General features: G+C 61.5%; 56 protein-coding genes (2 of these 56 running past the window's edge). 26 read left to right on the plus strand and 30 right to left on the minus strand.

Going from position 1 to position 55,535, the window contains the following annotated elements; genetic code table 11:
* From mscL to HMPREF2822_RS02980, 3 genes are all read right to left on the minus strand, one after another.
* Positions 1–16, minus strand: the 5' portion of a protein-coding gene (mscL, locus tag HMPREF2822_RS02970) for a large conductance mechanosensitive channel protein MscL (protein ID WP_070520733.1). Its footprint begins 413 nt before the window's first position; only the first 16 of its 429 coding nucleotides appear in the window; it begins with the start codon at positions 14–16; its stop codon lies beyond the left edge, outside the window.
* Between the two features lie 374 nt (positions 17–390).
* The gene (locus HMPREF2822_RS02975; protein ID WP_070520737.1) at positions 391–1,035 is read right to left on the minus strand and encodes an SAF domain-containing protein; all 645 of its coding nucleotides are present in this window, start codon (positions 1,033–1,035) and stop codon (positions 391–393) included.
* 55 nt (positions 1,036–1,090) lie between these two features.
* Positions 1,091–1,657: a 5-formyltetrahydrofolate cyclo-ligase gene (locus HMPREF2822_RS02980; RefSeq protein WP_070520740.1), complete on the minus strand. Its 567-nt coding sequence runs from the start codon at positions 1,655–1,657 to the stop codon at positions 1,091–1,093.
* 70 nt (positions 1,658–1,727) lie between these two features.
* Here HMPREF2822_RS02980 and HMPREF2822_RS02985 point away from each other — a divergent pair, with 70 nt between their 5' ends.
* From HMPREF2822_RS02985 to glpR, 4 genes are all read left to right on the plus strand, one after another.
* Positions 1,728–2,657 carry a UTP--glucose-1-phosphate uridylyltransferase gene (locus tag HMPREF2822_RS02985; RefSeq protein WP_070520743.1) on the plus strand — a complete coding sequence of 310 codons (930 nt, stop codon included), beginning with the start codon at positions 1,728–1,730 and terminating at the stop codon, positions 2,655–2,657.
* 88 nt (positions 2,658–2,745) lie between these two features.
* Entirely contained in the window at positions 2,746–4,038 is a 1,293-nt protein-coding gene (glp, locus tag HMPREF2822_RS02990) for a molybdotransferase-like divisome protein Glp (protein WP_070520746.1), read from the plus strand.
* Positions 4,039–4,056: 18 nt separating this feature from the next.
* Complete coding sequence (locus HMPREF2822_RS02995; RefSeq protein WP_070520749.1) at positions 4,057–4,773, plus strand: GNAT family N-acetyltransferase; 717 nt, start codon at positions 4,057–4,059, stop codon at positions 4,771–4,773.
* 160 nt (positions 4,774–4,933) lie between these two features.
* Positions 4,934–6,163 carry a divisome protein SepX/GlpR gene (glpR, locus tag HMPREF2822_RS03000; RefSeq protein ID WP_338025100.1) on the plus strand — a complete coding sequence of 410 codons (1,230 nt, stop codon included), beginning with the start codon at positions 4,934–4,936 and terminating at the stop codon, positions 6,161–6,163.
* 19 nt (positions 6,164–6,182) lie between these two features.
* Here the strand turns inward: glpR and HMPREF2822_RS03005 are convergent, their stop codons facing one another.
* The gene (locus tag HMPREF2822_RS03005) at positions 6,183–6,800 is read right to left on the minus strand and encodes a DNA-3-methyladenine glycosylase I (RefSeq protein WP_083299262.1); all 618 of its coding nucleotides are present in this window, start codon (positions 6,798–6,800) and stop codon (positions 6,183–6,185) included.
* A gap of 41 nt (positions 6,801–6,841) precedes the next feature.
* Complete coding sequence (locus HMPREF2822_RS03010) at positions 6,842–7,471, minus strand: methylated-DNA--[protein]-cysteine S-methyltransferase (protein ID WP_369815740.1); 630 nt, start codon at positions 7,469–7,471, stop codon at positions 6,842–6,844.
* Here HMPREF2822_RS03010 and HMPREF2822_RS03015 point away from each other — a divergent pair.
* Complete coding sequence (locus tag HMPREF2822_RS03015) at positions 7,434–7,847, plus strand: DoxX family protein (protein ID WP_070520761.1); 414 nt, start codon at positions 7,434–7,436, stop codon at positions 7,845–7,847. The genes HMPREF2822_RS03010 and HMPREF2822_RS03015 overlap by 38 nt on opposite strands.
* Positions 7,834–8,523, plus strand: coding sequence for a zf-HC2 domain-containing protein (locus HMPREF2822_RS03020; RefSeq protein WP_070520764.1), 690 nt, complete (start codon positions 7,834–7,836; stop codon positions 8,521–8,523). The genes HMPREF2822_RS03015 and HMPREF2822_RS03020 overlap by 14 nt, the downstream gene beginning before the upstream one ends.
* On the opposite strand, the gene HMPREF2822_RS03025 is transcribed toward HMPREF2822_RS03020, so the two are convergent.
* The gene (locus tag HMPREF2822_RS03025; RefSeq protein ID WP_369815741.1) at positions 8,520–10,133 is read right to left on the minus strand and encodes a dolichyl-phosphate-mannose--protein mannosyltransferase; all 1,614 of its coding nucleotides are present in this window, start codon (positions 10,131–10,133) and stop codon (positions 8,520–8,522) included. The two genes, HMPREF2822_RS03020 and HMPREF2822_RS03025, sit on opposite strands and share 4 nt — an antisense overlap.
* Positions 10,134–10,171: 38 nt before the next feature.
* Here HMPREF2822_RS03025 and rsmI point away from each other — a divergent pair, with 38 nt between their 5' ends.
* The 5 genes from rsmI to HMPREF2822_RS03050 all read left to right on the plus strand — a co-directional run bounded on the left by rsmI (position 10,172) and on the right by HMPREF2822_RS03050 (position 16,624).
* Positions 10,172–11,020 carry a 16S rRNA (cytidine(1402)-2'-O)-methyltransferase gene (gene rsmI, locus HMPREF2822_RS03030; protein WP_070520767.1) on the plus strand — a complete coding sequence of 283 codons (849 nt, stop codon included), beginning with the start codon at positions 10,172–10,174 and terminating at the stop codon, positions 11,018–11,020.
* Between the two features lie 296 nt (positions 11,021–11,316).
* Positions 11,317–13,158, plus strand: coding sequence for a BCCT family transporter (locus tag HMPREF2822_RS03035; RefSeq protein WP_070520768.1), 1,842 nt, complete (start codon positions 11,317–11,319; stop codon positions 13,156–13,158).
* Positions 13,159–13,235: 77 nt separating this feature from the next.
* Positions 13,236–15,068, plus strand: coding sequence for a methionine--tRNA ligase (gene metG, locus HMPREF2822_RS03040; RefSeq protein WP_070520771.1), 1,833 nt, complete (start codon positions 13,236–13,238; stop codon positions 15,066–15,068).
* A gap of 5 nt (positions 15,069–15,073) precedes the next feature.
* A complete protein-coding gene (locus HMPREF2822_RS03045) occupies positions 15,074–16,267 on the plus strand; it encodes an MFS transporter (protein ID WP_070520775.1) in 1,194 nt (397 codons plus the stop codon).
* A 48-nt stretch (positions 16,268–16,315) separates the two neighbouring features.
* Complete coding sequence (locus HMPREF2822_RS03050; protein WP_083299025.1) at positions 16,316–16,624, plus strand: HigA family addiction module antitoxin; 309 nt, start codon at positions 16,316–16,318, stop codon at positions 16,622–16,624.
* 183 nt (positions 16,625–16,807) lie between these two features.
* Here HMPREF2822_RS03050 and HMPREF2822_RS03055 read toward each other — a convergent pair whose 3' ends face one another.
* Genes HMPREF2822_RS03055 through HMPREF2822_RS12895 form a run of 3 tightly spaced genes read right to left on the minus strand, consistent with a single transcriptional unit; the run spans position 16,808 to position 17,813 of the window.
* Positions 16,808–17,311 (minus strand): GNAT family N-acetyltransferase, encoded by a 504-nt coding sequence (locus tag HMPREF2822_RS03055; RefSeq protein WP_070520782.1) that lies wholly within the window; start codon positions 17,309–17,311, stop codon positions 16,808–16,810.
* Between the two features lie 8 nt (positions 17,312–17,319).
* Positions 17,320–17,448 carry a GNAT family N-acetyltransferase gene (locus tag HMPREF2822_RS13615; protein ID WP_232755557.1) on the minus strand — a complete coding sequence of 43 codons (129 nt, stop codon included), beginning with the start codon at positions 17,446–17,448 and terminating at the stop codon, positions 17,320–17,322.
* Complete coding sequence (locus HMPREF2822_RS12895) at positions 17,391–17,813, minus strand: GNAT family N-acetyltransferase (RefSeq protein ID WP_232755558.1); 423 nt, start codon at positions 17,811–17,813, stop codon at positions 17,391–17,393. The genes HMPREF2822_RS13615 and HMPREF2822_RS12895 overlap by 58 nt, the downstream gene beginning before the upstream one ends.
* A gap of 24 nt (positions 17,814–17,837) precedes the next feature.
* On the opposite strand from HMPREF2822_RS12895, the gene HMPREF2822_RS03060 reads away from it, so the two are divergent.
* From HMPREF2822_RS03060 to HMPREF2822_RS03080, 5 genes are all read left to right on the plus strand, one after another.
* Positions 17,838–18,662, plus strand: a complete 825-nt coding sequence (locus HMPREF2822_RS03060) for a TatD family hydrolase (RefSeq protein WP_070520929.1) — start codon at positions 17,838–17,840, stop codon at positions 18,660–18,662.
* A 246-nt stretch (positions 18,663–18,908) separates the two neighbouring features.
* The gene (locus HMPREF2822_RS03065) at positions 18,909–20,057 is read left to right on the plus strand and encodes a resuscitation-promoting factor (RefSeq protein ID WP_070520785.1); all 1,149 of its coding nucleotides are present in this window, start codon (positions 18,909–18,911) and stop codon (positions 20,055–20,057) included.
* A gap of 33 nt (positions 20,058–20,090) precedes the next feature.
* Entirely contained in the window at positions 20,091–20,933 is an 843-nt protein-coding gene (gene rsmA, locus HMPREF2822_RS03070) for a 16S rRNA (adenine(1518)-N(6)/adenine(1519)-N(6))-dimethyltransferase RsmA (RefSeq protein ID WP_070520788.1), read from the plus strand.
* Positions 20,930–21,868, plus strand: a complete 939-nt coding sequence (locus tag HMPREF2822_RS03075; protein WP_070520791.1) for a 4-(cytidine 5'-diphospho)-2-C-methyl-D-erythritol kinase — start codon at positions 20,930–20,932, stop codon at positions 21,866–21,868. Before rsmA ends, HMPREF2822_RS03075 begins: the two co-directional genes overlap by 4 nt.
* Positions 21,869–21,917: 49 nt before the next feature.
* Complete coding sequence (locus HMPREF2822_RS03080; protein ID WP_070520795.1) at positions 21,918–23,753, plus strand: ABC-F family ATP-binding cassette domain-containing protein; 1,836 nt, start codon at positions 21,918–21,920, stop codon at positions 23,751–23,753.
* Positions 23,754–23,805: 52 nt separating this feature from the next.
* Here the strand turns inward: HMPREF2822_RS03080 and HMPREF2822_RS03085 are convergent, their stop codons facing one another.
* Positions 23,806–24,699, minus strand: a complete 894-nt coding sequence (locus HMPREF2822_RS03085) for a LysR family transcriptional regulator (RefSeq protein ID WP_232755559.1) — start codon at positions 24,697–24,699, stop codon at positions 23,806–23,808.
* Positions 24,700–24,778: 79 nt separating this feature from the next.
* Between HMPREF2822_RS03085 and HMPREF2822_RS03090 the strand changes: the two genes are divergently transcribed.
* On the plus strand, positions 24,779–25,678 hold the full coding sequence (locus HMPREF2822_RS03090) for an EamA family transporter (protein ID WP_070520801.1): 900 nt from the start codon (positions 24,779–24,781) through the stop codon (positions 25,676–25,678).
* On the plus strand, positions 25,675–26,328 hold the full coding sequence (locus tag HMPREF2822_RS03095) for an NAD(P)-dependent oxidoreductase (protein ID WP_005291837.1): 654 nt from the start codon (positions 25,675–25,677) through the stop codon (positions 26,326–26,328). Before HMPREF2822_RS03090 ends, HMPREF2822_RS03095 begins: the two co-directional genes overlap by 4 nt.
* Positions 26,329–26,530: 202 nt before the next feature.
* Here HMPREF2822_RS03095 and HMPREF2822_RS03100 read toward each other — a convergent pair whose 3' ends face one another.
* The gene (locus HMPREF2822_RS03100) at positions 26,531–27,445 is read right to left on the minus strand and encodes an AEC family transporter (RefSeq protein ID WP_070520804.1); all 915 of its coding nucleotides are present in this window, start codon (positions 27,443–27,445) and stop codon (positions 26,531–26,533) included.
* Positions 27,446–27,602: 157 nt separating this feature from the next.
* Here HMPREF2822_RS03100 and HMPREF2822_RS03105 point away from each other — a divergent pair, with 157 nt between their 5' ends.
* Positions 27,603–28,193, plus strand: coding sequence for a hypothetical protein (locus HMPREF2822_RS03105; protein ID WP_070520808.1), 591 nt, complete (start codon positions 27,603–27,605; stop codon positions 28,191–28,193).
* A gap of 99 nt (positions 28,194–28,292) precedes the next feature.
* Positions 28,293–28,613 (plus strand): putative quinol monooxygenase, encoded by a 321-nt coding sequence (locus tag HMPREF2822_RS03110; protein ID WP_070520811.1) that lies wholly within the window; start codon positions 28,293–28,295, stop codon positions 28,611–28,613.
* Positions 28,614–28,682: 69 nt separating this feature from the next.
* Here the strand turns inward: HMPREF2822_RS03110 and HMPREF2822_RS13620 are convergent, their stop codons facing one another.
* Positions 28,683–31,601, minus strand: coding sequence for an acyltransferase family protein (locus tag HMPREF2822_RS13620; protein WP_070520814.1), 2,919 nt, complete (start codon positions 31,599–31,601; stop codon positions 28,683–28,685).
* A 107-nt stretch (positions 31,602–31,708) separates the two neighbouring features.
* Positions 31,709–32,506, minus strand: coding sequence for an HAD family hydrolase (locus tag HMPREF2822_RS03120; protein WP_255362880.1), 798 nt, complete (start codon positions 32,504–32,506; stop codon positions 31,709–31,711).
* 99 nt (positions 32,507–32,605) lie between these two features.
* Between HMPREF2822_RS03120 and HMPREF2822_RS03125 the strand changes: the two genes are divergently transcribed.
* Positions 32,606–33,640: an enoyl-CoA hydratase/isomerase family protein gene (locus HMPREF2822_RS03125; protein ID WP_070520817.1), complete on the plus strand. Its 1,035-nt coding sequence runs from the start codon at positions 32,606–32,608 to the stop codon at positions 33,638–33,640.
* Positions 33,641–33,643: 3 nt separating this feature from the next.
* Here the strand turns inward: HMPREF2822_RS03125 and HMPREF2822_RS03130 are convergent, their stop codons facing one another.
* The 3 genes from HMPREF2822_RS03130 to HMPREF2822_RS03140 are packed head-to-tail and all read right to left on the minus strand — an operon-like array spanning position 33,644 to position 37,146.
* On the minus strand, positions 33,644–34,780 hold the full coding sequence (locus HMPREF2822_RS03130; protein WP_070520820.1) for a DUF6882 domain-containing protein: 1,137 nt from the start codon (positions 34,778–34,780) through the stop codon (positions 33,644–33,646).
* A gap of 20 nt (positions 34,781–34,800) precedes the next feature.
* Positions 34,801–35,943, minus strand: coding sequence for a glycosyltransferase family 4 protein (locus HMPREF2822_RS03135; protein ID WP_070520823.1), 1,143 nt, complete (start codon positions 35,941–35,943; stop codon positions 34,801–34,803).
* 6 nt (positions 35,944–35,949) lie between these two features.
* A complete protein-coding gene (locus HMPREF2822_RS03140; RefSeq protein ID WP_070520826.1) occupies positions 35,950–37,146 on the minus strand; it encodes an NAD-dependent epimerase/dehydratase family protein in 1,197 nt (398 codons plus the stop codon).
* A 247-nt stretch (positions 37,147–37,393) separates the two neighbouring features.
* On the opposite strand from HMPREF2822_RS03140, the gene HMPREF2822_RS03145 reads away from it, so the two are divergent.
* A complete protein-coding gene (locus tag HMPREF2822_RS03145; RefSeq protein WP_070520829.1) occupies positions 37,394–38,050 on the plus strand; it encodes a hypothetical protein in 657 nt (218 codons plus the stop codon).
* A 128-nt stretch (positions 38,051–38,178) separates the two neighbouring features.
* Here the strand turns inward: HMPREF2822_RS03145 and HMPREF2822_RS03150 are convergent, their stop codons facing one another.
* Both HMPREF2822_RS03150 and HMPREF2822_RS03155 read right to left on the minus strand, forming a co-directional pair.
* On the minus strand, positions 38,179–38,724 hold the full coding sequence (locus HMPREF2822_RS03150) for a gamma carbonic anhydrase family protein (RefSeq protein WP_070520833.1): 546 nt from the start codon (positions 38,722–38,724) through the stop codon (positions 38,179–38,181).
* Between the two features lie 6 nt (positions 38,725–38,730).
* Positions 38,731–39,138, minus strand: a complete 408-nt coding sequence (locus HMPREF2822_RS03155; RefSeq protein WP_083306802.1) for a hypothetical protein — start codon at positions 39,136–39,138, stop codon at positions 38,731–38,733.
* A gap of 35 nt (positions 39,139–39,173) precedes the next feature.
* Here HMPREF2822_RS03155 and HMPREF2822_RS03160 point away from each other — a divergent pair, with 35 nt between their 5' ends.
* Complete coding sequence (locus tag HMPREF2822_RS03160; RefSeq protein ID WP_070520836.1) at positions 39,174–40,043, plus strand: patatin-like phospholipase family protein; 870 nt, start codon at positions 39,174–39,176, stop codon at positions 40,041–40,043.
* 122 nt (positions 40,044–40,165) lie between these two features.
* Positions 40,166–41,731 carry an aspartate-alanine antiporter-like transporter gene (locus HMPREF2822_RS03165; RefSeq protein ID WP_070520839.1) on the plus strand — a complete coding sequence of 522 codons (1,566 nt, stop codon included), beginning with the start codon at positions 40,166–40,168 and terminating at the stop codon, positions 41,729–41,731.
* On the opposite strand, the gene HMPREF2822_RS03170 is transcribed toward HMPREF2822_RS03165, so the two are convergent.
* Genes HMPREF2822_RS03170 through pth (HMPREF2822_RS03180) form a run of 3 tightly spaced genes read right to left on the minus strand, consistent with a single transcriptional unit; the run spans position 41,728 to position 44,960 of the window.
* Positions 41,728–43,359, minus strand: coding sequence for a peptide chain release factor 3 (locus HMPREF2822_RS03170; RefSeq protein WP_070520842.1), 1,632 nt, complete (start codon positions 43,357–43,359; stop codon positions 41,728–41,730). The genes HMPREF2822_RS03165 and HMPREF2822_RS03170 overlap by 4 nt on opposite strands.
* 24 nt (positions 43,360–43,383) lie before the next feature.
* On the minus strand, positions 43,384–44,241 hold the full coding sequence (locus tag HMPREF2822_RS03175; protein WP_070520845.1) for an SDR family NAD(P)-dependent oxidoreductase: 858 nt from the start codon (positions 44,239–44,241) through the stop codon (positions 43,384–43,386).
* A 41-nt stretch (positions 44,242–44,282) separates the two neighbouring features.
* A complete protein-coding gene (pth, locus tag HMPREF2822_RS03180; RefSeq protein WP_070520848.1) occupies positions 44,283–44,960 on the minus strand; it encodes an aminoacyl-tRNA hydrolase in 678 nt (225 codons plus the stop codon).
* A 39-nt stretch (positions 44,961–44,999) separates the two neighbouring features.
* Here pth (HMPREF2822_RS03180) and HMPREF2822_RS03185 point away from each other — a divergent pair, with 39 nt between their 5' ends.
* The gene (locus HMPREF2822_RS03185; protein WP_070520850.1) at positions 45,000–45,983 is read left to right on the plus strand and encodes a nitronate monooxygenase; all 984 of its coding nucleotides are present in this window, start codon (positions 45,000–45,002) and stop codon (positions 45,981–45,983) included.
* Between the two features lie 64 nt (positions 45,984–46,047).
* Positions 46,048–47,502 carry a glyceraldehyde-3-phosphate dehydrogenase gene (locus HMPREF2822_RS03190; protein ID WP_070515896.1) on the plus strand — a complete coding sequence of 485 codons (1,455 nt, stop codon included), beginning with the start codon at positions 46,048–46,050 and terminating at the stop codon, positions 47,500–47,502.
* Between the two features lie 180 nt (positions 47,503–47,682).
* Here HMPREF2822_RS03190 and HMPREF2822_RS03195 read toward each other — a convergent pair whose 3' ends face one another.
* The 9 genes from HMPREF2822_RS03195 to HMPREF2822_RS03235 form a co-directional block, all read right to left on the minus strand.
* Positions 47,683–49,215, minus strand: coding sequence for an ABC-2 family transporter permease (locus HMPREF2822_RS03195; protein ID WP_083276486.1), 1,533 nt, complete (start codon positions 49,213–49,215; stop codon positions 47,683–47,685).
* Positions 49,208–49,951 carry an ATP-binding cassette domain-containing protein gene (locus HMPREF2822_RS03200; protein WP_070520853.1) on the minus strand — a complete coding sequence of 248 codons (744 nt, stop codon included), beginning with the start codon at positions 49,949–49,951 and terminating at the stop codon, positions 49,208–49,210. The genes HMPREF2822_RS03195 and HMPREF2822_RS03200 overlap by 8 nt, the downstream gene beginning before the upstream one ends.
* 86 nt (positions 49,952–50,037) lie before the next feature.
* Complete coding sequence (locus tag HMPREF2822_RS03205; protein WP_070520856.1) at positions 50,038–50,709, minus strand: response regulator; 672 nt, start codon at positions 50,707–50,709, stop codon at positions 50,038–50,040.
* Positions 50,690–51,895 (minus strand): sensor histidine kinase, encoded by a 1,206-nt coding sequence (locus HMPREF2822_RS03210; protein WP_070520859.1) that lies wholly within the window; start codon positions 51,893–51,895, stop codon positions 50,690–50,692. Before HMPREF2822_RS03210 ends, HMPREF2822_RS03205 begins: the two co-directional genes overlap by 20 nt.
* A 30-nt stretch (positions 51,896–51,925) precedes the next feature.
* A complete protein-coding gene (gene ppk2, locus HMPREF2822_RS03215; RefSeq protein WP_070447108.1) occupies positions 51,926–52,831 on the minus strand; it encodes a polyphosphate kinase 2 in 906 nt (301 codons plus the stop codon).
* Between the two features lie 75 nt (positions 52,832–52,906).
* The gene (locus HMPREF2822_RS03220; protein WP_232755560.1) at positions 52,907–53,371 is read right to left on the minus strand and encodes a PepSY domain-containing protein; all 465 of its coding nucleotides are present in this window, start codon (positions 53,369–53,371) and stop codon (positions 52,907–52,909) included.
* A gap of 95 nt (positions 53,372–53,466) precedes the next feature.
* On the minus strand, positions 53,467–54,345 hold the full coding sequence (locus tag HMPREF2822_RS03225; protein WP_070520861.1) for a fumarylacetoacetate hydrolase family protein: 879 nt from the start codon (positions 54,343–54,345) through the stop codon (positions 53,467–53,469).
* A 5-nt stretch (positions 54,346–54,350) separates the two neighbouring features.
* Positions 54,351–54,899 (minus strand): aminoacyl-tRNA hydrolase, encoded by a 549-nt coding sequence (gene pth / locus HMPREF2822_RS03230; RefSeq protein WP_070520864.1) that lies wholly within the window; start codon positions 54,897–54,899, stop codon positions 54,351–54,353.
* 90 nt (positions 54,900–54,989) lie between these two features.
* Positions 54,990–55,535: the 3' portion of a 50S ribosomal protein L25/general stress protein Ctc gene (locus HMPREF2822_RS03235; RefSeq protein WP_070520867.1), read on the minus strand. 99 nt of this gene lie beyond the right edge of the window; only the last 546 of its 645 coding nucleotides appear in the window; the start codon falls outside the window, past its right edge; its stop codon occupies positions 54,990–54,992.

The raw sequence follows: 55,535 nt of genomic DNA on the forward strand, positions 1-55,535 counted from the left end.
TAAAGCCCTTAAGCATGGGAATATGTCCTTTTCTGCGGAGTAAATGCTTCTTCGGTAGTGCGCGGCTGCGGCGCAGCGCGCGGTGAGAGAACCAACGCTGTTCAATGAGGCGGTACCTAGCACGTGATGAGCCGGAAGGGGCCGAAAGGAGCGAGATTCTTGAAGCGGTAGGAGTGCCTACTTAGGAAGAAGCATCGGGGGAAATTGCTGGAATAGAAAAGACCACTGTTGAGCGCTCACAGCATGCGTTGCCACGACGTTGTGAGACAGGAAAGACACACAAACATTAGCGCCTGAGTGGATGCGCCCATACTAGGCAGAGATTGTTGGTGGTGGCAACATCCCGCGGCACCATTGATGCGCAAACGCGGCGATCTTCACAGTGTCATCTTAATTGTGGGCACGGTCGCCCACGATGATGACCGTGAGCGGTTGCGCAAGGGAAGCGGCAGCGACGTCCTCGGCCGCCTCGGCGGGGAGAGCAACGAGCAACGATTGTGTGCGTGCATCATCTTCGCCTGTTCCCACCGACACGACGCGAGCGCCACGGGCAATAGTCGTTCCGCGTGCGGGGGCGGTACCGTCGGGCCTATCCTCTACCGTGCCGACGATATTGACCGTATCTCCATGGTGGAGATTACGAGAAATCTCCGGCTCAGCCAGCGTAAGCGGGATGAGGTGGCCGTTGTCCATACCGAAATCTGCGACGAGATCTGAGCTGAGTAGGCGAGTTGTGGTCAAGATTTCGCCAGCGCTCGCGGCCGCTACCAGCACGCGTCCCACGGCATCCTCTGGGTTATTTCCCAACGCCGTGGCGGGAAGAGCGGAGGAGGGGACGCGGGCCACGGAGACATCGCCAAGCGCTAGCGTCTCCCCGGCCGCCACGTCCCGGGCCATGACCACGACGCGGGGCTGCTCACGCGTGGAAGCGAGCGCACTGGCCGCGGCGGTCACGAGCAGGACAGCTGCGATAACGCGGCGCAGGAACACGCTGCGGCGATGTCCCGGGGTGCGCAGAACATGTAGAAAATCCATACCTTCTTAGACTGCGCGTGGCGCCGCGTGGTTCCCGGGCGGGGCCCGAAAGCGATTAAAGCCAGCGCATCCCGCGCTCGGTGAGGACGCCATCGACTGGGCGGTCGTGCTCATCGAAGGGGACATCGCGGACCTCGCTGGAATGCACCAAGGCAACGACAGGCGGGCGCCCAGTGGGGAGTGGGGTGAGCGCGCGGTCGTAGTAACCCGCGCCCTTTCCAAGACGCATGCCGGATTCGCTGACTGCCATCGCGGGCGCGAGGATGAGATCGAGCTGGGCTAGGATTTCGCTGCTGTGGCGCTGGCCGACGGGCTCCGCAATCCCCAACGCCCCCGGGCGCATGGCCTGTGGGCCGGTATATAGCGTCCACAAAAGCTCCCCGGCTGCACCGGAAATAGGCAGGTAAACCTCTTTGCAGAGCTGTGCCACGGTATCCACGAAGCTGGGGCCGCCCGGCTCTGTGCCCAGTGGGTGGTAGGCGGCAATGCGCATCGCGGGAGTCAGGAGCTCTCTCACACCAGCACACCACGCGGCGTTGTCGTCAGCACGCTGTTCAGAGGTGCGTTCGCGGCGGGCGTTAAGGAGTGAGGCTCTTAAGGCGTCCTTGGGGGAGGTCGTCATGGTTGCTAATCATAATGTGACGGCGTAGCGCAGCGCAGGAGAGCGGTGGGTGCATTGTAAAGTGGAACTTATGGCTATTGCACACGAGGATTCCCACACCGGGATCGCTACGGTCGTTGTCCCCGCTGCTGGCATGGGCACTCGCTTCCTGCCTGCCACCAAGACCGTGCCCAAGGAGCTGCTCCCCGTCGTTGATACGCCGGGCATCGAGCTTATTGCGGAAGAAGCCGCTTCGGTTGGTGCTCAGCGCCTCGCGGTGATCACCGCACCAAACAAGCAAGAAGTGATGCGGCACTTCGAGGAGTTTCCGGATCTGGTTGAGACACTCGACGCCCGCGGCAAAGACGAGCAGGTTGCTAAGGTCAAGCGCGCTGCCCAGCTGATCCACCCGATTTCGGTGGAGCAGGAAAAGCCGCTGGGCTTGGGCCACGCGGTGGGCTTGGCGGAATCCGTGCTCGAGGATGACGAGGAATTCTTCGCCGTCATGCTACCGGATGACATTGTTCTGCCCGCCACCGTCATGGGGGAGATGGCCCGTGTTCGCGCAGCTCTAGGCGGCAGCGTGCTGTGCGCCTTTGAGGTCGCGCGCGAGGAGACCTTTAACTACGGTGTGTTCGACGTCGAAGACACCGACGCGCCGGGAGTGAAGAAGGTTGTGGGCATGGTGGAGAAGCCGGATCCGGCTGATGCGCCGTCCAACCTCGTGGCCACCGGGCGCTACCTGCTCGACAGGAAGATCTTTGATGCGCTTCGCCGTATCAAGCCAGGCAAGGGTGGGGAGCTGCAGCTGACCGATGCCATCGAGCTCCTCATCAAGGAAGGACACCCGGTTCACGTCGTAGTTCATCAAGGCAAGCGCCACGATCTTGGCAACCCGGGCGGTTATATCCCAGCCAACGTGGACTTTGGTCTGCGCGATGAGAAATACGGTCCTGCGCTCTACAAGGCGATTAAGAAGATTGTGGAGGATTACGAAGAAGAAAACGGGCTGAAGGGCTAAGTCTTGACGCACCAAGCGCGCTAAGCTCTACTCCAGTAACTTCCATCCCTTTAGGCCCCACATACCCCAGAGCAAAGGTAGGCGGTACATGCGTTCGGTCGATGACCAGATGGCGTTCATTCTTGATGCAGCGATGACTCCGGAGCCGGTACGCATCGCCATCGCGAATGCGCTGGGTCTCAAGTGCGCGGAGGAGGTGCAGGCTAATCAGCCGCTGCCGGGCTTCCCGCAGGCGGCGATTGATGGCTACGCCGTGCGTGCCGTGGACGTCGGGGGAGAAAAAGCCCTCAAGGCGCGCACTCGCCACGACGCTGAGGATGCGGATGCTCCTGCCTCGGAGACTGAGATTGAGCGCTCGCTTCCGGTGGTGGGGGAGGTTCCGGCAGGCTCGCGCCAGCCTTTGCGTTTGCAGCCTAAGCAGGCGGTGCGGGTGTATACGGGTGCGCCTTTGCCCACGCTTGCCGACGCCGTCCTTCCCCTCGAGTGGACCGACCGCGGACGCAAGCGCGTGACCTCGCACCGGCCAGTGCGTTCGGGAGACTTCGTGCGCCGCGTGGGCGATGACATCCAACCCGGCGATGTGGCAGTGTCCTCTGGAACTGTCTTGGGGCCGGCGCAGATTGGCCTGCTCGCGGCGGTGGGGCGCTCGAAGGTGCTGGCGTACCCACGCCCGCGCGTGACCATCGTCTCTTACGGCAAGGAGCTTGTCGACGTCGACCGTGAGCCCGGCCTGGGCCAGGTCTTCGACGTGAACTCTTACTCACTCGCAGCGGCCGCGAAGGAGGCAGGCGCGGACGTGCACCGCGTGGGCATTGCTGCCGGTGAGCCGCGCCGCGTGCGGGAGGCCTTGGAGACTTACCTGGCGCGCAGCGAGGTGTTGGTGATTTCCGGTGCCGTGGGTGGTGCGGGCGCGGATGAAATCCGCGAAGTCCTCGATGAGCTGGGGGATGTCGATACTACTCGTGTGGCAATGCACCCCGGTTCGGTCCAAGGTTTTGGTCTGTTGGGTGAAGAGCGCATCCCCACCTTCCTGTTGCCTTCGAACCCCGTGTCTGCGCTCGTCATCTTCGAGGTTTTTGTGCGCCCGTTGATTCGGTTGTCCCTAGGCAAGCGCAGCGGTCAGCGTCGCGTCGTACGCGCACGCGTGCTCAACCACATGGAGTCCCGCCCGGGCCGTCGAGGATACATCCGTGCCCGGCTGATGCGTGACGCCGAGACCTCCGATTACCTCGTGGAAGGGCTAGGTGGCGCGGCGGGCGCGCCGGCACACCTGCTCGCCGGGTTGTCAGAAGCGAACGCGATGATTCGCATCCCGGAGGAGGTCACCGAGATCCGCCCGGGAGATGTGGTCGACGTCCTCTTCCTGACCCAACGAAGCTAGCCGGCAGCTACGCACGCCATGCTTGATCCTTTTGGTACTGCCGCAGGGCGGTTTTCCACTCCCGCCAGCGGTGAGGCTCACCCCGAGCATCCGGGGTGGCCTGAGGCGACCCCTGCGGTGCGGCTGCGAGGCTCTAGCGTTTTCCCACACGGAGCGACGGTGCGCCTGCGCCCGCTGTTGCGTCGGGATGGCGAGGCGTGGCGGCAGCAGCGCATGGCGGATCGGGATTTTCTTAAGCCCGTGGAACCTACGCTGCCGACGTCATGGGATGCGGCGCATTCGCAGTCTGCGTGGTGGAATCACCTGATGTTTTTGCGCGATTCTGCCCGCGTTGGAACGGTGGTGCCGCTCGTCATTGACGTCGATGGGCAATTTCGAGGCCAATTGACCCTGGGAAATATTCAGCACGGAGGGGTCAGTGAATGCTGGATCGGCTATTGGGTCCATTCCGGGGTACACGGCGCCGGCGTGGCCACCGTTGCGTGCGCCCTCGGCGTGGACCACGCTTTTTACCGAGTGGGGCTGCACAGAGTCACCGCCACCTACCTGCCGGAGAACCCTGCTTCGGGCAAGGTGCTACACAACAATGGCTTTCGGGATGAGGGATTTCTGCGCCGCAACTTACACATTGACGGCGCATGGCGGGACCACCACTTCTTGGCGCTCAATCGTGAGGATTTTGCCTCGAGCGCGGTGGAGCGCCTGCACGCGGCGGGGCGGATCCTCGGTCTCTAGATCGCGCTTGGATTAGTTCAACTACCTCTGTTTTCACTTAAGTAACAACCTTGTAATTTATGGGCTCGTTGATGCCCATGGAGCCGGTGTGGGCGGCTAGAGTAGGGGCCTAGTTATATTCCCTTTTCGTCGACCCCTGAAAGTGGGACACAGCCGCATGATGACTGCCGTGCCGATCATTCTCGTAATCGTGTTGTGGCTCTTCATCCTCGCCCCGTTGCTTTTGCGTTCGCAGCGTCCGATGAGCCACACGGGTGAGGCCTTTGAAGAGACCCGCGTGCTCTTCGAAGGTGATTCCGGCTCTGTGCCGGGCCGTCGCAAGCCGCGCCTGGGCAAGGAAGATATCCGCCCGCGCGCCCAGGCAGGAACGGGGGCTGCAGCGGACGAAGCGGAGTACGAGCTGGTGGAGGCCGAAGGCGTAAGCGAGGATTCGCAGTCCTCCCGCGCTGAAACCGCTACCTCTGACCAAGCTACTTCGGACGTCGCGGAGACGATTGACGGCGAGGTTGTTGAGGAAGACGCCGTTGAAGAGGACTTCGAGCTCGAAGCGGAGCCCGCCCACGTCGCCGAGGCCGAGCAGGAAGCAGGACAGGACACCAAGGACGTTGAAGCAGATGCTGCTGAAGTGTTTACAGCCCCAGCAAATGCTGAGGTGGCGGAGGATGCTTATGACTTCGATGACGCCTACACTTCTCCGGTCGATTTGATGTACCCGGGTGCTATTGACGCTGTGGAGGAGGCGCCGACGACGCCCAACGCCGAGGATTCAGATGGGGCCGATGATGCTCCCGACGCGGAAGAATCCACGGCGGCGGAAATCGAGAGTGCTGATGCCGCGGAGCTGAACGCCGAGGACTCTGAGGCCGGCAGCAGCGATACCGAGCTGTCTGAGGACGAGCTCGCCTTCGCACAGCGCCGCCTTGGCCGCGGCGGATGGGATCCGGTGAAGGAGAAGGAAGCTTCTGCCACGCGTTACCAGCGCCGTCAGCGTACGCTTATCGGATTGGCGGTAGCAGTGGTAGCTACGGTATGCCTCGGCATCGTCGTGGGTGGATGGACGTGGTGGCTGGCGGCTATCGCTGGTGTTATGACCACGGTTTACCTGGTTGCGCTGCGCGCCCAGGTACGCCGTGAACGGGAGTTGTTGCGGCGCCGCATTTACCACCTACGCCGCGCCCGCCTGGGAGTGCGGAACGCGGAGAACCCCGCCGAGTCGCTTCCGCCGAAGCTGCGCCGCCCGGGCGCGCTCATCCTGGAAATCGATGATGAAAGCCCGGACTTTGACTACCTTCCGGTGTACTCGGAGGATGATTCCGACGGTGGGTTTGACGGTCCTCATCCCACCCCGCGTCAACGGCGTGATGATTTGGCGGAGCGTCGAGTTGGCTAAGCGCTGTGTTGGCTGAGCGCTAGGCCGGCCACACACCGGATGTACCGCGACGGTGCGAGCCCACGAGGTGGGCATCGACCATGCCGATGGCCTCCATGAGTGAGAAGCACGTTACTGGGCCGACAAACTTGAACCCGGCCTTCTTTAAAGCCTTGGACATGTCCAAGGCTTCTTGCGTGTATTTAGGGATGTCTTCTTCGCGCTCCGGTGCGATGGTCTCTTCCGGCAAGAAGCTCCAGATGAACTCATCGAGTCCGCCCTGCTCTCTTAAGGCCACCGTGGCCTTCGCGTTGGCGAGTACCGCATTGATCTTGAGGCGGTTCCGGATGATTCCAGGATTATTCATCAGGCGCTCCACTTCCTCCTCGCCGAAGCTTGCCAGAAGGTCAGCATCAAACCCCACGAAAGCGGCGCGGAAGGCTTCGCGTTTGCGCAGAACGATCTCCCAGCTCAGCCCAGCCTGGAAGCCCTCCAAACAGAGGCGCTCTAGCAGTGCGGATTCCTCATGGATGGGCATACCCCATTCGGTGTCGTAGTACTCCTTGAGGAGTGGGGAGGTCATTGCCCAAGCAGGGCGGCCGAGCCCCGCGGAGTCAAAAACAAGTCTCGTATCGTTTGCCATCTGTGTACTAGTCATGCCTTTTTAGACTGCAGAAGTTATTCATCGGTTCCCCAGGGCTACCCGTGGTTGCCAAGGGCTCTCTGCGGATTAGTGCCGCAGCACGCGGCCTCGTGGTCCAGAAGCATCTGCTTCGCGGCTGCGCCTCCGCGATAGGAACCCACACCGCCGCCAGCCGGTACGACGCGGTGACACGGCACCACAATAGGAAGCGGGTTGGTGGCACAGGCGCTCCCCGCGGCACGTGCGGCCTGCGCGCTACCGGCGGCGGTGGCAAGAGTCGAATAGGTCCAACGTTCCCCGAATGGGATATCGCGCAGAGCACGCTGCGCCCGATCCCGGAAGGTGCGCGGGGACTCAGGCACGGCGAGAAGCAGCTCAAAATCCCTCCGCGTGCCGGCAAAATACTCGGCAATTTGTTGAGAGGCGTCGACAAGCACCGCGCCCGCAGAGCCAGGTTCGGTGACATCCGTGAGGCGTTGCATGCTTCTAAGATCCGGAGATTCGCCGTCGAAATACACATGAGATAAACCTCGCGCAGAACCCACGAGGGTGAGGCAGCCTAAAGGCGTGTTCGTAGTGGTCCACCTAAGCATGCTGGGTGGGGAGTCCTTTCTGAGGGAGGTGGCTATCCAGGGTAGTCTATGAACCATGAATAGACCCGCCGTACGCGATGCCGCGCTCCTCATCTTCCGCGCGGTGCTGGGAGTAATCTTCGTGGCGCACGGCGTGGACAAGATGTTCTTTAGCGGTATGGACGAAATTACCGGGCAGTTCTCCGCCATGGGGGTCCCACAGCCGCAGACCTCGGCATACTTGGCTGCCTTCGCGGAAATGCTAGGCGGGGCGGCTCTGGTGGTAGGCCTCCTCACAACCTTTGTTGCGGGGGCTCTAGCGCTGCTCATGGCGTGCGCATTGTATTTCGTGCACATCGGTAACGGTCTCTTCGCGGCCGATGGCGGCATCGAGTACCCGCTGGTTCTCATCGTGTCATTGCTCATGATCGTGGTCTTCGGTTCCGGCCGGGCGAGCGTGGATGGAGTGCTGAGCCGTGCTGACGCATGAGCAAGTGCAGGCAGCGATTTCCGCGCAGCTAGACGGGGAAGCCCCGCAGCTGTCGCCTGACGTCATCGAGGCACACGTTTCCAGCTGCCCAGACTGTGCAGCCTTCCGGGACAAGGCAGCGGCTCTATCGCGCTCGTTGAGCCTTGTGGAACCGGATGGAGCACCGCCGCAGGATCTATCAGAGGTTATCCTCGCTGGCGTGGAGCCAGAATGGCAGCGAGCTTCGAGCACACGGCAGGCTTCGCTGTCGTTGGCGCGAGTAGCCCTCGGTGTGCTGTCCGTGGCATTTCTTGTGTGGGCGATTGTGGTCGTCGTCAGTGCTTCGGGCTTGACCACCCTGGAGAGCGAAGGGACCCTTGCAGAAGGCGCTGACCCGGAGCGCGCGCGCCTGTTGATCGAGGCCGCAGCACTGCGCTTCGGCCTTGCCAGCGGTTTGGGTTTTGCTGCATGGCGCCCTGCCTCAGCGCCCGGATTGCTGCCGGTGGCGTGCACAATGTTCGCGTTCCTGTGCGGCTTTACCATGCGCGATTTTGCCCTGGGTAGCGTCGCTGCGGGGCAGCTTTATATCCTCATCGGCACCGGGCTGGCCACCGCCTGCCTGGGCTGGGCTTGGGCGGCGGACCGGGGGTTCCTGCTGCGGGATGTCTATCGGACGCTATCTGCTAGCCCGCGTTAGGTCCACGACGGCAGCCACATGATGGAGTTGTACCAAGAATCCGGGATCATGTAGCCGTAGAGGATCGGGGAGAAGTAGGCAAACATCGCTACAACGAGTGCGGCATAGCACACCGTGATGAAGGTGCCCAGCGGCATCGCGGAACCGAAGAGCCTTGTGAGCCAGTGCCATTCCAGCTTGCGGCCGCGCCCGATCATTTGGCCCAAGGCCAACGCGATGAGCACGATGATGAACGGGATAAACGCCGTGGCATAAAAGAAGTACATCTGGCGGTCGAAGACCGCTAGCCAGGGTAGGAAACCCGCGGCGGCGCCCACGAGCGGGATGAGGAAGGCGCGGTTGCGGCGCACGAGCAAGGACCACAGCCCCCACAGCACCGCTGGAATGACCAGCCACCAGATGGCCGGGGTGCCAAACAGGTACAGCATCTTGCGGCAGGATCCGCCGTCGCCACAGGAAATGTCAGTGGAGGAGTAGTAGAGGATGGGGCGCGCGGCCACCAGCCAGGCCCACGGCTTGGAATCCCAGGGGTGGCTGTGGCCGCCTGAAGTGGTCAAGGAGGCGTGGAACTCCAGCACGGAGGAGTGGTAGTAGAACCAGCCGGCGAGGGGCTCGGGGAGGTTGAGCAGCCAGGACCCTTCTTCGATAGTGCCGTCCACCTTGGCGTGGCGGTAGACGGCGGTTTCATCGGCGAACCAAGCGCGCCATGACCACGCGTAGAGCGCTACAGGAACCGCGACGATGGAGGCGAGGGCCGCGGGCGTATCGCGTACCAGCGTGCCCACGATGTAGCGGCGCACTCCATAAAGACGGCGCAGCGCGAGGTCCGAGAAGACGCTCATGAGGCCGAAGAACATGATGTAGTACAGGCCTGACCACTTCACAGAAAGTGTTAGCCCCAGGAAGACACCGGCCGCAAAGCGCCACCACCGGAAACCAAAACGAGGACCGAAGTCGGAATCACCCATGGTGCCCGAAAGGAAAGCGGCGTGGAGGCGCTCGCGCATCTGCTGGTGGTCGCGCGCCAAGGCCCACGCGGCGGCAACGACGAAGAAGACTTGGAAGATGTCCAGCATGCCAAACTTGGAGGCAACGAGAAGCACACCATCGCACACTGCGAGGAGACCGGCCAGGAATCCAACCTGCCATGAACCGGACAATCGGCGAGCCAGCGCCATTGTCAGCAGGACCGTGCCCACGCCAAAAAGCGCGGCCATGCAGCGCCATCCCAATGGGGTATAGCCGAAGAGAGCCTCCGAAATCGCAACAATCTGCTTGGCCAGCGGCGGGTGGACGACAAGGCCATAGCCCGGATTGGACTCGATACCGCCGATGAAAAGGTTATGCCAGCTGGTAACCATGTCCCAGGCCTGCGGCACGTAGTGCTTCTCATCGAAGACGGGCGTGCCTTCGGAGACCGGGGAGGTCAGGCCAATGAAGCGCGTGAGGAAAGCCAGCGCCGCGATGATCGCGGTGCTGATCGTGTCAGCCGTTGTCCAGACATAGGGCCGGGGAGCAGGAGGCGCTGGCCGGGTATGGGCGCCGCGTGCGATAGACGGACGCGGGCGCTTGATGCGGCCAGATCGATCGGTAGGGGTTGCGATACTCACTCGGATGAGTCTAGCGTGCGTGTGCCATGCTGGGGAGTATGAGTCTTCAGCTTGAACCCTTGCCGCGTGGGGTCATCCTTGCCGCCACGCCGCTGGGAAATCCCGGTGACGCTTCAGCCCGCTTGATGCAAGCTTTGGGTCACGCAGATGTCATTGCCGCGGAAGATACCCGTCGCGTTCGCAATCTGGCCCAGGCATTAGGGGTGGAGATCCGCGGCAGGGTGGTGTCCAATTTCGACCACAACGAAGAGGAGCGTTCGCGCGCTCTCGTCGCCGCCGCCCGGACCGGGACAGTGCTCGTGGTGTCCGACGCCGGTATGCCCCTAGTGTCTGATCCTGGGCACTCCATCGTCACCGCAGCAGTGGAAGCAGACGTGCCCGTGACCTGCTTCCCAGGACCCTCGGCGGTGCCGACGGCTCTTGCGCTGTCTGGTTTGGGAGTGGGGCATTTTCTCTTCGATGCCTTCCCGCCGCGCAAGCCCGGGCCGCGCAAGGCGTGGCTGGAGTCCTTGGTGGGGGAGCAGCGCGCGATTGCGTTCTTCGAGTCCCCGCACCGTTTGGCGCAGACGCTTGGCGACGCCTCTACGATCCTCGGCGCCGACCGTCGCGCCGCTGTGTGCCGGGAGCTGACGAAGACCTACGAGGAGATTAAGCGAGGCTGCCTAGGCGAGCTCGCGGAGTGGGCTGAAGAGAATGCGCGGGGCGAAATCACCGTAGTAATCGAGGGCGGTGAGGCCGCACCCGTGTCGATGGAGACCCTCGTTGAGCAGGTCCGGGCAGAAGTAGAGCGGGGTGTGCGTGCCAAGGATGCGTGCAAGAAGGCGGCGGCGGGAACGGCATGGTCCAACCGTGAGCTCTATGACGCTTACCTTGCTGCGCGCGGCTGAGCACCACCTCAGGTTTCTGGTGATGACCGTCTCTTTTCGGGCAATCGTTATGGCATCGTTATTCGCAGAAAGGTTGAGGGAGCCTGGGCGGTAGCTGGAGACAGAGCCGGATTGTATGGACACGCTGCACAGTTGGCATACAGGATGGTGCTGAAGGGTGTGCACTGTGTGGGGAAGTACATGGAGGAAATTGCCCGCCTTCCGAGCACTGTGGCTGTGAAATAGGCCCGCTGTGCAGCTTTTTTATGAGCGCTATGGTTTGACTAGTTGATGGGACAGCACCATGGTTTGAAGGTATGACAGACTCGACCAATACAGACAATGTGAAGGACACGGGGGTGTCTTCGGCCGCCTCCCAAGAACAAAGCTCGCCGGCCGCGTCGGATGATTACCGCACTGTCGACGAGCGCCTAGAGGCGACGTCAGCTACGAGCCAGCTTCAGGACATGCTCACCAATAAGGAGTTTGATCCTTCGGCTGCAGCTTTGCCCGTAGAAGCAGAAGAGGACGACAAATTTGGGCCCGGTGGCATCGACTCACCGATTGATTGGAGCATCGTCGGTATCGCGGGCGTCCTCATCGCTGCCTTCGTGGCATGGGGACTGGTCGCGCCGGAGAGCTTCGGTTCATTCTCCAGCAACGCTCTCAACTTTGTGGTGACAAACTTTGGCTGGGCTTATGTGCTCTTCGGCACCATCTTCGTTATTTTTGTCATCTGCATCGCGGCCTCTAAGTTCGGCACCATTCGTTTGGGCAAGATCAACGAAGAGCCGGAATTCTCCACGGTCTCGTGGATTGCGATGATGTTCGCGGCTGGCATGGGCATCGGCCTGATGTTCTACGGTGCTTCCGAGCCGCTCAACTATTTTAAGAACGGAGTTCCCGGACATGGTGAGCACGAGGTAGGAACCTCAATGGCTACGGCCATGTTCCACTGGACTCTGCACCCGTGGGCGGTTTATGCCGTCGTTGGCCTCGCCATCGCTTACTCCACCTTCCGTATCGGCCGTAAGCAGCTGTTGAGCCAGGCCTTTGTGCCGCTCATCGGCCAGCGTGCTGCCGACGGCGCCGTGGGCAAGATCATTGATATCTTGGCCATCTTTGCCACTGTCTTCGGCACTGCTTGCTCGTTGGGTCTAGGCGCTATGCAGATCCAGGCGGGCCTGGAAGCGTCCGGAATTATTGAGAACCCCACGCAAAGCGTCGTGATTGGCATCGTTGTGGTACTGACCTTGGCCTTTATCTTGTCTGCCATGTCTGGTGTGGGCAAAGGCATTCAGTACCTCTCTAACGCCAACATGGTCCTGGCAGCTCTGCTGGCCATCTTCGTGTTCATCTTTGGCCCGACGGTGTCGATTCTGAACCAGATTCCGGGCTCCATCGGTAACTACCTGGCGAACTTCACCGAGATGATCGCTCGTACCGCTGAGTCCGACAATGGAACCGCTGGCGAATGGTTGTCGACGTGGACAATCTTCTACTGGGCTTGGTGGGTTTCCTGGTCGCCGTTTGTTGGCATGTTCCTTGCGCGCATTTCCCGCGGCCGTTCTGTCCGCGAATTCTGCATTGGTGTGCTCTTGGTTCCAGCGGGCGTCTCCACCGTATGGTTCGCCATCTTCGGTGGTACGGCTATCCACATGGAGCAAAACGGCAACTCCATCTCTGGCGACTCTGCTGAGCAAGAACTGTTCAACCTCCTGCAGAACCTGCCTGGTGGCTTCGTTGCGGGCATCGTTGCCGCCCTGCTGCTGGCCACGTTCTTCATCACGTCGGCCGACTCGGCGTCGACAGTCATGGGCTCGATGTCTCAGTCTGGCGCCACCACCGCCAAGCCGTGGCTATCCGCGGCATGGGGTGTGCTCACTGCAGCCGTCGGCCTGACCCTGCTGCTGTCGAGCGAGGACTCCCTGTCGAACCTGCAGAACGTCACCATCGTGGCAGCACTGCCATTCCTCTTCATCCTTGTCGGGCTCATGTTCGCTATCTTCAAGGACTTGCGCAATGACGTGATTTACCGCGAGTACCGCGAATCCCAGGCCTTCCAGCGCAAGATGGCACGTGAGCGTCGCCTGCACCGCGAATTCCAGCGCGAACAGGCCTTCAAGGCCCGCCGTCGCCAGCACAGCCACAAGAACTAGTTCTGGCGCGCGAGCTTTTCTCCTCTGCACCCCCTCACTGCATTGCCGGTGAGGGGGTGTTCGATAGAGTAGAGGCCATGACTGAGACAGTTGTCGTTAATGTTGCTTGGCCCTATGCCAACGGACCCCGCCACATCGGACACGTGGCGGGCTTCGGTGTTCCTTCCGACGTGTTCGCCCGTTTCCAGCGAATGCGTGGCAACGACGTCCTCATGGTTTCTGGTACCGATGAACACGGCACCCCGCTGCTGGTTCAGGCGGACAAGGAAGGCGTGACGGTGCGTGAGTTGGCGGATCGCTACAACCGCCAGATCGTCACCGACCTGGCTGGGCTCGGCCTGTCTTATGACCTCTTTACCCGCACCACCACCCGCAACCACTACGCGGTGGTGCAGGAGCTGTTCAAGGGTCTCTACGAGAACGGCTACATGATTAAGGAGACCACCCAGGGCGCGATCTCGCCGTCCACTGGCCGCACTTTGCCGGACCGTTATATTGAGGGCACCTGCCCGCTGTGTGGCGCCGATGGCGCGCGCGGTGACCAGTGCGATAACTGCGGTAACCAGCTCGATCCGGTGGACCTGATTAACCCGGTATCCAAGATCAACGGCGAGACCCCGGAGTTTATTGACACCGAGCACTTCCTGCTGGATCTGCCTGCGGTCAAGGAGGTCCTCGAAGAGTGGTTGAAGACTCGTGAGGATTGGCGCCCCAATGTTCTCAAGTTCTCCCTCAACCTGCTGGAGGACATGCGCCCGCGCACCATGACCCGAGACATCGACTGGGGAATTCCCATTCCAGTCGAGGGCTGGGAGGACAATGGTGCGAAGAAGCTCTATGTGTGGTTCGACGCGGTCATTGGTTACCTGTCTTCTTCCATCGAGTGGGCACACCGCACCGGCAACCCGGACGCGTGGAAGGATTACTGGCAGAACCCGCAGGCGCGCCACTACTACTTCCAGGGCAAGGACAACATCACCTTCCACTCCCAGATCTGGCCGGCTGAGCTCTTGGGCTATGCGGGTAAGGGCTCCAAGGGCGGTGAGCTGCACACCTATGGTGAGCTCAACCTGCCGACGGAAATCGTGTCTTCGGAGTACCTGACCATGTCCGGGTCCAAGTTCTCCTCTTCCAAGGGCGTCGTTATCTACGTCAAGGACTTCCTTGAGGAGTTCGGTCCTGACGCGCTGCGCTACTTCATTGCCGTTGCCGGTCCGGAAAACAACGACACCGACTTCACCTGGGATGAGTTCGTGCGCCGCATTAACAACGAGCTCGCCAACGGCTGGGGCAACCTGGTTAACCGCACCGTGTCGATGGCTCACAAGAACTTCGGTGAGGTGCCGGCACCGGCCGCGCTGGAGCAGGCAGATGAGGATATCCTGTCGCTGGCGGAGGAAACCTTTGCCACCGCCGCGGGCTTCCTCGAGCAGTCCAAGTTTAAGCAAGCCATGACCGCCATCATGCACGTCGTGGGTGAGGCCAATGCCTACATCGCTGCTATGGAGCCGTGGAAGCTGGCCAAGGATGAGACCCAACGTGAGCGCCTGGCCACGGTGTTGTGGACCGCGCTGCAGGTGGTCTCCGATTGCAACGTGATGCTGACCCCGTTCCTGCCGTTTACCGCCCAAAAGGTGCACGAGACCCTGGGCCGCGAGGGGGTGTGGGCCGCACAGCCGCGCATCGAGGAAGTGGCGGATGACATGCCGGTTGAACTCGTTGGTGTTAACCTTCCGCCGGAGAATCACCTGTACCCGATCATCACGGGTGACTACTCCGCGCAGCAGGCCGCGTGGAAGCGATTCGACATAACCCCGGGGACCGCGCTGCAGAAGCCGAAGCCGCTGGTGGCTAAGCTTGACCCAGAGCTCGGTGAGACCGGCCCTGAGTGGGCCCCGGTTCAGAAGTAGAAGGGGTGGGTTTGGCGTTTCGGCGCACACTTGCGCCTGTCCTACTCTTCACAGTTGTTTGCCTGACCGCGCTGAACCTGCGCTCCGGTATTGCTTCGGTGGCACCGGTGCTGGGGCAGATCCAAGACTTCTTTGGAATCAGCTCTGGGCAGGCAGGCTTGTTGACCGCACTGCCGGGGCTGTGTTTTGCCGCCATGGGGTTGGCGGCGGTTCCCATCGCGCGCCGCGTGGGCCTAAGCCGAACCCTAGCCGGCGGCACGGTGGCCTTGGTTGCGGGGCTCGGCCTGCGTCCATGGGTCAGTAGCTTTCCGCTTTTCGTAGCGCTTACCCTGTGCGTTGTTGCCGGCATCGCGCTTGCAAATGTGCTGCTTCCTGCATGGATCAAGCAGCATGGGTCGGGCCGCACGTTGGTGGCGCTGATGACCACCTACACCACGATGTTGGGCGTTTCCAGTGCACTCGGCCCATTGTCCGCGGTGACGCAAAGGTCGTGGCAAGGTGCGTTGTGGATTTGGTGCCTGCCCGCCATCGCCCAGCTGGTGGCGTGGATAGTGGTCCTGCCTAAGGCCGGCAAGGACGTCGCCCACGGCACGGTTGATGGCGCGGAAGTGCAACGCCCCATGTTCACCTCACCCACTGCGGTGGCCATGCTCTTTTTCTTCGGTTTGCAGTCCACCATGGCCTATGTACAGATGGGGTGGCTGCCGCGCATGCTGGTAGAAAAAGGCGTGAGTGAGAACACCGCCAGTGTGGCGCTCGCTGTCATCGGAGTCTTCAATATTCTCGGTGGCGTAGTCATGCCGTGGCTCATCTCGCGTCTTAACCGCCTTACTCCCGTTCCCGTGGTGCTTTCTTTGTGCACGTGTGCCGGGTGGGGTGGAGTGCTCGTGGCTGCCGACGCCGCCCCCTTGGTCTGGGCCTCTTTGATGGGGATCGGCGGTATGTGCTTCCCATTGGCGCTGGCTCTGCTCACTGCCCGCACGCGCACCGCGCTCACCACGGCGCGGCTCTCCGGCTTCGTTCAGCCGGGCGGCTACGTCTTGGCGGGCCTCGTACCGCTGTCCGTGGGAGTGGTGCGCGGGGCCACCGGGGATTGGACCGCTGTGCTCATTGGTCTCATGGTGCTCTGTTTCTGCATGCTGGTCGCGGGTCTGCGTGCGACCACTCGGGTCTACATTGACGACGAGCTCGCTGCCTAGCTGGTTCTCGACGGTATACTGCCTGTAGAGCAGAGGAGGTTGAGATCGTTGACTACCACTAACAAGCTCCCCCCAGTACACCCAGGTGAAATCCTTATGGAGGACTTTCTCAAGGACATGGGGATTACCCAACACAAACTCGCTGTTTCGATAGGGGTCCCGCCTCGACGTATTAACGAAATCGTCCACGGAAAGCGGGCTATTACCGCCGATACGGCTCTTCGTTTGGCTAAATATTTTGGAATGTCCCCACAGTTCTGGCTGGGGCTGCAGACTCACTACGACTTGGATGTTGCGGAAGACAAAATTCTTGCTGAGTTGGACGATATTGTGCCGCTTCAGGCAGCGTCGGCTTAACTTGTGCGCTGGGAGTGACTGAGCAGCACAGTGTGAGTCTCTTGGGTTGAAACTGCCGTTGTTGCCAAAGTTTCCCGCTTCGCCTCAGGATCTGGCTTGATCTTTGGCAACAATGGCAGTGCCGTCACTGAGGTGGGGCGTAGGGCAGTGCCGTCACTGGGGTGGGGCGGCAATCAAGCCGCTTTAGGAGCGGTCGAAGTCGCGCTGCAGGTGCACCAGCCCTAGCCGCACGCCGTCCTTGGTGTGGATATTGGGCATGCGGCCGGTCTCCACGAAGCCGAACTTCTTGTGCAGGGCGATGGAGGACTCGTTGGTGTCCACGATGTAGGTGATTATCGTCTCCACGTAGTCATTTTCCTTTGCGTGATCCATGAGCGTGTCCATGAGCTCGCTGCCCACGCCCTTGCCGCGCGCTGATTCCGCGATGTAAATGGAGTCCTCCGCCGTGCCGTAGTAGATGGCTGGGGTGACGAATTGGAAGTAGGCGGCCCAACCAACAATTTCGTCGTCGTCCACGGCGACATAGACCGGATAGTTGTCCTTTTCCATCTGCGCCAGCCACTTCTCGCGGTCCTCTACGGACTCCTGCCATGTGACGAGGTTGGCGGCCGGTTTCGCGGCGGAGGCGGAGTTGTAGATGGCGGCGATTGCGGAGGCGTCGGCAAGCTCTGCGGGACGGACGTGCATGATGTTCCTTAAACCATGAGTTGCAAGTGGGTGAGGTCTATCCAGCGCCCAGCTTTGCGGCTGACTTCTTTTAACGTTCCTACAGTGGCAAAGCCGAACTTTTCATGCAACTTGATGGATGCGGCGTTGTCCGCCACGATGAGTGCCAGCAGCGTATGGACCTGTTCGGCTGCGCGGCATGCTGAACGACTGCATCAAGCAAGCGCGTGCCCACCCCGTGGCCGTGCGCTGCGGGATCAACGTAGATCGTGGTCTCGTAGCAGCCCAGCCACACTTTCGGATCGCGGTAGGGGCGGTAGAGTGCCCAGCCTAGATACGTGCCGTCATCGTCGAATGCAATGAAACAGGGGCAATTGTCGCGACCTAATTGGTGCAGGTAATCGGTGCGTTCCTCCACGGTGGCGGGTTCGCTGCGAAAGATGAAGTGGGTCTCTCGGATGGCCCAATTCAGCGTGGCGGTCATCGCGGGGACGTCGGCGTCCGTCGCTTCACGGATAATCATGCGCGCAAGACTACACTCGCAGCCATGTCTAAGAAGAAGCCACGCCCCACGCCCGTTCCCGCCGAAGGTTTGAGCCAGCTTATCGACGCCCACACGCACCTTGCCTCCTGCCGTGACGATGATTCCGAGCTCGTTGCCCGCGCTCGCGCAGCCGGGGTAGAGCGCATCGTTACCGTGGGTGATGGCTTGGCTGAGGCGGAGAAGGCTTTGGCAGCGGCGCAGGAATTCGACAACGTGTATGCCGCGTGCGCCATTCACCCCACTAAGGCGGCTGAACTTGATGAGGCTGCTCGTTTGCGCTTGAGCGAGATGGCTGCGGATCCGCGCTGCGTGGCCATCGGGGAGACAGGATTAGATACCTATTGGATTCACCACGAGCCGGAAACCACCGCGCCCCTCGAGGTGCAGGAAGAGGCTCTTCGATGGCACGCTGAGTTGGCGGCGAAGGTAGGAAAGACGCTGATGATCCACAACCGTGAGGCCGATGAGGACCTCATGCGTGTGCTGGGGGATTGCCCCGAGCCGCCGACGGTGATGCTGCACTGCTTTTCCTCGCCGCTCGCCGTGGCCAAAGAAGCCCTTGAGCGCGGCTATGTTCTGTCTTTCGCCGGCAACGTTACTTTCAAGCGTAATGAGGAGATGCGCCAGGCCGCTGCCATTGCCCCAGCTGGGCAACTGCTGATTGAAACGGATGCGCCGTACATGACGCCGGAGCCTTTCCGGGGTGCGCGTAATGAGCCCTCCTTGATTGGGCACACGTACCGTTGCGTGGCGCAGGCGCGTGGTCAAGAAGTGGAAGACCTCGCGGCGGAGGTGGCCACGACCTTCGCGCGGGTCTTTGGCGTGTGAGGATTTTCACTTTATCTAAAGGTGCTGCTCAGTGGTGGCGCACGTGTTTGTTGTGACGAGTGTGCTGCTAGTGGCCGCGGCGCGTGAATGCATTTCGTAAGTTACGTTCTGTTACCGTATTGTTATTCAAAGTTAGTCCGGCATTGATGTCGCCGGCGGGCGCGCGTGGGGCGCGCCGTGACAGGTGTTCAGAATGCGGGTTCCTGCATTGTGAACACGAAGCATCGTGAAGACGAGTAAAGGTTTATGTCCCCGAAGAAGCAGATCAAGCGAATCAACAATTCCCGCTCTTTGCCGCTGCGCATGGCTACCGGTGGTGTCCTTGGCACCCTAGCCGTGGGCGGCGTCGTTGCCGTCAGCACGCAGAAGGACATCACACTTGACGTGAACGGCGAGACCACTCAGCTGGCCACCTTCGCCGGTGATGTCAACGCTGCCCTCGAGGCTGCCGGAGTCAACGTTGAGGGAGAAGACGTTGTTTACCCGGCCCTGTCGGAGCCGGTCGCTGACGGTGATTCGATCACCGTTCGCACTGCCAAGCCTGTCGCGGTTACCATCGATGGCGTCGAAAAGCAGCTGTCGTCTACCGATCTCACGGTGTCTGACCTGCTGGGCGGCCTCGATGGAATCGCCCCGGGTGCTGCCATCACTTCCGGTTCCAAGACCGTGGAGGAGGATGAAACGGTGACTGAGGGAATGAACCTTGAAGTGGTGTCCCCGAAGATCGTTAAGCTTACTGACGGCGGTTCCGTTTCCTATGCCAGCGTTGCGGCCAAGACTGTGGGGGACGTGCTTGAGGCTCGTGGAATCACGGTGGGCAAGGATGACCGCGTATCCCCAGCTCTGGATACGCCGGTGAAGGCCGGTACTGCCATTACCGTGGACCGCGTTGAGATCTCCGAAGAGGAAAAGACGGAGGACTTTGACGCGCCGGCTAATTATGTCGATGACCCAGAACTCGTGGAAGGCACTGAGGAAGTCCGCGAGGAGGGAACCCCCGGTTCGCGCGCCGTGACCCGCAAGATTGTCAAGGTCAACGGCAAGGAAGAATCCAACGAGATTATCAAGGAAGACGTGCGCAGGGAGGCCGTTGCTGCCGTGATTGCGCGCGGAACCAAGCCGAAGTCCACCGCGCCGGCCGTTGCGGATGGCTCCGTGTGGGATTCCATCGCACAGTGTGAGGCAACCGGCAACTGGGCAATCAATACCGGCAATGGTTTCTCCGGTGGACTGCAGTTCACCCCGTCGACCTGGGCTGCTTTTGGTGGCACCGAGTATGCCCCAGAGGCATGGCAGGCTTCTCGCGAGCAGCAGATCGCTGTGGCAGAGAAGGTTCAAGCCGCGCAGGGCTGGGGTGCATGGCCTGCGTGTACCGCCAAGCTCGGCCTGCGCTAAAGCTTACGAGCCACGCGTATTAGTCTGAGTGGTATGACTCAACCCCATCTGCTGGGCCCAGTGGAGATCCGCGAACTCGCCGCTGAGCTTGACGTGACGCCGACGAAGAAGCTGGGCCAGAACTTTCTGCATGACCCGAACACCATCCGCCGCATCGTTGCTGCTGCCGATTTGTCCCCAGAGGACCACGTGGTGGAGGTGGGCCCCGGGCTGGGCTCGCTGACCCTGGGTTTGTTGGGGGAAGTTGCGCACGTAACGGCCGTGGAAATTGACTCGCGTCTGGCTGGTAAACTGCCGGATACCATGGCCGCGCGCGCAGCCGATTTTGCTGACCGTCTTTCGGTCGTGGAAAAGGATGCGCTCACCGTTGAGGCGGGCGAGTTGGGGGAGCCCACCGCTTTGGTGGCCAACCTGCCCTATAACGTCGCGGTACCGGTGTTGCTCCACCTGCTGGAGGTCTACCCATCGATTCGCCGCGTTTTGGTCATGGTGCAGCTGGAGGTGGCTGAGCGCCTCGCCGCCGCTCCGGGCAGCAAGGTCTACGGCATTCCTAGCGTGAAGGCATCTTTTTATGGCCTGGTTAGGCAAGCCGGGACAATCGGCAAGAACGTGTTTTGGCCGGCGCCGAAGATTGAGTCGGGCCTGGTGCGCATCGACTGCACCCGCCCCTTCGACGAGGCGCTGCGCCCGCGGCTTTTTGCGCTGATCGACGCCTCCTTTGCCCAACGCCGTAAGACCCTCCGCGCCGCCTTGGCGGGCTTTTATGGCTCCGCCGCGGCAGCCGAGGAGGCGCTGCGCGCGGCGAATATCGATCCGCGCCTGCGCGGCGAGAAGCTAGGTGTGGAGGACTTCGTCCGATTGGCGGAAGCCTCATGAGTAATACAGTGACTGATTCCACGCAGCTGTGGCAGGCGCGTGCCCACGCCAAGGTTAATCTGCACCTGGGCGTAGGTGAGGCCCGCGCGGACGGTTTCCACGAGCTGGCCACCGTGTTCCAATCCCTCGATGTACACGACCGCGTGAGCTACCGCTGGGGCGAGGGCTGCGCCGTGGAGGTCACGGGTAACCACGCGACAGGCGTTCCGGCATCGACCGAGAACCTGGCATGGCGCGCCATCGAGCTGGTGGCGCAAAACCTCATGCTGCCGGCAGCTGGCACGCTGACGATGGAGAAGAACATCCCCGCCGCCGGCGGGATGGCTGGCGGCTCCGCCGATGCCGCCGCGGCCCTGCTTTTGGCCAATCACGCGCTGAGCACTGAGTTTGGTCGGAAGCCTCTCAGCATGGAAAAGCTCTACGAACTCGCCGCGGAACTCGGCTCCGATGTGCCTTTTACCCTCATGGGCGGCACGGCTTTGGGACGCGGCCGCGGTGAGCTTCTGACTCCGATGCTGGCGCGTGGGTGCTATATCTGGGCGATCATCACCAATGCTGAGGGTTTGTCTACGCCGTCGGTATTCCGCAAGCTGGATGAGCTGCGCGCTGCCGGCCGTGGAAGCACAGCGCACTTGGACACGGAAGCCGTGGGTCAAGCCCTCGTAGGAGGCAACCCCCGTGAGCTCGCCGCAGTGATGCACAATGACCTCCAGCCAGCAGCACTCTCGCTGCGCCCGGACTTGCGCAAGATTCTGGATACTGGTGAGGCCGCCGGCGCCCTCAAGGGAATTGTCTCCGGTTCTGGTCCTACCTGCGCCTTCCTCTGCGAAAACGAGGAGACCGCGCAGGAGGTGGTGGCCCAGGTGTGCGCCGATAACCGCGGGACCCGCGGATTGGTGACCTATGGGCCGGCTACCGGTGCAACGCTGGTGTAGAGGCCTGCAGCCAGATTTCCACGCTGAGACACTAAGATGAACTCTCGCTATGGCGAACCTCATTAACCTCGAAAACGTAACCAAGTCCTTCGGGCTCAAGACCCTGCTGAACGGGGTCTCCCTCGGTGTTCAAACCGGTGACCGCATCGGCATCGTCGGCGTCAACGGCGGCGGCAAGACCACGCTGCTGGAGGTCCTCACCGGCATTGAGCCGCCGGACGCGGGCCGCGTATCCCACAACTCGGATTTGCGCATGGCGGTGGTGACCCAACGCTTCGAGCTGGAGGAGTCCCTCACCATCGCCCAGGTCATCATTGAGCCGCTCGGGCTGGAAACCTTCGAGTGGGCATCCAACGCGAAGGTGCGCGATGTTCTCGGTGGCCTCGGCATCGTTGACCTGGGGCTGGACACTCCCGTTGGTTCACTTTCCGGTGGTGAGCGCCGTCGCGTCAACCTTGCTGCTGCGCTCGTCCAAGACCTCGACATCGTGGTGCTCGATGAGCCGACAAACCACCTTGACGTCGAGGGTGTGCAGTGGCTGGCCAGTCACCTGCTTTCGCGCAAACTGGCGGTGGTCGTTGTCACGCACGACCGTTGGTTCCTCGACACCGTCGCCACCACGACCTGGGAGGTGCACGATGGCGTAGTCGATGCCTACGAGGGCGGCTATAACGACTGGACTTTTGCCCGCGCTGAGCGCGCCCGCCAGGCTGATGCCATCGAGCAGCGCCGCCAGAATCTGGCGCGCAAAGAGCTGGCGTGGCTGCGCCGCGGGGCGCCTGCCCGTACCTCAAAGCCGCGCTACCGCATTGAGGCGGCTGAGGCACTCATCGCGGATGTTCCAGCGCCGCGCGACAAGGTTGAGCTCATGGCCTTCTCTAAGCAGCGCCAGGGGCGGGTCGTTATCGAGCTTGAGGATGCAAAGGTTACGACACCCGATGGGCGCACGCTGGTGGATCACCTCACCTGGCGGCTGGCGCCGGGCGAGCGCATCGGCCTCGTCGGCGTTAATGGTTCCGGTAAGACCACGCTGCTGCGCGCCCTTGCCGGTGAAGTCGAGCTTGCCGCTGGCAAACGCATCGAGGGCAAGACCGTGCGCCTGGGCTGGCTGCGCCAGGAGCTCGATGACCTGGATCCACAGCGCCGGCTTCTCGACGCTGTCGAAGACGTCGCCACCTACGTCCACCTGGGCAAGAAAGAACTTTCTGCCTCCCAGCTGGCCGAGCGCCTGGGCTTTTCTGCCAAGCGCCAGCGCACACCCGTCGGTGACCTATCGGGCGGTGAGCGCCGCCGTTTGCAGCTGACCCGAGTGCTCATGGCGGAGCCAAACGTGCTGCTTCTCGACGAGCCCACGAACGACCTCGACATCGATACCCTCCAAGAACTTGAATCCTTGCTGGACTCGTGGCCGGGAACCTTGGTGGTTATTTCTCACGACCGTTACCTCATTGAGCGCATCGCGGACAACACCTATGCGCTGTTTGGGGATGGCAAGCTCACCAACCTGCCGGGCGGAATCGAGGAGTACTTGCGCCGCCGCCAGGAGATGGAAGCCGCCACCGCTGGCGGTGTGCTCGACTTGGGCGAGGCCTCGAAGAACGCTGACGATCAGCGTACGGAAACCGCCCCGGTAAAACGGCTGAGTTCCCAGGAGGAGCGCGAGCTGACCAAGAAGATGAACGCGCTCGAGCGCAAGATGGGCAAGCTCGACGACAAGACGGCGAAGCTGAATGAAAAGATGGCGCAGGCCGCGGAGAAGATGTCTTCCGGAGAGGGAGACAGCGGCGAGCTGGCCAAGCTCGACGCCGACCTCAAAGCGGTGGCCGCCGAGCGCGAGGAGCTAGAGATGGAATGGCTGGAGCTGGGGGAGAAGCTGGAAGGCTAGTGTTCGATGGCTAGTTGTACTGACCGGAGACGTTGATCGAGGCGATCTGGCATCAGTCGACCATGTGCAGGGCGATTGATTCCTTGACCTGTTCGATGAACGCTCGAGCGGCGGGGCTCGGATTGAAAGATCCCCACGCGATGTACTCGGTCCGGCAAGGGCCATCGACCACGGGAATGGCTCGCAGCGCTGGGTTGGCTGGCACACAGTCGACGGGCAGCAGGCAGACGCCCAACCCGCGTTCGACGAGGGCGAGCATGAACTCGGTCGACATCGCCTCGAAGCCCACGCGGCGTTGAAGGCCTGCGGCAGCGAATGCCCGATCGCCTTGGAGCCTGCCCGGTGACCCGGCCGGGAAGTCAACGAACGTCTCGTCGGCCAGGTCGGCCAGGGCTAAGGTGCCCCTGTGTGCTAGCCGATGCTGTGACGCCATAACAGCGACGAGACGCCCTCGGGCGATCTCGTGCGCGGTGAGTCCGGACGCTGGGGTGACGTCGGCGTCCACGCCGAGGAATGCTACGTCCAGTCTCCCGCTGCTGAGATCGCGCATGAACTCATTGCTTCCCCCGCTCCGCACGGTGAGATCCACGTGGGGATAGCTGGCGTGGAAGGCTGCGACGATGTCGGGCACGCTGACGGCTGTGACCGTCGGGATCACACCTACCGACAAGCTTCCGCGGACCTGGTCCACGGCCTCGGCGGCGACCGCCACGGCGCGGTCAGCGGCTGCGAGGCTGATCCGTGCTTCCGTGAGGAAGGCTTCGCCGGCGGGGGTCAGCTCGACCCGGCGGGATGAGCGCACGAACAGTGCCGTGCCGAGTTCCTTTTCGAGGGCCTTGATCTGGTGGCTCAGGGCTGACTGCACGACGAAGCAGCTTTCTGCTGCTCGCGTGAAGTTGCGTTTCTCGGCGATCGCCACGACGTACCTGAGCTGTTGGAGTTCCATCCAATCATGATAGCAGCTCATTGTTTGGGTGAGAACAATGTGTTGGACTCACTACTGGTGAGCGACTGATGATGGATGCATGAACACTTCTTCTCATGGGCGCCGCGGTTCGTTGCTTTGGACCTGTTTGACGGCGCTGGCCCCCGCTACGTGGGGGACGACATACATCGTGACCACCCACCTCCTCCCAGCCGGGCATCCATTGTTTGCTGCGTTCATGAGGACGCTGCCGGCAGGGATCATCGCCTTGTGCCTGTCGAGGCAGCTGCCGCGCGGTTCGTGGAGGTGGAAGAGCTTCGTGTTGGGCGGTCTGAACATGGCCGCGTTCTTCCCCCTGCTGTTCTTGTCGGCGCAGCGTCTTCCGGGCGGGGTAGCGGCCACGCTGAATGCGGTACAGCCCATCATCGTTGCCCTGCTGGCCGTGACTGTCCTCCACGAGCAACTCTCCGGATGGCGTCTGGGATGGGGTGTCGTGGGTGTCGTGGGCGTGGCCCTCGTGGTTCTCGGTCCAAGCGCTGCTCTGGACCCGGTGGGCGTGGTTGAAGGACTCGGCGGCGCAGCGGCCATGGCCACCGGCGTGGTCCTCACCAAGAAGTGGAAGCTCCCGGAAGGTGTCTCGCCCGTCGCACTGGCCGGTTGGCAGCTGACGTCCGCCGGCCTGCTGCTGGCGATCCCGGCGCTGCTGGTGGAGGGACCACCGCCGGTAATTCCTGTCCATGGCTGGCTTGGGTACGCCTGGCTCGGCCTGGTCGGAGCGCTGGTCTCCTACAGCCTCTGGTTTACCGGCATCCGGCGGCTTCCGGTCACGTCCACAGCCCTCCTGGGACTCCTCTCGCCGTTGGTCGCCGCCCTGCTCGGCGCCCTGATCGCGCATGAACACCTCGGAGCCGAGCAGTACCTCGGCTTCGCGATCGCCCTGGCTGCCATGGTCTGTGGCCAGCTCCCCGCCCCCACCAATTATCGAAAGGACAATTCATGAACATCACGATTCTCGGAGCCACCGGCATGGCCGGTACCGCGATCGCGCAGGAGGCCACACGCCGCGGCCACCACGTCACTTCCGTATCGCGCAACCCACCGGAGACCAACGACCCGCATACTACCGTCGCTCGTCTCGATCTGACAGATCTCGAGGCACCCCTGCAGCCCGTCCTGAACGACGCAGACGCCGTCGTGCTCGCCGTGCGCATGGCCCCCGGCGATGAGAGCAGTGTGGCTCCGCTGACCAGCCATGTCCTCGACCACGCCGCTGTCGCGGGGGTTCGGGTTCTGGTCGTAGGAGGAGCAGCGCCCTTACGCTCACCTCACGATCGGGAGTTACGCGTCCTGGACGACCCCACCTTCGTGCCGCCCCAGTGGCGTGACGTCGCATCGGCCAGCCTCGACCAGTTCAACGCGTGTACAGAACATCCGAACCAGAACTGGACCTACCTGAGTCCGTCGGCAGTCTTCGAGCCCGGACAGGGAACCGGCGCTTATCGCCGAGGCGGTGACACGCTTCTGATCAACCACGACGGTACGTCGCGGATCACCCCTGCGGACCTGGCCCTGGCCGTACTCGATGAGCTGGAACAGCCCAGCACCCAACGTCACTTCACCGCCATCGAGCAAGCAAAGGGTCTGGCCTAAAGTTAGCGGTTCACAGAGGAATCCTCGCTAACAACCGTGAGGGGGTCGAGTTATCGGCCCCCTCCGTCTATTCCAAGGGGACGCTCTTGCTCCACGCCAACGCAACACTGGCCTCACACGGCTTGCGGGAACCAGCCGCCCTTCTCACGATTGACCAACGTCTCCGGTCAGTACAGCTAGTGCTCGCCAGCGAGGGTCAGCTCTACCCGAAGAATGCTGCGATGGCGAGCATGGCCGGCAAGGAGAGAAAAGTGGTGAGGAAGACCGTATCGCGCGCCACCGTCTCTCCCGATTGGTAGGTCGCGGCGTAGTTATAAACGTTCTGCGCGGTCGGAAGCGCAGACAAGATGAGTGCCGCGTATAGCTCCTTGCCGCTCAGGCCCAAGGCTAGGCCCGTCGCCAAGGCGATGGCTGGCATGGCTACGAGCTTGAGCACGGTGGCGGTAATGGTTGGTAGGCGGTCGCTAGCCAGCAACCCGTCTCCAGTGAGGGAAGCTCCGAAACTCATCAGGATCATTGGGATGGAGGCCCCGCCGAGGATCTCGAGGGGCGCCATGATGACCTCTGGCACGTGCCAGCCTGCCGCAGAAACGATGAAGCCGGCGACGGCAGCGATGACAACCGGTGCCGTAAGCCCAGAGAACACAGAGCTGCTTATCGAGCGCAGGCTTGTCCCCTGTGCATTGAGACCGGCGATGATGAAGGGGGAGAGCACTGCCATCTGGAGCACGAGTGCTGGCACCACAAAGGTGGCATCACCGATGACATAGGTGGCGATGGGCAGCCCGATGTTGACGGAGTTGTAATAGCTGGCCGCGGCCGCTCCGGCCATCGTCTCAGCCCCGCTCCGCCGGAAGAACAGCGCACTGAGCAAGCCATACAGCGCCATCGTGGCAACCGAGGCAATCGCTATGACAGCGACAACCGGAGACATAAAAGCAGAGGTATCCGAGGTGGCCACGCTGGAGAAGATGAGCGCCGGAGTCGCAGCCCAGAACGCTGTGCGGTTGAACTGCAGGCGCGCCTCACCGTGGCCGATAATGCCCCGGTGTCCCAGAAAGAACCCCACACCGATAACCACAAAAATGATGGCAAATCCGGTTAAGACATCCAGCACCAGTGAACAACCTCTCGAAGAATCCTAAAAGCAAGTCTCCGGTCATTCTTCCACGCCGGTCTTTTCCACCGGCAGCTGATAACAAAGTGATATCGAAAATGCCGTATGACCGGGAAGTCTTTTTCAAGGCGGGCGGACTTATGGCACGGTGGTAGTTATGAATTCTTTGCGTCGTGTTTCCCGCCTGTCCGCTACCTCCGCCGTGGCAGTATCCCTCACCGCCCTTCTTTCGGTCTCCGCGGCCCAGGCCGCCCCGGCTAACCCATCGTCCGCACAGCCCCAGGAACTGAACCAGCTGTCTTCCCAGGCTATGGAGCAGGTTAACTCTTTTGAAGTTGAGCTTCCTGCGCAGGCTTATGACCTGGCTAAGCAGTACAACGTCCAGCTGCCGGACTTCATCAAGAAGCCGACCCCGGCGGTGGCCGATGAGCTCGTTGGCGCAACCCATGCCCACCTGATTAAGCAGGGCCACCACGAAGATGCCAACGCCAAGAACATCGCCCAGGAGTGGGCAAACCAGGCTGCGGCCGGCAAGGTTACCTTCCAGGACAATGCAGGCGATGGCCTGACTCATTTGGAAGAGGGCAGCGGTAACATTTACAAGCTCACGGAGCAGGAAGCTAAGGATCGCGTGAACTGGCTCAACCGCGATGTTCCTGTGACCAAGACTGACGGCACCGGCTTCGGCGTTGCGCAGGCCTTCGACGGAACCCACGTCTACGTTGCGGAGTACTTCTTCAACAAGTAGACCTTCACGCGGCCGGTGATAAGCCGCTTTTACAAAAGGCCCTGCCGCTACAGGCAGGGCCTTCTGCACGTTTTCGCGTAGAAGGTTACAGTGGGGCCCATGATTTTGATCAACGTACAGTTCCACGTCAAGCCCGAGTACGCCGATACCTTCCTGGAAGAGATCGACTGGTACACCAAGGCCTGCCAGGCAGAGCCCGGCTGCATTGACTTCAAGTGGTTCCGCGATCCGGAAGACAAGCAGCGCTTCCTGCTCCTCGAGTCCTACAAGGACGGCACTGATGTCGACCACGTCAACACCGAGCACTTCAAGCGCTCGTGCGAGGAGCTGCCGAAGTACCTGGTGGAGACCCCGGACATCATCAACACTCACATCGACGGTAAGACGGAATGGGACAAGATGGCTGAATTTTCGGTCTAAACCCTACGCGTTGACAAAAGCCGCCCGGCAGAAGCCGGGCGGCTTTTAGCGATCATCAGGGGCTTTTAGCTAGCGGGAGCAGACGGTGGTGAGGTCCTTTTCCTCGTTGGCGTATTGCTCCACGGCGTCGTACAGCGCATCCGCGTAAAGATGTGCGCCTTCGGGGAGCGGGTGGACGCCGTCGTCGTAAAGCATGGCAGGGTTCTCCTGAGCCATGCCGCACCAGTCTGCGATGTAGACGTTGTCGTGAGCAGTCGCGGCGTCAATAATCTCGGCGCGTGCCTGTCCCATCCAATCGCGCTCGCCGTAGGGCAAGACGAGCACCAGCGTGCGCTCGGGGCCGACGATGTCGATGAGCTCGTCCATCTGGCCCTCAAACGTAGCCCCGTTGGTTCCCAAGCCCACAAACACGGTGGAGCGCAACTGCCCGGAATCCTTCTGCGCCTTGATGACGGGAAGGGCTGCCGAATAGTGGCGGGAGATCGTGGCGTCGATGCTAATGCCCGGGAAACGCTCATTGAGAGCCTCGGAGGCAGCGAGCATGACGGAATCACCGATAGCACTAATCTCGTTTCCAGTGGGAAGCGCACGCTTTTCCTTCGGCTTCGTGGTCTCGGAAGGCTTTGCGGGGACAGACGATGACTGTGCCGGGGCAGAATTCTCCGCCTGTTCGTTGGACAGCGCCATGCGCTCGAGCTCGCGCTCCAGTTCGCTCTTATCCTCCGAAGTCACCAGCGCGTAGCCCACGCCCAGTACGGAAAGAACAACGAGGACGGGAACGGCAGGCCACATGGCCTTGCCAAAACCATCTTTGACCTCTTGCGCGCTGGGGCGTGCAGCCCAGTAGGCGTGCCACGTAGGGCGGAATCCGGCGCGGCGGAAGGGATTTTCTACAAACTGGTAGGTCACCTCAGCCAGCACGCAGCTCAGCGGAAGCGACAGGAGGCCTAGGAGCCAGGAGGGGGCGTCGGACAGCGCGTGGACAATCATTACCACCGGCCAGTGCCAGAGGTAGAGGGAGAACGAGCGCTGGCCCAGCCACCGCATCACACGGGTGCGGAAGATCCACGTGAGGGGACCAGATTCGCGCACCACTGCCCAAATCATTGCCGCGCCGAGGACACTGGTAAGGACGAGGCCGCCGCGGTAGGTGAAATCCCGATCCGCGCCCATCCACACCAATTGCGCGAGGTAGCCAACTAATGCGAAGGAACCAACGGTTCCGGCGAGAACGCCCTTGTTTGCGGCCGGCCAAGAATCCGCGTCCATGTCCTTGTCGGTGGAGGTCATGAGGAGGGACAGCATCGCGCCGATGAGGAGACCGAACGCGTGGGTATCGGTGCCGTAGTACACACGCGTGGGATCCTCGCCCGGGCTATAGAGCAGTGCCATGGCGACGGCCGAGGCACATGCGAGGATGAGCGATACGGCGATGGGCAGGCGCTTGGGCTTGCGGCGGGAAAAGGCAAAGACGCCAAGCATCAACAGCGGCCAGATCAGGTAGAACTGTTCCTCGACAGCCAAGGACCAATAGTGGGCGAAAACTTGTACTTCATTAGGCGCAAAATAGGTTTGGCTCGTGGCGATTTGGGTCCAGTTGTTGACAAAGAAGAACGTGCCCAAGAATTGTTCGCGGATGCCAACGGCCAGGTCCCCACCAATGAGCGACACTATCGCTGTGCATATGGACAGGACTATGAGTGCGGCCGGGAGGATTCGCCGGAAGCGGCGGAGCCAAAAGCCTTTGAGGCTGATGCGTCCAGTGACGTTGAACTCGCGAACAAGCAGCGAGGTGATGAGGAACCCGGAAAGGACAAAGAACATGTCCACACCGAGGTAGCCGCCGGGGAGAATATCCCCGAAGAAGTGGTAGATCACCACGGCGAGAACCGCTAGACCGCGCAGACCATCCAGGCCCGGCACTTGGCGCAGGCGGGCGCGCGCACGGCGCTTTGAGCCAGCGGGGGCAGTGGGGCCAGAGGCGGTTGCGTTGCGGGCGGATGCAGAAGCAGCTGCTGGAGCTGCGGCGGCTGTGCCCGCCGCGACGGTTGCGGTTGCAGGGGCGGCTGCAGCGGCGGCAGTGGGGGAAGCCTGTGCTACTCGCCGCTTTTCTGATCGGCGTTTTTCCTGCTTGGCGCTTAACGCCCCGACGGATTGCGAGCGGCGGGCCAGAGCACGCGAAATCTCGTTCTCGGTGCCGGGTGAAGCCTTCTTCTCAGGTTGCTTGGATTCCCCGGTTCCTTTGCTCTTTTGGGGCGTTGTGGTTTCCCGGGGCTTTGCGGCCGCCTCGGTCTTTGTCTCCTCGTTGGCCTTTGCAGTCGCCGGGGCTTTCTTGGGTTTCTGGGCCGTCGCGGCCTTTTCGGCTCCTTCTTGCCGCTTGGGGTGTGCTGGAGCCGGGGAAGGAGACTGTGCTTTGTCGCCGTGTGCAGGTGGCTGCTTCGCAGCGGGCTGAGTTTGTGATGGTTTGGTTGTTGAAGCCTTGTCGACGCTGGGCGTTGCAGGTGCTTGGCGTCGTTGGGCGGGGGCCTGCGGGTTCGGATGCCGCGGAATGGCCCGACGTGGGCCGCGCCGACCGGCTGAAGCTACTTCGGCTTCCTCGCGGGCCTTAACTAGTTTGGCCTTTTTCACCGCCGAGGCTTTGGGAAGTGCATCCGGAGCCAGATCTAGAGTGAAGTCTTCAGCCGAACGCGGGCGTACGCGGCCAGGCCGAGTGGCTGGGCGCTGGGCATTACGGGGTCCGTGCCCAGTGGGTGCTGGTGGAGTCTTAGGGGCGCTTGCCTTAGCAGGCTTATCGTTCGCGGCAGGCGCGGTGGACTTAGCAGGTGGCGGGGACTGAGAGGGCGTAGCAGGCGCAGTGCGCGCGGAAGCTGCAGCGGGTGAAGGCGAGGTAGTTTTCGAGGAATCCGCCGAGGAGGACGGAGCGGGACTCGATGCAGACGACTCGCCCTTTGCCAAACGTGACATCATCGACCGCAAAAACTTCTTCACTACACACTCCGCAGGTAGACACCGGGGTTCGGGTACTGAGGCTCAGTAACCCGAGTAATCCTACTCTGTGCGTGGAGGCTACTCGGGCAAGGCTGCGGGGGAGCGTGTTAGGTGCGCAAAAGCTGGCGTAGTACGGTGCTAACCCCGTTGTCGGTATTGGCCGGGGCGATGATATCTGCGATTTCCTTCAGCTGAGGATGCGCGTTTTCCATGGCCACAGCCGTCCCGGCGGCGCGTAGCATCTCGAAATCATTGAGGTAGTCACCGAAGGCCACAGTGGCTGCGATCGGAATACCGGCGAGCTCAGCGAGCTTAGTTAGCGCCGTACCTTTTTCCACGCCGCGGGCCATCACATCGAGCCAGACCTTGCCGGATACGGCGACATTGTCCTCCGGGACGGCGCGGACGATGGGATCGTAAATGTGCGCCTCAGAACCAGATTCGCAGAAGATAGCAATCTTGATGATGTTGCTATCCGGCACTGCATCCAAGTCATCGACCCAAGTGACCGCCTTGTAGTACTTTGCAATCTCTGTACGTGCCGCGTCTGACACATCCCGTGCAACGTAGGCGGTCTCCGGGGAACATAGAACTACGGTATGTTCCACGCCGATGGCCGCAGCAGCCTCTCGTGCCGCGTGCACGGTGGATTCCGCAAGCGGGAATGCCGCGATGATCTCACCGCCGCGCATGATGACCGAGCCGTTTTCGGCGATAAACGTTTCGCCTTTCGGGAACATGTCCTTCAAGGTGGCCAGTTGGCGCCCCGAGGCCGGAACCAGCTCGCAGCCGCGGGCAGTGGCCAGGTCCTGGAGCACCGAAAAGTCTGCAGGGAGTTGGCCATGCGCGTCGAGGAGCGTGCCGTCCATATCAAGGGCAACAAGTTGTGGGAGCAAGTAAGTCACACCAATCTAAAAGTGTTGGGCTAGAGGCAGGGAACCATGTCCAACGTAGCGCCAAGAAATAGGTGGCTGAAACTTTTGTGATATGGAACACTGGTGCGCATGACTACGACTGATCCAGTACTCGTTTCCGTGCGCAACCACACAGGAGTCCTCGAACTCAACCGGCCGAAGGCCCTGAACTCTTTGAACCCGGACATGATTGACATCATCCGCCGCTCCCTCGAAGCGTGGGCACAGGATGACGACATCGAGCAGGTCCTTATTTACTCCAATAGTCCCAAGGCATTCTGCGCAGGCGGCGACGTGCGCCACGCGCGGGAGGGAATCGCGGAAGGCAAGCTGGACGAGGTTGATGCCTTCTTCGCCAGCGAGTACCTCACCAACGGCGATATCGCCGAGTTTCCGAAGCCCTACATCGCCGTCATCGACGGCGTCGTCATGGGCGGTGGATTGGGCATTTCCCTGCACGGTTCGCACCGCGTGGTGACGGAAAAGGCCTTCGCTTCGATGCCGGAGATGAATATCGGCTACGTCACGGACGTCGGAGTAGCCTATGCGGCCCAGCGCATGGTGGGCACCCGCGGTGTAGCCTCGCCGGGTTTGGCAAAGTTTTGGGGTCTGAGCGGGTACCGCATGTATGCCGCGGACATGCTGTGGACGGGCGTGGCAACCCACGTGGTCAAGGATGCAGCCGAGCTGATTGAAGCCGCTATCGAGCGCGGTATTGATGCCGCACTGGAAGAGCTGGCCCTACCCGCGCCACAGCAGCCAGCACCGCTCGAGCAGGTGGCTCAAGACCTGGAGGAGACCTTCGCGCTGCCTACGTGGGAGGAGATTTCCGCGGAGCTGGACAAGCGCCCGCAGATCGCCGGCGAGGTGCGTCGCCTCATGGCAGCCGCGTGCCCAGCCGCCATCATCGCGGCCAATGAGCTCTATGAGGCGGAAGCCGCTGTCGACGATATCCGTGAGGCGCTCCTGCTAGAACTCAAACTGGGCATGTACATGTACCGCCGCCCCGACTTTTCCGAAGGCGTGCGTGCGGTACTGGTGGACAAGACCCAGGACGCAGCGTTTAACCCGGCGACCACGGAGGACGTTGACGTCGAAGAATTCCGCGCGGTGCTGAGCTCCTAGCGGTTATATAGGGCGTGCTCGCTGGTATGCGGCGCGCGCCCGTTGCTCATCCACTCCCGCCGGCACCGCAACATTGAGCGTGGCCTGCGCGGCGGCCCGTGATGGCGCGGGCAGGTGAAACGCGGGGGCGTCGGATAACGCCAGCCCTTGACGGCCGTCGGGTAGCTGCACTGGCAGCAGGGTCCACAGCCCCAGAATTGGCATGGCTAGCTGCGGCAAGCGCAGAGAGCGTGCCTCGGGGATGGGTACGCGGGCGCGAATCAGCTCGGGGATGGCATTGTCATATCCGAAGCGGCGCAGGTTCGCCGCGGCGTGGGCGGACATGGATCCGGAGAGCTCGTCAGCCCATGCCCACGTAAAGGTGTTCGTTGTGGCGTTGAGGGTGGCGATGAGATGGGAGGGAACCGTAAGCGAACCATAATCGGAGTTCACCACGGTGCGCGACGTGTCAGGGTCAAGGTCAGCCCACAGGTTGGGGAATCGGGCCTCCAGGAAGAAATTGTGCTCGGTGGCCATAAAGTGGGCGTCGGCCAGCACATCGCGTGCGCTAAGCCCGCCGCGGCCCGAGGGACGGGGGAGAGCCGTGATCCGGGTGCCGTGGAAGTGTGCGAGGCCTTGTACACCATCTGGTGCCACGCCCACATAGGAGGCGAGCTCGGCGGTGGCCAGGCGTTCGTCGACGCCTCCCTCAATATCCCCCGAATGCTCAAGCCCGGCCAGGATGCTGACACGGGGATCGGGGTGGATCTCCGCGAAGTCAACGGCGACGAGCGCCTCGCCCTCGCCCTGCGGGACGCGGATGACTGGGCGGTCACCCACCAGCCGCCGCGCCAAGCCGCGGAGCAGGGCGGAATCGGGCTGCGGGCCGTGGAACTCCGGTTGCGGCGCGTGTTCCGTCAACCCCGTAGCCCAGTGCAAGAGGCCATCCTGGATTGTGGCTAGGCGCAGGCCATCGAAATCATAGGTCCCAGAGGCGGTAGTAAAACGCACCACTGCGCGCTGATCGGTGGCGGGCTCGGAGTCGGAAGATGCAAAGTTCACCTCGACGTCGCGCACGTCGCCCAAGCGTGAGGAGAACGCGGCGTCGATGCCGGCTTGAATGAAGGCGCCAGCGGAGTACAGGTCCTGGGCTGAGTCCATTAGTGCTCCTTGACTTGGATTTATTCCCTGAAGAAGGGATGCTCGATAGCCTCCTCATAGGCCTGAAGGAGGGCTTGGGTGGATTCTACCCAGGAATACTTTTCGGCTTCGCGGCGGGCGGCAGCACCCATCGTCTCCCGACGAGTGGCGTCACGAAGAAGATTGACGGTAGCGCTGGCCCAGGCCTCATCATCGGCATCGGGTTCGATGAGATGTCCTGTAACGCCCTCCTCAATGACGAAGGGAATACCGCCGGCATTCGTGCCGATGACCGGCACACCCGAGGCGAAGGATTCCAGCGCCACAAGGCCCAGTGTCTCCGTGGCGGAGGGGAAGAGGAAGACATCTCCGACAGCGAAGGCAGCGGCGAGCTCCTCGCCGGACAAGTAACCGGTGAACACCGTGCGCGAAGGATCGAAGTTGGCCTTGAGCTCCTCCAGCGCAGGGCCATCGCCGACGACGGCAAGGCGGGCGTCACCAAGCTCTGCCCGAACCAGCTGCATCACGTGATCGAGGCGCTCCAAGTCCTTTTCCTTGGAGACCCTCCCGATATAGGTCACCAGCGGGGAGTCCGGGTTACCACCGGTGAGGCGTTCGCGCATCTGCGCGGTGGCGCGGCTGGGGTGGTAGGCCTGCGTATCGACAGCCTTGGGCCACAGGTGCACGTTGTGGATCCCCACCTCCCGAGCCTTATCCACCATGGGGCCTGAGGTGCAGAGGTTCACAGCTGCCTGGTTGTGCAGGTACTTCAGCGCGGCCTCAGTCAACGGGCGGGTCCACCCGATGCCCAGGGCATCGACGTATTCAGGCACGTTGGTGTGGAAGCTGGCCACAAGAGGCACGGCATCGCGCTGCGCAGCAAAGACGCCGAGAGCCGCTGTCCAAATGGGATTGACCGCGTGGATGACATCGGGATCGAAATCCCTGATTTCCTTAAAGAACCTCCACGAGGGCAAGCCGAATTTAATCTCCGGGTAGACCCACAGCGACAAACTGGGAATGCGGGTGACCTCGAAGCCGGCGTAGGTTGCAGGGGCCTTGCCCGTGGCAAAGATCCGCACCTCGTGGCCCATCGCGGCCAGCTGGTCCAGAGTGCGCGTTAGGCGCGTGACCACGCCGTCGATCTTGGGCAGGAAGACCTCGGTAACGATTGCGATGCGCACGTGGCCTTAAGCCTCCGTAGAAGGGACGCCGGCGTGCTGCTGGCGCGTCCACAGCGATTGCGCCGGAATCTTGGAGCGGTCAGCGCGGTTAGCGTACTTGCGCGCGACTTCTTCGACCTCATGCAGCAGCCCTTCAGACAACGTGGTGGGTTCCAACCCCAGGTTGAGGAAGGTGTCGTTGGTGACGTGGAGTTCATTTTCCGCGGATTCCTTGCGCGGGTTCGGCACGTAGGCCACTTCCGCACCAGAGATCTTCGCCAGCAGTTCTGCCAGGTCACGCACACGGTGGGTTTCCGTCATCTGGTTGATGATCTTGACGCGCTCGCCGCGTTCCGGAGGGTTCTCCAGCGCTAGCTCGATGCAGCGCACCATGTCCCGGATGTGGATAAAGGCACGGGTCTGGCCACCGGTGCCGTGCACGGTCAGTGGGTAGCTGATGCCAGCCTGGATGAGGAAGCGGTTGAGCACTGTGCCGTAGTCGCCGTCATAATCAAAGCGGTTGATCAGGCGCTCGTCCTTCTGGGTCTGCTCCGTGTGCGTGCCCCAAATGATGCCCTGGTGTAGATCGGTGATGCGCAGTTCATCATTCTTGGCGTAGTAGGCAAACAGGTGCTGGTCCAGCACCTTCGTCATGTGATAGACCGAGCCCGGGTTGGAGGGGTACAGGATCTGCTGCTTGACGACGCCCCCCTCACCCGCATCCACCTGCACGTCCAGGTAGCCCTCCGGGATCTTCATTCCGGCGGTGCCGTAGCCGTAGACACCCATGGTGCCTAAGTGCGCGACGTGGATATCCTGCTCAGATTCCACGATGGCGGCGAGTAGGTTGTGGGTGGCGTTGATGTTGTTATCCACCGTGTAGCGCTTGGTGCGCGAATTCTTCATGGAATAGGGCGCGGCGCGCTGCTCAGCGAAGTGCACCACGGCATCCGGGCGCTCAGTGTTGAGGAACTCCAACAAGCCGTCGTAGTCTTGGGCCACGTCGAGGTTGCGGAAGCCGATGGTCTTGCCGGAGACCTCGGTCCACGCGGCAAGTCGTTCCTCAATGGAGGCGATGGGTGTTAAGGATTCCGCGCCCAACTCCTCATCGATGGCGCGCCGGGAGAGGTTATCCACGATGATGACGTCATGGCCTCGGTCGGAGAGATAAAGGGAAGCGGGCCAACCGCAGAAGCCGTCTCCGCCGAGAATCGCTACCTTCATTACTTATCTCTCCACATCACTGTCGGGGGCATGAGCTATGGCGCCGCCGCGATGGGGGAGAAACCCGTCGCGGCGGCAAGCACTTTTCAATACCTTACCGTTTACGGCCTTCACATGAGGGCCCTTAACGGTAAACAGTGAGTGAATGTTTCCTCAGGCTAAACCTTTATGCCGAGGCCTGGCGCAGGGCGCTGAAGGCCAGGTGCCCAGAGCAAGTTCTGGAAGGGCGCCCTGTACACTGGCGCGCATGCTTGAAGCCGTGCTCAATGCCTTTGCCGATTCCGTCAACGCCTTATTGATCGGAATCTTGGTGGCCATCGGCATCATGCTTCCGCGGGGCAGCTACCGCAAGATTGCGGCCCTCGTCATCGTTGGTGACTGGTTTGGCGTGCTCACCGCAGCCGCCGTGGTGATGTTCATCTTCGTCGGTATCCAGGACAAGGTTGCCGCGGCCTTGGAATCGCCTCTGCTGGGGTGGGGGCTGGTAGTCATTGGCCTTGCTCTGGGACTTCTAGCCTGGCGCTCCCAGGGCGAACCCAACGATATGGTGCAGAAACTGCTCGGCCCGCTGCGCACTCCTTCGGATAAGACCGTTGTGGTGGGCTATGCCATGGGCGTTATCCAGTCCTTGACCTCCGTGCCCTTTTTCTATGGCCTGATGCACCTAGCGGCCGGGGACTTTAGCAATACCGTTAAGTACGGTGGCCTCTTTTTCTACGCCACGTTTGCGCTCTCGCTGCCGACGGTGTGCGGATTATTCATCGCCCTGGTGCGGGCGAAGCCACAGTCCTGGGCCGGACGCGCCTTTGCGTGGGCCCGGGAGAACTCCACCACCGTGGCATTGTGGAGCGGCTACGGCGTGGCCGCTTTCCTGGTGGTCATGGGCATCTTCGCTCTGCTTTAGGGGCTTGCCTTCAAGGCGACTCGGCAGCTGTCCTAGCTTCGCGGTGGTGGAACTGCCCTAGTTGCCAAAATTCTGGCCAGATCGTGCGGCAGGCTCGGGAGTTTTGGCAACAACGGCAGTTGCGACTGCTAGTCGTAGAGGACGGCGTCGAGAGGGAGGGCGTCGCCAAGCAGCGCCTGATTTTTTGAAATTTCGACGTAGCGCGCGGCGTGCGGTATGAAGGCGGCGGATTCCTCAGGGCTCAGCTCGCGCCGCACCTTGGCTGGAACCCCGGCGGCTAGTGTGCCGGCGGGAATGTCCTGGCCTTCGAGCACCACCGCGCCGGCGGCGATGAGAGAGCCAGGGCCCACGGTGGAGCCGGAGAGCAAGGTGGCTTTCATCCCGACGAGCGTGCCCGCACCCACCCGCGTGCCGTGGAGCATGGCCATGTGGCCCACGGTGACATCATCCTTCAGCACACACGGCTCGGTGGATTCAACGTGGATGACGCAGTTGTCCTGGATATTGACGCGGGCGCCTAGACGGATGGAACCAACGTCCCCGCGCAGCACGGAGCCATAAAACACGGAGGAGTCAGGGCCGATGGTGACGTCACCGATGATGGTGGCATTCGGGGCGATCCAGGCGCTGCGGTGGATGCGGGGAGTGCGTCCTTGGAAGGGAAGGATGAGCATGGCAGGCTAGCTTTCTTCAGGGGTGGTTTCGATGGAGACCGCAAGCGACTCGGAGACTTCATAATCGCCGGGCGTGGCGCTGATCTGGGCCAGCATGTCCCGTTCCGCAGGGGATAGCGGGATGGCCCAGCCCCGCTTGGGATCATGGACCGGACGCTGTGCCTTCGTCGTGGGGGAAAGATGCACCGTGGTCTTAGAGTCACTTAAGCGCGCGGGCTCGCCGGAGCGCGCCACCTCACTGAGTACCTGTGCGCCGGCTGGGGAGGTAACCAGGATGATGAGGCCGCCGGCCGTGTGGACGGACAGGTGGTCTACGGAGACCTCGACGGCGTGGGGATCCGGGGAGGCCAAGCGGACGGTGGGGGAGCCGCCGAGCTTATCGACGATATCCTTTACCGCGGAAAACAAACTCATGGCGCGATCCTAGCGCGGGGGTACCATCGTGCAGTGTGATTGACGCGAAAGATACAGCACTCGTCATTGAAGGCGGCGGTATGCGCAATTCCTATACCGCCGCGTGCATCGTCAAGCTCCTAAAGGAGGAGGTGGAATTCGGCTGGGTCGGAGGCGTGTCCGCGGGCTCCTCGCACACCGTGAACTTCCTTTCCCGCGATGTGGTTCGCTCCGAGGAATCCTTCGTGGACTTTGCCAAGAACCCCAGCTTCGGCGGCCTGGGCTCACTGTTGCGCGGTAGCGGCTACTTCAATGCGGAGTTCATCTACGAGAAGGCTGCGGACCAGGACATGCCCTTTGACTGGGAAGCCTTTGACGCTAACCCGGCGCAGGTGTGCATTTCCGCCGCGCGCGCAGATACGGGGGAGAGCGTGTATTGGGGGCGTGAAGACATCAAGACGCAGGAAGACCTGATGGTGCGTGTGCGCGCCTCCTCGACGCTGCCGTTGATCATGCCGATGCGCGTCATCGACGGTGCGCCGTATGTCGACGGCGCCATGGGGGAATCCGGCGGCATCCTCATCGAGCAGGCGGAGAAGGCCGGGTTTGAGAAGTTCCTGTTCCTGGGGTCGAAACCGCGTGGCTACGTGCGGCCTGAGGTGGGGCGGCCGGCGGCGCTGCGACGAATCTTCCGAAAGTACCCTGCCGTAGCGGAGGCGATGATTGCTCGGCCGGCCCGGTACAACGCCTCCAAGGACCGGCTTCTGGAGCTGGAAAAGGAGGGGAGCGCACAGCTTTTCTTCCCGGAGGATATGCAGGTGGCATCGACTGAGCGTTCTGTGACAAAGCTGCGCTCCAACTATGAGGCTGGGCGCGCGCAGACCTATGCCGAATGGCCGGCGTGGAAGGAATTCCTCAGCAGCTAGTGAGCTCAGCGGGGTCGTGCGCGACTCACTTTTGCCAACACGGTGTGAGTCGCGCCTCCTCTAGGGAGGAGAAGCGGACCCATGCATGGAGTTTTCTGAGTGTTTTCTTACAATGATTTCCCGTGTTGGCACTATTTGATGGAAATATTTGGCTGAGCATTTTCTTTATTGCTTTGCTCGGCACGTTATTTGGCATGATTCCTTTTGGCCCGCTGCGCTTCGGCGCAGCCGGCACCTTGTTCGTGGGATTGGCCATCGGCGCCTTTATCGATCTCGACGGCACGATCCTCAGCAGCCTGCAGGAGATGGGCCTTGGCCTCTTCATCTATATGCAGGGCTTGTCTGCCGGCGAGCGCTTCTTCAAAGGCTTCTCTGAGCAGCTGAAGCACATGATTACTGCCGCGATAGCGGTAGTGGGTGCTGCCGCCGTGGCACTTCTCGCGGGCGGCTGGCTGGGACTGTCGCCCTTGCTCTCCGTGGGCGTGTTCTCCGGTGCGACGACCTCGACGGCATCGCTTGCTGTGGCGCAACAGCAAACGGGCGAGGAACTGCCAGCCGTGGGCTACTCCTTGGGCTATCCGGTGGGCGTGGCCGTCGCCATTCTGCTCGTGGCCTTCCTGCTCAAGCAGTCCTGGCCGGGCAGTAAGGATAAGGACAATTCCGCGGAGGAGGTCTTCCGTTCCCGGACTATTCGGGTAACTAAGGACATCACCTACGACGAACTGGTGGAGCGATTCGAGGATCAGTTCGTTATCGCCACGATTCGCCGCGGCAATACCCGCACCGTGGCGGGGGACCATCCAGAGATTCGCAAGGGCGATATCCTGCGCGTGCTCGTGACGAAGGCGAAGAGGCGCGAGCTTACCGCCGCCTTGGGTAAACGCCAGCCCCAAGTACCCTTCGTGGACAAGCGCTTGGTCATTGAAAACGTGGTGGTCTCGAACACCGATATTGCGGGACGAACCGTGGAGGAGCTCAATCTTTTCCGGCGTTATGGTGGCCGCATTATCCATGTGGAGCGCGGTGATGAGGAGTTCCTCGCTAGCTTCGATACGCACCTTGATGCCGGTGACCGTGTGACGGTGATCGTGGATCAGGATCGTATGGGCGATATTCGCGATTATTTCGGTGACTCGGTTCAGGGCTACTCGCAGCTGAACTGGATCGCAGTGGGAGGTGGCCTGTTCTTGGGCTACCTCATTGCGCTCATCGTGGTGCCATTGCCGGGTGGTACGTCCTTTGAGCTGGGCTTCGCGCTGGGGCCACTGATTACCGGCCTTGTTCTTGGCGCTCTCCACCGCACGCGCCGCGTGCCCTGGAAGGTTCCGGCTTCAATCAATCTGGCTCTTCAGCAATGGGGCCTGGTTATCTTCCTGGCTTCGGTGGGCTTGGCCTCGAGTGAGGCTTTCCAGTCCACGGCATTCTCCTGGATGGGCCTGAAATGCATGGCTCTCGCCGCCATCATTACCGTGGTTGTCGTCGTCCTCTTCGCTGTGGCTAACAGGTTCCTTGGCCAGTCAGAAACCCGCACCGCGGGCGGCGTTTCCGGCATCTTTGGCCAGCCTGCCGTGGTCGACTACGCCACAGGAATCAGCACGGATTCCCGTATTATGACTGGCTACGCGGCCACCATTGTGGTGGCGCAGATAGTCAAAATCGTGGTCATTCCGTTGATGCTCACGGTCTAATCCGCCACGAGCGTTTCGATGGTCAGCTCCGGGTGCTCCTTCTCAATGAAGGCCAGCTTCCACTTATCACCAAAGAGCGCGATGAGCTCGCCGTCGCTGCGGGTAAAGATCTCTACGCCGCGCTGGCGGCCCAGTTCGGGCGCGGATTCGGCGTCGGTACGGCGGGCCACCGAGTAGGGGATGGGCTCGGTGATGGTCTCCACGTTGTACTCGACCTCCATGCGAGCCTGCATGACCTCGAACTGCATGGGGCCCACCGCAGCCATGACCGGGGCGGCATCGCCACGCGTATCGTTGCGCAGAATCTGGACCACGCCTTCCGCAGCCAGCTGGTCCAAGCCCTTGCGGAAGGCTTTGTAATCACCCAAAGACTTCGCGCGCAGGATGCGGAATGCCTCCGGCGCGAACTGCGGCATGGGCTTGAACTGCACCTTCTTGCCCGTGTAAATCGTGTCACCTGGTGCCAAGGAACCGGCATTGACCAAGCCCACAATGTCACCCGGGTACGCCGTGTCCACGGTGTCACGCGTGCGGCCGAAGACCGTCAGGGCGTACTTAGTGGAGAAGCTGCGCCCAGACTGCGCATGGTTGACCTGCATACCGCGCTCAAACTCGCCGGAGACCACGCGCATGAAGGCCAAGTTATCGCGGTGCTTGCGGTCCATGCCCGCCTGCACCTTGAAGATGACGCCCGCGAAGTCATCGGTGACCTCACGTACCTCGTCGATGGCGGAGGTAGCGGCCTCGATGGCCTGGGGATCTGACTCGCGCGAGCGCGGAGCCGGGGCGATGGCGCACAGCGTATCCAGGATCTGGTGCACGCCGAAGTTCAGCATCGCGGAGGCGAAGATGAGCGGGGAGGTAACACACTGCTCGAAGAGCTCCTGGTCGTGCAGAGCGCCATCGGCTGCCAGCAGCTCTGCTTCCTCCACGGCTGTCTCCCAGGCGTCCTCTTCCTTCGCGGCTGCATCCTCGGGCGCGTAGTGCTCCTCCGGGGCGATGGTGGAACCGCCGGCGGTGCGCAGGAAGTGCACGTATTCATCGGCCTCGCCGTCATCGTTGATGTGGGCCAAGCCGCGGAAGTCGCCGGCAATACCCACCGGCCAGTACAGCGGGGTGGGCTGCAGCTGGATTTCGTTGACGATTTCGTCGACAAGCTCCAGCGGCTCCCGTCCCACGCGGTCCCACTTGTTGATCACCGTGATGATAGGCAGGCCGCGGGCCTTACACACGCGAAACAGCTTGAGGGTCTGGGGCTCGAGGCCCTTGGCGGCGTCGATAAGCATGACGGCAGCATCCACCGCCGTGAGCACGCGGTAGGTATCCTCCGAAAAGTCCGCGTGGCCCGGGGTGTCCACCAGGTTGATCATGTAGGGCTCGCCCTCGTGACCCTCGGGCGCGTACTCGAACTGCAGGGCCGAGGAGGCCACGGAAATGCCGCGTTCCTTCTCCATCTCCATCCAGTCAGAGACCGTGGACTTGCGGTTGCCCTTGCCGTGCACCGCGCCAGCTTCGTTGATGACGTGCGCGTGAAGTGCCAGCGCCTCCGTCAGCGTGGACTTACCAGCATCCGGGTGGGCGATGACAGCGAATGTGCGGCGGCGGGAAGCTTCGGAGGCAATACTCATGCGGGCTAGTTTAGCCGCTGGCTGTTACCACTCCACATTGAGCTGGCGGCCCAAATCATCGAAGACGCGCCGCGCCACCGAGAGCTTCTTCGCAATCGGCCTCTGCAGGCCTGGCTTGCGCTTGTTGTTGTAGTACTCGCCGGAATTGAAATGGATGCCCGGAGTGCCGCTGAGGAAATAAGCAAGGTTCTCGCCGCCCTTGTCCGCCTTGCCCAAGAAATGCTTGGCTGCAGTGGTCGAATACAGCTTGCTCGTCCTACTCGTTGAGTTCTGCCCGAAGCCAGTATTCAACACGCCCGGGTGGAAGGCCACGGAGGTCAGACCGTGCGAGTCGAGGTAGCGGGTCAGAAGAATATCGCCCAACTTGGCATTGCCGTAAGCGCGCTCCGCGGTGAATTTTTCAAAGGTGTTTGGGTCACCGGGATCGAAAGCGGAATACAGGACGTTGGCCAAAGAGGCGGTCTGCACCACGGTGGCATCGCTGGCCCGCAGGGTATCGCGCAATAAAGAGGTCAGAAGAAAAGGCGCCACAACGTTGATCTGCCACGTGCGCTCGAAGCCATCGGCGGTGGCGAAGGGGCCGTCGAACATGCCGCCGGCGTTATTGCCCAAGGCATCGATCTGCGAGTACTGGCTTAGCTCTTCCGCGAGACGGCGAACTTGGCCCAAAGACTCGTAGTTGGCCACGTGAAAGGCCGCACCAACTTCTTCGGCTACGGCCTGCGTCTTTTCCGGGTTCCGGCCCACGAGCACGAGCGAATCCTGCGGGCGGCGCTGGTGAAGGATGCGGGCAGCGGCCGCGCCCACCCCGCTCGAAGCACCGGTAATGACAATTGTTCGAGGGTCATGATTAGAAGGCAGGTTCTTGCTCGCGCGGCTCATACTTGGACAGTGTAGGGCGTTGAGCGCGGCCGCGCCGGGGTTTATTTCGACCGGGAATGGATTTCCTGCTGGGCCTTGTTGAGGCCCTCAGCCACGATGAGGCGTGCAGCCTCGGCGGCGGTAGCGATGGTGGAATCGAGCTCAGCGCTGGCGTCGACAGGCGCGAGCACCCAGTCCGGGATGGAGCCACCCTTGGGCGGGCGCCCGATACCCACACGCACACGCAGGTAATCGCGCGTGCCCAAGCGCTCGCTCAGCGACTTCAAACCGTTATGGCCATTCTCGTTGCCGCCCTTCTTAATGCGCACCTTGCCGGCGGGTAGGTCGAGCTCGTCATGGATGACGATGATGTTTTCTGCCGCAACCCCCAACTGCGCGGCCAAGGGTGCGATGGGATCGCCGGAGAGATTCATGTAGGTGTGTGAACGCAAAGCCACGACCTTCGTGCCCCCGAGCTCGAGCTGTGCGACGCTGAGCTGGTGCCCGGTGACGGGTTCAAGCATGTCGCCAGATTCGGCGAGGAGATCATCCACCGCCATGTACCCCACGTTGTGACGGGTCGCGGCGTATTTCGCGCCGGGATTGCCTAAGCCTACGATGAGCCACTTAGCGCTTAAATCGGCTGGATTTAGTCCAGGGGTGACTGCCTTTTTCGTCTTCTTCGGCGCAGCCTCAGCGCTGCCAAAGAGGCGGGTGAAAAAGTCACGGATGGCGGACACAACAACTCCCTTGATGGTTTTTCTTTAGGCTGGGGGACCATGAGTCAACTTCTTGAGGCTATCACCTGTCCCGTCCTACCTGCCCCGATGGCCGGTGGGCCCACCACGCCTGAACTGGTTGCCGCCGCTGAGGCCGCCGGTTCCTTTGGCACGCTGGGCCTGGGGAGCTCTTCAGTAGACGCCGCGCGGGAGGCCATCGCTGCGTGCGCCGACACGCGCTTCGGCGTCAACCTCTTTTATCCGCAGAGGGAGCTGACAGAATCGGAGCTCGCGGCTGCACGGTCCCTTGCCGCAGAAGAGGACGCCGTGCTTGGCGACGTCCCCCTGGACTTCGGATGGCAGGACAAGCTCGACGCCGCACTAGATGGTGGGGCAGCGGTGCTGTGGTCGATGTTCGGGGTGTTTGAGGAGGCGGACGTAGCGCGCATACACGCCGCTGGGGCAGAGGCGTGGACCACGGTCACTACCCCTGAGGAGGCGCAGGCTGCGGCCGCGCGAGGCGTCGATGTGTTGTGTGTGCAAGGGCCTGAAGCCGGGGGACACCGCGGAGTGTGGGACCCGAGTGCGGAACCCGATCCGCGCCCGCTCAAAGAACTTGTTGCGGCGGTGCATCAAGTCACGGGCATTCCGCTCATTGCCGCGGGTGGGCTGCGCACCGCGGAGGATGTCGCCGAGGCCTTGGCGTGGCCGGGGGTAGAGGCAGTCAGCTGTGGCTCTGCCTTCTTGCTGTCCGATGAAGCCGGAACGAGTGAGCACAACCGTGGCCTTCTGCGCCGCGGCGGCCGGACGGTGTCGACCCGCGCGTTCTCCGGGCGCTACGCCCGCGGGCTGGAGACTGCCTACACACGGGTACACCCGGACCTGCCTTTGGTCTACCCCTATCTCAACGCGTTGCTGAAACCGCGTCGTGCGCAGCTCGACGCCGACGTGGACTATTGCCTCGTGGGCGTCGACGTGGAGAAAATCGGCGGGGGTAGTGTGGCGGAGATCCTCGCGCAACTACACCCAAACGGGCATGAATAGGGGTTAAGATTTACGAATGGACATAGTTTTACACCCTTTTTGACGAGTAAAGGATACAAAGTACGTGACTTCGAACGCGCACATTGGGCACGAGGATTGGAACGAGCGCCTGGAGCTGGCCCAAGAGATGATCCCGCTCATCCACCAGCTGCACCGCAATAACAACGTTGTCACCTCTATCTACGGCCGCCTGCTCATCGGTGTGACCGATATCGACATCATCAAGGCGCACCGCTACGCCCGCCGCATCGCTGAGCGTGAGCTTTCCACCGCAGAGACCCTGCCCATCCTCAAGGAACTGTGCTCGATGAACCTGGGCACCGCTTCCATCGACTTGGGCCGCCTGGCCACTGGCTTCGAGGAATCCGGCTCCGATAACCTGCGCAACTACCTCGAGGAGACCCTCGTGGATCTCGTCGGCGCTGGTGTTGACAAGGAATCCACCGACGTCGTTCTTTACGGCTTCGGCCGCATCGGCCGCCTCCTAGCCCGCATCCTCATCGCCCGCGAAGCTGCCTACGGCGGCGTGCGCCTGCGCGCTATCGTCGTGCGCAAGAAGGGCGACATTGACATCTTCAAGCGCGCCTCGCTCCTGCGTCGTGACTCCGTACACGGTGCTTTCAACGGCACCATCGCCGTCGACGAGGAGAATGAGGTCATCTGGGCCAACGGCACCAAGATTCAGATGATCTACGCCAACAACCCGGCGGAGATCGACTACACCAAGTACGGCATCGACAACGCCATCGTCGTGGACAATACCGGTGTCTGGCGCGACCGCGAGGGCCTGTCCCAGCACCTGCAGTCCAAGGGTGTGGCTCGCGTGCTGCTGACCGCACCGGGTAAGGGCGATCTGAAGAACATCGTCTACGGCATCAACCACGGCGATATCGAGGATTCCGACCAGATCCTCTCCGCAGCATCCTGCACCACCAATGGCATTACCCCGGTGCTCAAGGTCATCAACGACCGCTACGGCGTGGTTCACGGCCACGTGGAGACCGCACACTCCTTCACCAATGACCAGAACCTCATCGATAACTTCCACAAGGGTGACCGCCGCGGCCGCGCAGCCGGCCTGAACATGGTGCTCACGGAAACCGGTGCAGCCAAGGCCGTGTCCAAGGCTCTGCCGGAGTTTGAGGGCAAGCTCACCGGCAACGCCATCCGCGTTCCCACCCCGGACGTGTCCATGGCTGTGCTCAACCTCGAGCTGGAGAAGGAAGCTGACCGCGACGAGGTCAACGACTTCCTGCGCAACGTCTCCCTGCACTCCGACCTGCGCCAGCAGATCTCTTACATCGCCTCCCCGGAGGTTGTGTCCTCCGACTTCGTGGGCTCCACCCACGCTGGTGTGGTCGATGGCCTCGCCACCATCTCCTCCGGCAAGCACCTCGTGCTCTACGTGTGGTACGACAACGAGTTCGGTTACTCCAACCAGGTCATCCGCATCGTCGAGGAAATCGCCGGCGCTCGCCCGGTGGTGTACCCGAAGCGCGTTGACGTCTCTGAGCTCTAAGAGCTAGGAAACCTAACACCGCCCTCGCTGCATGGCGTGGGCGGTGTTTCGCTGTTTTAGGCTCCTGCTCGGTCTGCGACCTAGCTTTGCCAGGATGCTTCAAACGCGCAACTGCCCGATCTGCCAAAAGTACGGGCCAAGATCGAAAAATCTAGACTGCTTTTGTCAGATTCGTCAGTTTTAGCGGGGAGACAGCGCACGCGTGTGGAGCAGACGCCGTGCGAGCAACGCGGCAGCCGCACAGAGCACCACAGTCAGCGTCATGGCGATGGCGTAGCGCAGAGACGAGTACGCAACTAAGGGCCAAGCAGGGAAGGCGAGTATCCACAGACCGGTATCTGCCAAGACGTCGCCGCCTAAGGTGACGGAGACGATAGTCCCCACGATGCTGAGGGCGATAGCGCTTACAATGCCGAGGCGAACCACCAGGATGAGTGATACTGCCGCGATGGCAAAGCCCACCCCAACCGTAAGGGGAAATGCCGGAAGCTGGGCCGCGACATCGCCACCTGCGAGCGCACTGGCCAGGTATGCGGCAGCGCATACCGCCAGGATGACACACAGGAACCAGAGGAGAATCCCGGATGTGCCGAACCGTGTTTCCATATGGACCAACGGCCATGAATCAGCTACACGGGGCCAAACGAGGACCGGCAAGATACCTGCGCCGACCGGAAGCAGAAAGTAGTGAAAGAAACCTTCGACGTAGTTAGCGGGATATTGCAGGGCGACAAAGCCTAGCGCCAGAATGCTGAGCATCAAGCAAGAGAACACCGCTGGGCTAAAAGCTGCACGGTGGAGTCCTAGCAACGTGGACCACAGCGAGGACTGTGCCGCCGCACGGGGGTGTCTCGTTGGCTGCCATACTTGGGCTTCTTCCATGGTGGTATTAGCAACGTCGGCATCAGTCTGGGCCGTTGTGGAACGCGCGAAACGGTGTCGCAGCGAGAACATTGGCCGGTATCGTCGCGGCGTGTAGACTGCGGCTAATGCTCCGAGAACGGCGAGGATGACGCACAATATGAAAGCCGGTAGTGGACTGCTGGTGAGAAGTGGGTCTTGTGGTTCAAGAGGCACCGAGTTCTGGTGAATACGCAATGCGCGCAGAAGCAATCGTTGCGGCCATGCTGGGGGAAAGGCCCACCACCTGCCTGATTCGACAGTGCACGGAAGGATGCTGATTATTTGCCATAGGGCCGCGGCTACCAGCGTTAAGCCGAAGCCCAGTCGGCGGGCACAGGCAGCGGAAAGCCCGGCAATGCCAAGCGCGCCAAGGAAGGAGTAGAGCCCAGCTACGAGGATAAGTTCATGATTCTCCCGCCCCTGGGCAGCGACAACGAACCAAGAAACACCAAAGTTCAGAATATGGAAGACCGCAAGGCTGACAATGACAACGATAAAGCGGGCAGCATTCTCGAGACGCGGGTTGAGGTTTCTCCATTGCGTTCCGCCGCTGCGAGTGATGGTCTCGCGGCGTTCTGGAATGGCAGCGAACAGCCCAGTAAGAGGGGAATACATGCCGGTAACAAACAAGGATTGCCAAGCCAAGACGCCCGTGGCATCAGTGCGTGCTGAGGCCATTGAGGAGAAAATGATTGTCATGATGACCAGCGGTAGCGCCAGCAAAGGCAACCACTGTAAGGCGCTTCCACGGCTGCGCAGTAGTTCTGCTGAAAGGTAACTCGGGCGAGGGGCAGTAGTGTGCTTAGGCACGTGACTCTCCTTCCCGGTTGGTAGGCGCTTGGGAGGGGTGGCTCGGTGAGGTAAGTCGGAAGAATTCTTCCTCCAACTGACCACGTGGAGCTAGCTCGTGCAGGGAACCGGAATAGCGAATCGTACCCTCGGCCAAGACGGTGATGTCATGGGCAAGGTGCAGGACCTCTCCAAGCTGGTGGGAGCTGACGATAACGGTGTGCCCAGCCGCGGCTAGTTGTTGTAGTAGCTCTCGCAACTCCATGATGCCTTGGGGATCGAGGCCATTCTGGGGCTCATCAAGAACAAGTACCTCTGGATTGCCGAGGAGAGCTTGCGCTAACGCCAGGCGGGCTTTCATACCAGTGGAAAAGGATTTCGCCTTCTTGGAGCCAACGCCGTTGAGCCCTGCGATGGAGAGACCCCGGTCAATCTCGGAATCAGGAAGGCCTAGAAGTCGAGCGTGAACGCGAAGATTCGCCGAGGCAGACAGATGGCCATAAAAGGCTGGCCCGTTCACTGAGGCACCAATGCGGCGAAGTACATTGCGGCTCCATGGTTGGCCCGCCACGTTGATGGAGCCCGAGTCGGGCGGCAGGAGACCTAAGAGGATGGAGAAGAGCGTCGACTTTCCTGCTCCGTTGCGCCCGAGGAGCGCATGCACGCGGCCCGGGGAGATGCGGAAGGAAACATCATCGAGGACTCGTTGCCGACCAAAAGACTTCGAGATGTGCTCAAAAGAGATATCGCAATTCATAAAATGCAGTATCGCCGGGGCTCATCATAAAGGAATCCGCCTGCATGATGGTCTTCAGCGAGCAGACCTCCTACCGTGGTAGGAGCTTAGGCAACCCCAGCACGCTGCGCTAAGAGAACGAGGGCCACTCGGTCACGTGCGGCGAGTTTAGACATGAGCGCGGAGACGTGAGTTTTCACCGTGGTTTCTGCGATGACCATGTCGGCGGCTATCTCCGCATTTGTAGCACCACGCGCGATGAGCGAAAGCACTTCCATCTCGCGGCGTGTTACAAGACTGAGTCCTTGGCGTTCCTGGGCGCTGAGGTTTTCGCGCGTCAGCGCCGAGCGATAAGCCTCCAGCACTGGGCCGGTTACCCCGGCGGCCAGCACCGATTCTCCTTGCGCCACGTTGCGAACGGCGGTCACAAGAACCTCTGGGTCGGCATCCTTCAGCAGGAAGCCGTGGGCGCCAGCGGAGATGGACCGCGCCACGAGTTCTTCATCATTGAATGTGGTGAGCATGATGATGCGGCACTCGGGCTTGCGCTCGAGTATGGCTTGAGCCGCTCCGATGCCGTCCATGCCGGGCATGCGAATGTCGAGGATAGCCACATCAATGTGGTGGCTTAGTGCTGCTGCCACGGCATCCGCCCCAGTGGCAGCGGTTGCCGCGACCTCGATGTCTTCTTGCGCAGTGAGGATGGTAGACAACGCTGAGAGCAGCATTGCTTGATCATCGGCCAATAAGACGCGGATTCTAGATCTGCTGTGTGGCATCCTTGGTCTCCTTCATCGGTATCTGTGCGTGCAAGGAAAAGGAATGAGCATCGCCGGAATAGTCGAGGCGACCGCCGAGCGAACGAGCTCGTTCCGCTACTCCGACTAAGCCCACGCCGCTGCCCGCGACGTTGCTTGGCGTGGGATGAGGATTGGTGGAGGTGAGGGTGAGCGCGGCGGCGTCATCAAGTACAAGCTCAACCACGACATGCGTGCCGACGCCCTGATGGCGCAGAGCATTCGTCAAGCCCTCCGTGGTAATGCGCACCAATGCCATCTGCACCAACGACGGCACGGCGTATTCAGCTGGGAGGTTTGCGTCGACTTTCAGCCCAGCAGCGCGGAAGCCTTCGAGGATTCCTTCGATGTGCTCAAGTTGTTGAGCAGGCTCCAGAGCCGTGGGTCGGGGTGAGCGCAAGGCAGCGACGATTCCGCGAACCTCGCGCAGGGCGGTATCCGCATTATCGCGGATCGAAAGAAGTGCTTCTTCAGCCGCGCCGGAGTCCGTATTCGCTGCAACGATGCCTGCATTAGCCTGAACCTTAATCAGGGTGAGGGAATGGGCAAGGACATCGTGCAGTTCCCGTGCAATGAGGAGGCGTTCTTCTTCTTGTGCCTGGTGGAAGCGCTCGCGGGCTAGTATCTCCCGTTGGCGATCACGGTCAAAATACCGGGCAGCGATGAAATACGTGCTGCCCAGCACTGCCCAATGGGCCACCACCATGGCAAGGAAGGGTGTGTCTACCTCATAGCGCAGAAGGTAAGTCTCAGTGTCGATGCGCCACATGAAGGGGGAGATAAAGGTACCGAGTGCGGTGATGAGGAGGACCACCCGCGGAACCAGCCTCTGGGTGATGTACCGCGAGGTGGTGTACACGGCCATGGGGGCGGTCAGCGCCCACGGGGTGAGGCCGCTATTGGTGGGGAGCTGGTTCATCCATATGACAGCCCAGGCCAGGAGCAGAACTAGGAATCCTGTTGCGCTCACGATTGGCCTCGAGCGCCACACGAGGAAGAACGGTATGAACAGCAGCGACAAGAGAGCCTCGAGTACTTCCACCGTTCCGGAAGAGGAAAACGCCAAGGCACAATAAAAGGCCGCTACGAGCCCCGCGACTCCTGCGAGTAGCGCGTCCCCCAAATGCACCGAGGACAGGAAGGTACGCGCGGTGCGGGAAGAGCTCATAGACGGCCATGGTAGTACATGCCGAAAGTACTACTTCTTTTTCTTGTCCTTCTTGCCCTTCTTTTTCTTTCCCTGCTTCTTGCCGGAGCCGTTGCCGTTGACCTTGTCGCGCTCCAAATCGGCTGCGACATCTGGTACGTAGGCAAATTCATTGCGCGGCGGGCGTACGTATTCGGCCTCGAGCTCGGGGCGATCTGGGATCTCAGGAACATCCTGCTCTACGTGCTGGTACGGAACCATCTTGAGGATGTGGTTGATCACGTTGATGCGCGAGCGCTTCTTGTCCTCGGATTCCACGGTGTACCACGGGGAGGACGGGGTATCGGTGTGGACGAACATTTCATCCTTGGCACGCGAGTAGTCTTCCCAACGGGTAATGGACTGCAAGTCCATGGGGGAGAGCTTCCAGCGGCGCAGCGGATCGTTGCGGCGGGACTTAAAGCGTGCGAGCTGCTCCTCATCAGAAACGGAGAACCAGTACTTAAGAAGGATGACGCCATCCTCGATGAGCATGTGCTCCAGCAGCGGAGCCTGGTGAAGGAAGCGCACGTATTCTTGCTGGGAGCAGAAGCCCATGACACGCTCCACGCCGGCGCGGTTGTACCAGGAACGGTCGAAGATGACGATCTCGCCGGCGGTGGGCAGCTTCTCAATGTAGCGCTGGAAATACCACTGGCCCGCCTCGCGGTCGGTGGGCTTCGGCAGCGCCTCGATGCGGCAGGTACGCGGGTTGAGGTACTGCGTAATGCGCTTGATGGCGGAACCCTTGCCGGCGGCGTCGCGGCCTTCCATGATGATGACCACGCGGGCGCCGGTCTCAACGACCCACTGCTGCATCTCGACGAGCTCTGCTTGGAGGCGCTTGAGCTCGTCCTCATAGGCTTGCTTATCTAGCTTCGGCGGCTTGGTGGCAGACTTCTTAGACTGTGAACTCATACCTCTAAATTTACCGCTTAGCTGGGAAAATACCTAACCGCGGGGGTTAGGTAAGTGGGGCGAATTGGGAGGTATTTAGTCAACCTCGTGTTGCGTCACCGCGCCGCTGGCGGCGTCGACGTCGAGTTCATGTTCCTGGCCATTAGCCTTGAATTCAATCTCCCAGTGCGGGCCCTTGCCGTCATCACCATCGTCGTAGTCGACTTCCTTCTCCGTGACGGCCTGGGCATCAACGCCGGCATGGGCTAAAGCTTTCTCGAATGCGTCATCGCCGGTGAGCTTCCCGGAATTCTCTGCATTTCCGGCGTCCCCGGCAGCAGCCGTGTCTGCAGGCAGCTGGGCGTCGTCATCGCGGTCATCGTCGTCATCAACATCGCCCTGGTCCGCGCCAGTTGCAACGGCTGTTTCCGTCACGGTTTCCACAGACGCGGGAGTCGGCGTCGGGGCGGGATCGGCCTCTTTATCTGAAGAGCACGCAACCAGCGCGGTGCTGGCGCATAGTGCGAGGCCGGCGGCGGTGAAGCGGGAGCAAAGAGTCATTGAGGCTCATCCTCCTTGGTCAGTCGGGCACGTGTGGTGCCCCACCCTAACGAAACCTGTCAGTTTTCGCTGAAGATCCTGGATACGGCTGAATGTTAACGGCCGTGACAGATACAGCCTTCGCCGCAGCCCCCGGCAGCGGGAGGTTCGCCGAAGCGCGTGGTGTTCTCAATCGCGCCGAGCCCTTCGATACTGATGCGGGTGCGGGAGCCGTCGCCAAGCAGTGCTTCCTCGCCGCGCGCGAAGCCCACGCCTTCCGGGGTGCCGGTGGCAATAACATCGCCTGGATTGAGAGGGTAGAGGGAGGAACAGAAGGCGATGAGCTCGGCCACGGAGAAGATGAGGTCATCGGTGTTATCGTCCTGGCGGACTTCACCATCGACGGTCGTGACTAGCCGCGCGGCCTTGCCCGGGGCCCATTCATCAGTCGTGGTCAACCACGGTCCGAAGCCGGCGGTGCGGTAGAAGGATTTACCGGCGTGGAACTGCGTGGTAGCGCGCTGATAATCGCGCAAAGTGTAGTCATTCATGATGGCATAGCCAGCCACGTGCCCGAGTGCCTCCGCTACCGGAACGCGATGGGCGCGGCGCCCAATGACCACGGCGAGCTCTCCTTCATAGTCCAGCTTCTTCGTGGCATAGTCCGGGACATAGACGTCATCGAAGGGGCCTGTCAGGGCTTCTGGAAATTTGATGAAGAGCGTGGGCTGCGTGGGAAGTTCGCGCCCCATTTCCCGGGCATGCTTGGCGTAGTTAACACCGACGCAGATAATCTTGCCCGGGTTCGGGACGACGGGAGCCAAGTCGGCATCGTCGAAAACCACGGGCTCGCCAGAAAGCTGTGCGGCCTTGCGCCAGTCGGGACTACTAAGTAATTCTCCTACATCTTCATAATCCAGCTCCGTGCCCACGTTGGGGCCATCGATGCGGATAGCGCAGGTGCCAAAACTGGTGCGAAGAGTAGCGAGCTTCATGCCGGCTAGTCTAACGCGCGAAGAATCTCATCGACCGCATCAGCACAGATGATGGGAATCTCTTGGGTTTCCTGTTTGCTCCATGGCTTGAGAACAAACGCGGCTGGGTCCATGCGTCCAGGTGGGCGGCCGATGCCCACCGAAAGCCGCTGATAGTCCTTGGTGCCCAAAGACTTCGTGGTGGAGCGCAGGCCATTGTGGCCGTGGTCTCCGCCGCCGAGGCGTCGCTTGATGGTGGCGAAGTCGAGCTCCAGCTCATCGTGGACAACGATGATGTGATCATGAGGAACGTTGAAGTATTGGGCGAGGGCCTTGATGGGTCCGCCGGATAGGTTCATGAAGCTGCGCGGCTTGGCGACGATCACCTTGGTGTCCCCACGCCGCGCTTCGGCTATATCGGTGTTTGTCTTCTTATGAACGGAAAAGGAAGCGAACAGCTCACGGGCCAGCTCATCAGCCACGTCAAAGCCGATGTTGTGGCGGGTGCCGGCGTACTTCGGGCCGGGGTTGCCCAGCCCCACGACGAGGAAAGAAGATTGAGTCACGCTGCCCATTCTAAACAGCGTAGGGGCGAAAACGGCGAACCGCGCCCGTCCCCAGAAAGCTGGGGGCAGGCGCGGTGCGTTAGATAGGTGAGGGGAGGTTTACTCCTCGTCCTTCTTCTCCTCGGAAGCGGACTCGTCGGCGGACTCGGCGCCGCCTTCCTCAGCAGCCTCAGCGGCAGCCTCGACGTCCTCATCAACCTCCGGCTCGGAGATGGAGACGATGACGGTGTCTTCCTCGGCAGCAAGGGTGGTGCCCTCCGGCAGGGAAACCTCGCCAGCGGTGACAACGGTGCCGTCCTCGAGACCCTCGATGGACACGACGATCTCTTCCGGAATGTTGAGCACGTCTGCCTCGACGAGGAGGACGTCGGCATCCTGGATGGACATGAGGCCCGGAGCCGGCTCGCCCTCGAGGACAACCGGAACCTCGACCTCAACCTTCTCGCCACGCTTAATGGAGAGCAGGTCGATGTGGTCGATGTTGAAGGTCAGGACGTTCTGGTCAATGTGCTTGACCATGACCAGGTGCTGCTCGCCCTCGAGCTCCAGCTCGAACACGGCGTTGACGCCGTGGTTACGGACCAGTGCGGTCATTTCCAGGCGGTCAACCGCGAAGTGCAGAACGTCGACGGCGTGGCCGTAGAC

This window comes from Corynebacterium sp. HMSC062E11, assembly GCF_001811845.1.
GTDB classification, from domain to species: Bacteria; Actinomycetota; Actinomycetes; order Mycobacteriales; family Mycobacteriaceae; genus Corynebacterium; species Corynebacterium hesseae.

Bases quoted from the DNA above. Each gene is read 5' to 3' on its own strand.
- HMPREF2822_RS03210 (WP_070520859.1), bottom strand. From the start codon at position 51,895: ATGAGCTCTTCCCGCACCGCGCGTACCTTCCTGTCCTCGGTGCATTTG.
- HMPREF2822_RS03205 (WP_070520856.1), bottom strand. From the start codon at position 50,709: ATGCCACACAGCAGATCTAGAATCCGCGTCTTATTGGCCGATGATCAA.
- HMPREF2822_RS03065 (WP_070520785.1), top strand. From the start codon at position 18,909: ATGTCCCCGAAGAAGCAGATCAAGCGAATCAACAATTCCCGCTCTTTG.
- HMPREF2822_RS03140 (WP_070520826.1), bottom strand. From the start codon at position 37,146: ATGAAGGTAGCGATTCTCGGCGGAGACGGCTTCTGCGGTTGGCCCGCT.
- HMPREF2822_RS03155 (WP_083306802.1), bottom strand. From the start codon at position 39,138: ATGAGTTTGTTTTCCGCGGTAAAGGATATCGTCGATAAGCTCGGCGGC.
- HMPREF2822_RS03075 (WP_070520791.1), top strand. From the start codon at position 20,930: ATGAGTAATACAGTGACTGATTCCACGCAGCTGTGGCAGGCGCGTGCC.
- HMPREF2822_RS03130 (WP_070520820.1), bottom strand. From the start codon at position 34,780: ATGGACTCAGCCCAGGACCTGTACTCCGCTGGCGCCTTCATTCAAGCC.
- HMPREF2822_RS03175 (WP_070520845.1), bottom strand. From the start codon at position 44,241: ATGAGCCGCGCGAGCAAGAACCTGCCTTCTAATCATGACCCTCGAACA.
- pth (WP_070520864.1), bottom strand. From the start codon at position 54,899: ATGGGCAGCGTGACTCAATCTTCTTTCCTCGTCGTGGGGCTGGGCAAC.
- HMPREF2822_RS03095 (WP_005291837.1), top strand. From the start codon at position 25,675: ATGAACATCACGATTCTCGGAGCCACCGGCATGGCCGGTACCGCGATC.
- HMPREF2822_RS03185 (WP_070520850.1), top strand. From the start codon at position 45,000: ATGAGTCAACTTCTTGAGGCTATCACCTGTCCCGTCCTACCTGCCCCG.
- HMPREF2822_RS03170 (WP_070520842.1), bottom strand. From the start codon at position 43,359: ATGAGTATTGCCTCCGAAGCTTCCCGCCGCCGCACATTCGCTGTCATC.
- glp (WP_070520746.1), top strand. From the start codon at position 2,746: ATGCGTTCGGTCGATGACCAGATGGCGTTCATTCTTGATGCAGCGATG.
- HMPREF2822_RS03005 (WP_083299262.1), bottom strand. From the start codon at position 6,800: ATGACTAGTACACAGATGGCAAACGATACGAGACTTGTTTTTGACTCC.
- HMPREF2822_RS12895 (WP_232755558.1), bottom strand. From the start codon at position 17,813: ATGATTATCCGTGAAGCGACGGACGCCGACGTCCCCGCGATGACCGCC.
- ppk2 (WP_070447108.1), bottom strand. From the start codon at position 52,831: ATGAGTTCACAGTCTAAGAAGTCTGCCACCAAGCCGCCGAAGCTAGAT.
- HMPREF2822_RS03085 (WP_232755559.1), bottom strand. From the start codon at position 24,699: ATGGAACTCCAACAGCTCAGGTACGTCGTGGCGATCGCCGAGAAACGC.
- HMPREF2822_RS02980 (WP_070520740.1), bottom strand. From the start codon at position 1,657: ATGACGACCTCCCCCAAGGACGCCTTAAGAGCCTCACTCCTTAACGCC.
- HMPREF2822_RS03200 (WP_070520853.1), bottom strand. From the start codon at position 49,951: ATGAATTGCGATATCTCTTTTGAGCACATCTCGAAGTCTTTTGGTCGG.
- HMPREF2822_RS03055 (WP_070520782.1), bottom strand. From the start codon at position 17,311: ATGCACGTCCGTCCCGCAGAGCTTGCCGACGCCTCCGCAATCGCCGCC.
- HMPREF2822_RS02995 (WP_070520749.1), top strand. From the start codon at position 4,057: ATGCTTGATCCTTTTGGTACTGCCGCAGGGCGGTTTTCCACTCCCGCC.
- HMPREF2822_RS03110 (WP_070520811.1), top strand. From the start codon at position 28,293: ATGATTTTGATCAACGTACAGTTCCACGTCAAGCCCGAGTACGCCGAT.
- HMPREF2822_RS03090 (WP_070520801.1), top strand. From the start codon at position 24,779: ATGAACACTTCTTCTCATGGGCGCCGCGGTTCGTTGCTTTGGACCTGT.
- HMPREF2822_RS03035 (WP_070520768.1), top strand. From the start codon at position 11,317: ATGACAGACTCGACCAATACAGACAATGTGAAGGACACGGGGGTGTCT.
- HMPREF2822_RS03015 (WP_070520761.1), top strand. From the start codon at position 7,434: ATGAATAGACCCGCCGTACGCGATGCCGCGCTCCTCATCTTCCGCGCG.
- HMPREF2822_RS02985 (WP_070520743.1), top strand. From the start codon at position 1,728: ATGGCTATTGCACACGAGGATTCCCACACCGGGATCGCTACGGTCGTT.
- HMPREF2822_RS03225 (WP_070520861.1), bottom strand. From the start codon at position 54,345: ATGAAGCTCGCTACTCTTCGCACCAGTTTTGGCACCTGCGCTATCCGC.
- rsmI (WP_070520767.1), top strand. From the start codon at position 10,172: ATGAGTCTTCAGCTTGAACCCTTGCCGCGTGGGGTCATCCTTGCCGCC.
- rsmA (WP_070520788.1), top strand. From the start codon at position 20,091: ATGACTCAACCCCATCTGCTGGGCCCAGTGGAGATCCGCGAACTCGCC.
- HMPREF2822_RS03105 (WP_070520808.1), top strand. From the start codon at position 27,603: ATGAATTCTTTGCGTCGTGTTTCCCGCCTGTCCGCTACCTCCGCCGTG.
- metG (WP_070520771.1), top strand. From the start codon at position 13,236: ATGACTGAGACAGTTGTCGTTAATGTTGCTTGGCCCTATGCCAACGGA.
- HMPREF2822_RS03220 (WP_232755560.1), bottom strand. From the start codon at position 53,371: ATGACTCTTTGCTCCCGCTTCACCGCCGCCGGCCTCGCACTATGCGCC.
- HMPREF2822_RS03080 (WP_070520795.1), top strand. From the start codon at position 21,918: ATGGCGAACCTCATTAACCTCGAAAACGTAACCAAGTCCTTCGGGCTC.
- HMPREF2822_RS03145 (WP_070520829.1), top strand. From the start codon at position 37,394: ATGCTTGAAGCCGTGCTCAATGCCTTTGCCGATTCCGTCAACGCCTTA.
- HMPREF2822_RS03150 (WP_070520833.1), bottom strand. From the start codon at position 38,724: ATGCTCATCCTTCCCTTCCAAGGACGCACTCCCCGCATCCACCGCAGC.
- glpR (WP_338025100.1), top strand. From the start codon at position 4,934: ATGACTGCCGTGCCGATCATTCTCGTAATCGTGTTGTGGCTCTTCATC.
- HMPREF2822_RS02975 (WP_070520737.1), bottom strand. From the start codon at position 1,035: ATGGATTTTCTACATGTTCTGCGCACCCCGGGACATCGCCGCAGCGTG.
- HMPREF2822_RS03010 (WP_369815740.1), bottom strand. From the start codon at position 7,471: ATGAGGAGCGCGGCATCGCGTACGGCGGGTCTATTCATGGTTCATAGA.
- HMPREF2822_RS03125 (WP_070520817.1), top strand. From the start codon at position 32,606: ATGACTACGACTGATCCAGTACTCGTTTCCGTGCGCAACCACACAGGA.
- HMPREF2822_RS03060 (WP_070520929.1), top strand. From the start codon at position 17,838: ATGTCTAAGAAGAAGCCACGCCCCACGCCCGTTCCCGCCGAAGGTTTG.